Genomic DNA, 56,587 nt, shown 5'->3' with positions numbered 1-56,587 from the left:
AAGGTTGCCGAAGGCAAATAACGACTTGTCTTGTCACTTACTGACAATTTTTGTCAGTAAGTAGCGCCAAAAAAAGCGGAGCAAATGCTCCGCTTTTTTATTTATTCACAAAAAACCCTTTAAATTCAAATACAAACCCATCACATCCCAAAGCTGGCATAGCCATTGCAATAAGCTAACCATGCGGTACTCCTCCAACCGCAATACAAACTCAACTCAACTAAAAGGGGTTTATGATGAAAAAAGTACAACAAGGCTTTACGCTGATCGAACTGATGATCGTAGTCGCGATTATTGGTATTTTGGCGGCAGTGGCATTGCCCGCCTATCGTGATTACACACAGCGTGGCGCTAACGGTGCATGTTTAGCAGAGGCTAAGGCCTACATCAATACTGCGGTTGCTGACGCAGCCGATGACAGGGCTCCAGCTAACTTTGTGAACTCTTCATGCCAAGCTCATGCAGCAATGCAAATCACAGACTTCGCAACTAACGCAACCCTAACTTTCCAACCTGTAACTCGTGGTAATGCAGCCATCGCACAAAACACAATATGTACCGCAGGCTCTGGCACTTGCCGCCTAGATACTGGTGCGGGTGCTGGTGGTGCTGGTGGTGCTGGTGGTACGCCCTAGTTTTTCATGATGCAAAAATCAAAAGCTTGCTGACTCTCGCAAGCTTTTGATGAAAAATCAGCATTTGAATATCCACTTCAACGACTATTAAGACAAAAGAAACATCTTCCTCCACAGGAGATAAAGCCAAAACTGGCTTATCTCCTGTTTCTTTTTGACCACGGTATGTAATGGCCATATTGCACGTCAGCTAACATGGTGGTTAATAAAGAAGACGCATCCGGCAAGCGATATTAATCACTTTTATTAAACCTAAGCAGGTGAGATAGAGATCGTTTGCCCTTGTTGCAATGCTTGTGGCTTTAGTACATGCATAGCCTGATCAATCTCCCGCATGATTGCCTCTCCCTCTCCTGGTTTCAGGTGCGTAATCCAGACTTGTGGTTGAGACTGCAATTGATCCAATCCGCTCATCAGCAATGCCGGGCAATAGTGCCGAGATACCAATGCGAGGGCAATTTCGGCATTAGTGAATGAAGTCTCGATAATCAGGTGGCATAAATTATCCACTTGGTTCAAGCACTGCCAGAAGTCGTCACAACTGGTGCTATCACCACTGAATGCTAGGCTACCAGATCCGCTATCCAGCAAATAGCCGACTGCGGGAACGGTATGATTGGCAGGTAATGCACTAATCTTGCGACCACCTATCTCAACCACATTGCCAACTGCCAATGGCGCATATACCAAAGAGGGTTGCTCTGGTGTGGGAATCTGGCTGAAATCGGGCCAGATTTGCCAGTTGAACAGGTGGGTTTGCAAGCTAGCAATGGTTTCAGGCAATGCATGCACCGTGAGAGGCTGTTCGCGCTTGCCCAGTACGGCATCTAGCAGCAGAGGAAGAAAAGTGACATGGTCGAGATGAGAGTGGGTGAGGAACACATGATCAATGGATGCCATTTGCTCCAGTGTCAGATCACCTACGCCAGTACCCGCATCAATAAGGATATCGTCATCCACCAGCAAGGAGGTGGTGCGCAGGCCTTGGCCTATGCCACCACTACAGCCCAACACCCTCACCATCATGCTATGCCTCGCTTGCTCTCAAAATTAAACACCCCATCCCAATCCGCGCTTGGTGCATGTTGGCTGAAATAGGCGATTCGCTCAAGGTAGATTGAGTAGATCATGCGTACACCATATGTCGCTTGCAATGCCATGAATGCTGATTTGGCCTGCGACCATTGCTGCTGGCGATAAGCCGTTAATGCCAATTCATACTGGCTCAGCTCCTGGTCCATGGAAGCATCATCACCTGCAACCGGTGCGAATATCCTCACAGGGGCATCCTTGCCCTTGACGCGCACAAGGTCTAGCTCACGGTAACGATATTGCGTCGAGGCCTGCGCGGTGAACTCGCTCGCGATCACAGGCGCTGCATAATAGGCACTCAGGCCCTCCAACCGCGCACCCAGGTTGACTGCATCGCCCAGCACGGTATAAGCCATGCGGAACTCGGAGCCCATATTGCCCACGACCATATCACCGCTATTGAGGCCAATGCCAATTGTCAGCACGGGCCAACCTCGTTGCTGGAAATCGGCATTGATTTTTCCCAGCTCACGCACCATGTCCAGCGCCGCATTGACAGCATGGGCGGCATGCTGATCATCATGCAATGGCGCCCCCCAGAAAGCCATGATGGCATCACCCATGTATTTGTCGATGGTGCCTCGATGTTGATGGATGACACGCGTCATCGCGGTGAGGTATTCATTCATGAGCTTGGCCAGGGTTGGCGCATCCAGTGCTTCCGACAGGCTGGTGAACCCACGGACATCGCAAAACAACACCGTCATCTCGCGGCTTTCCCCCTGCAGCCCTAGCTCGTGTTGGCTATCTGCCATTTCCGCCACTAGTTCAGGGGGAACATATTGACCGAATAGCTGTGCCAATTGGCGCTTGCTGCGCGATTCGATGAAGTAGCCGTAACTCATGTTGAGTACGTAGATGACGACGACCAGCAGCAATGCCGAAGCCAATGGCAATACCACGCCAATCTGCCACGACAGCAGGTTAAACAATATCAACAGCAACAATACCGAGACCACCAGTACCGAAGCTGGCGCTGGACGCATCCGAGGGAGCAAGACAGTCAGCCCGACACCAAGAAACAATAACAGTAAAAACTCAGCGCCCAGGGTATAGGCAGGCTGTTGCTTGACCCTGCCATCCAAAATTCCCGCAATCATGTTGGCATGGATTTCCACACCTGGGTAAACACTCTGTGCTGGCGTTGCCCGCAAATCCATCAAGCCAGGAGCAGTGGTGCCTATCAATACAATACGGTTTTGTAGCTGTTGTTGTGGCACTTTGCCATGCAACACATCTGCGGCTGAGACATAGGCGAAGCTGCCTTGCCTGCCACGATAAGGGATCAAGGCATTCAGGTGCGCATCCACCGGGATATTGTGCTGCCCTAGTGCCAACCACTCTACGCCAGCACTTTGCTCGCCACCCGCGAAGCCTAAATTCAACTCTACATCACCCAGCACTTGCCGGGCCACGGCCAAGGACAGCGCTTCATACACGCCGCCCTGATACACGACTAGCAGAGGAATGCGGCGGGTGATGCCATCGTCATCCGGGTCGGGGTTGAAGTGTCCTGCGGCTTTTGCTTGCTGTTGCAAGCTGGGAATATTGGCACCGTAGCCACTGGCATGAAGATAGGCAACACCCTGCCCCGCCAATGCATCAGCCTGGATAACCGGTGGTGGCAGCACGCCAATATTCTGCTTCAGGCGTGTATCGTGGCGGAAATAATATCCCAGCACGACATCACGCCCCTGCATGCTATTAGCCAATAACTGGTCGTAATCGAGCGCGGGAGCCAAATCATCAATCATGCTTGCCAACGCTGGCTGTGGCCGCGCCTTCTGTAAAGCCTGCAATGCTGCCAAACCAGAGCTCTCATCCTTTTCGGCAAACACTACATCAAAAGCCACCAGCCTGGCTTGGTAATGATCAAACAATTGATCCAGCAAATACGCCAACTTATTGCGCCCCCAGGGCCAGTGGCCCTCCCGCTGTAGGCTGGCTTCATCAATGTCGACAATCACGATGTGCGGATCTTGCCCACCCGGCATCAATAATTGCAGGCGAGCATCATAGGCAAAACGCTCCATGGCATTGACAAAGCCCAGGTTGAATGCGCCCACCACATGGGCCAACAGCAAGATAGTCACCAACACGCCAAGTAACAGGCGGATATAGTGATGTGAGATGAAATGAGAAAGACGCATGCAGGAATAATGACAGTCTGGTTATGCAAGTAAGTATTGGTGTTTCAGAAGCATAGCGTAAAGGGCGCACGAACACAGTAGCGACATGCCACCACGGCCATTACATGGCAAAATGCAGCTTTCGCCCAACACCAGGCCACATTGATGTCTTTACTCGATTTTATTGAAATTGCTTCTGACGATACCATCCACAATAGCGTGATCTGGCTGCATGGCCTGGGCGCAGATGGCAACGATTTTGCACCAGTAGTGCGTGAGCTTGCGTTACCCCACACCCGATTTATTTTGCCCCATGCCCCTGCGATGGCAGTGACGGTCAATAATGGCTATGTCATGCCTGCCTGGTACGATATTTATAGCTTCCAGCCTGGTGCCATACAAGATGGCAAAGGCATACGCGCTACCCAGCAAAAAATTGAAGCCTTGATCGCGCATGAAATTGCCCGCGGGATTCCGGCAGAACGCATCATGCTGGCAGGGTTTTCGCAAGGTGGCGTCATTGCCCTGCACACAGCCTTACGGCATGACGCCCCACTGGCGGGCGTACTGGCACTTTCCACCTACCTCGGGTTAGCTGACACCCTAGCAACGGAAAAACATCCCGCCAACCAAGCCACCCCTATCTTCATGGCGCATGGCACACAGGACAATGTGATTCCGCTTGCGCGCTATCAAGCCTCGGCCCAGGCCCTACAAGGCGAAGGCTATGCACTGGAGTTGCACGAATACCCGATGCCACATTCGGTTTGCATGGAAGAGATTGATGATATCCGCCGCTTTATGCAGCGCCAGCTGGGATTATCATTAACTTAATCATGGTTTACAGGGGCAGTTCAGCGTAAAATGACACATTATTTTCAATAACTGCAACGAGCAGCAGTGATGCTATCTGCTCCTGCACCGGTTGTTTTCATGAGTAAAAAAACCAAAGCTGACGACCAGCAAGCCAGCATATTTGAAGCCTTGAGCTTTGAAGCCGCCATGACAGAGCTTGAAAGCCTGGTCGCACAGATAGAGTCAGGCCAGTTGCCACTTGAACAATCTCTCGCTGCCTACAAGCGCGGCTCGGAGCTTGTACAACATTGCCAGCAATCGCTGGCAGATGTTGAGCAACAAGTACGTATCCTCACTGAATCCAACCAGCTACAACCCTATAACGATACTAAATGACCGATTTCCAAAGCTGGGCTCAACATACCCAACAACGTATGGAGCAAGTGCTGAATAGCCTGCTGCCAGCCTCCGACATTGCTCCAGACCGTTTGCATGAAGCCATGCGCTACGCCGTGCTCGGTGGTGGCAAACGTGTGCGTGCATTGCTGGCCCATGCCGCAGGTGAGCTCTGTGGGGCCAACCCGGCAAAAGTAGATATTGCCGCCGCTGCCGTGGAATTGATTCACGCCTACTCCCTCGTGCACGATGACATGCCCTGCATGGACGACGACGACCTGCGCCGTGGCAAACCATCGTGTCACAAGCAATACGATGATGCTACCGCCCTGCTGGTTGGCGATGCGTTGCAAACCCTGGCGTTCCAGTCGCTGGCGACCCCGGGCCTATGTACTAACCCTACGCGTCAACTGGATATGGTCAACCTGCTTGCCATCGCCAGTGGCTCACGTGGCATGGCAGGAGGCCAAGCAATTGACCTCGCCAGCGTAGGCAAGGCATTGGACCAGACCGAGCTGGAATATATGCATATCCACAAAACCGGTGCATTAATCCGTGCCGCAGCCCTGCTGGGCGCGCACTGTGCCGATGACTTGGACCAGGATCAACTGCAGGCCATTGATCACTATGCCCAAGCCATTGGCCTTGCCTTTCAGGTGGTGGATGACATTCTTGATGCAGAAGCCGATAGCGAAACCCTGGGCAAGACTGCAGGCAAGGATGCGGAAAGTAATAAACCTACCTACGTCACCATTCTGGGCATAGACCAAGCAAAGCGATTGGCGCAGGAGCTGCTTGATGATGCACTGGCACCACTGGCCGCATATGGCGATGCCGCCCAGCAGCTCAAGCAGGTGGCATATTTCATTACTCAACGTAGCTTTTAAGCGGGTCGGCCATGTATAAACTGCTAGAAAGCATCAACTCACCAGAGCAACTGCGCAAACTGGACCGCAGGGAGCTGCATGAGCTTGCCAAGCAATTACGTGGCTTTCTCGTCAATAGCGTTGCGCAAACCGGCGGACACCTGTCTTCCAATCTCGGCGTGGTCGAGCTGACCATTGCCCTGCATTATGTCTTCAACACGCCGGAAGACCGTGTAGTCTGGGATGTAGGCCACCAAACCTATCCACACAAGATTCTCACAGGCCGCCGTGAAGCCATGAGCAACCTGCGCAAGCCTGGTGGCATTGCAGGTTTTCCGCGTCGAGATGAAAGCATTTACGACACCTTTGGCACTGGGCACTCCAGCACTTCCATTTCAGCTGCGCTCGGCATGGCGATTGCGGCACAAAAAACTGGCTCTGACCGCCATTCGATCGCCATCATCGGCGATGGCGCGATGACCGCAGGCATGGCTTTTGAGGCGCTCAACAATGCAGGAGCGATGGATGCCAACCTGCTGGTGATTCTCAACGACAATGATATGTCGATCTCGCCCAATGTTGGCGCATTAACCAACTATCTGGCCAAGCTGCTTTCCGGACCGCTCTATACCTCAATGCGCCGCTCTGGCGAGAAAGTGCTGGGCGTAGTGCCGCCCGTACGTGAGTTCGCCAAACGTGCGGAAGAACACGTCAAAGGCATGGTGACGCCAGGGACGTTGTTCGAGGAGTTTGGCTTTAATTACATCGGCCCGATTGATGGCCATGACATTGATGTGCTGATTGCCACATTGCGCAACATCCGCGAGCTTAAGGGCCCGCAGTTCCTGCATATTGCCACGCAAAAAGGCCATGGCTACCAGCCCGCAGAAGACAATCCCGGCAAGTATCACGGCGTAGGCAAGTTCGACCCGAGTAATGGCTGCTCCATCACGCAGGCTGGCAAAAAAACCTATACCCAGGTGTTCAGCGACTGGCTGGTCGACATGGCCACGCAAGACGAGCGCCTGATTGGCATTACGCCTGCCATGTGCGATGGCTCTGGCCTCAATGGGTTTGCCGAGCATTTTCCTGACCGCTTTTATGATGTCGGCATTGCCGAGCAACATGCCCTCACATTTGCCGCTGGTATGGCATGCGATGGCCTCAAGCCTGTTGTCGCCATTTACTCGACCTTTTTGCAACGCGCATACGACCAGTTCATCCACGATATTGCCCTGCAAAACCTGCCCGTGATGTTTGCAATTGACCGCGCAGGCTTGGTAGGGGCAGATGGCCCAACCCATGCGGGCAGCTTTGACCTTAGCTACCTGCGTTGTATCCCTAATATCGTCATCATGACACCGAGCGACGAAAATGAGTGTCGGCAGATGCTGTATACGGCCTACCAGCATGATGGCCCTTCTGCCGTGCGCTACCCTCGTGGTGGTGGCCCTGGTGCCACCATTGAACAGAACATGCAGTTGCTACCGCTGGGCAAGGGCGAGGTTCGCAGGCAAGGCAAGCGCGTCGCCATCCTTGCCTTTGGCAGCATGCTCACGCCAGCGCTGCAAGCCGCCGAGACTCTGGATGCCACCGTGGTCAACATGCGCTTCGTCAAGCCACTCGATATTGCATTGATTCGCGAAGTGGCACAAAGCCACGAGCTCATCGTTACCGTGGAAGAAAACGCCATCATGGGTGGCGCAGGTGCTGCGGTGATGGAAGCCATGCAAGATATGGACTTTCACAAGCCTGTACTGTGCCTGGGTCTGCCTGACACCTTCATTGAGCATGGCGTGCATGAAACCATGCTGGCGGAATGCGGTCTCAACGCTACAGGCATTGCTGCCGCAATTGAGAAAAAATTAACCAAGTAGTATACTCAACTATTACCGAATTCACTTATAGCGTCTCAGGAATCTCATGAACCAACCCTCTATTCCACCGATTGAAGATGTGCAGAACACCCCGGATACCCGGCAGCTCGCCATTGACAAGGTAGGGATCAAATCCATCCGTCATCCAGTCAAGGTCAAGGACAAGACTGGCGGCGTGCAACATACCGTGGCCAATTTCAATATGTACGTGTTCCTGCCACACAACTTCAAGGGCACGCACATGTCACGCTTTGTTGAGATTCTCAACAACAACGAGCGCGAAATTTCCGTGGAATCATTCGAGAGCATCCTGCGCGGCATGGTGCAGCGCTTGGATGCAGAGTCTGGCCACGTTGAGATGACCTTTCCTTACTTCGTCAACAAGGCGGCCCCAGTATCGGGTGTACAAAGCCTGTCTGACTACGAAGTCACCTTTATTGGCGAAATCAACCAAGGCAAGTATGACATCACCGTCAAGGTAGTCGTACCCGTGACCAGCCTGTGTCCTTGTTCCAAGAAGATTTCTGACTACGGCGCGCACAACCAGCGCTCGCACGTGACTGTCACTGCATTGATCAATGACTTCATCTGGGTGGAAGACATCATTCGCTTAGTGGAAGAACAAGCCTCCTGCGAGGTTTATGGCTTGTTGAAGCGTCCTGACGAAAAATACGTCACCGAGCGCGCCTACGACAACCCGAAATTCGTCGAGGATATCGTGCGTGATGTAGCAGCCCAGCTTAACGCTGAAGCTCGCATCGTCAAGTACACGGTGGAATCAGAAAACTTTGAATCCATCCACAATCACTCCGCTTACGCATTGATCGAAAAAGACAAGCGTCACTAAGCAAGCGACACAGGATAAGGATGGTCATACGGCCATCACCTATCACCTACAAATAAAAACGGCAGCCTAGGCTGCCGTTTTTATTTGTTCGCTATTCATGCATCAATACTTCTTGGTCAGGGTAAGTGCGATCCCGTCACGCTTCATCTCCATGCGATTAAGCGCACTCATGCCCAGCAACACAACCGCAGGAGAACCACCCTCCATGACCAGCGCATCCACTTGGTTCAATATCAAACCATTCAATCGCACATTACCAATCACGACCTTATAAGCGTTGGCAACGCCGTTAGCGGTTTGCACTGAAACGGGGGTGCCGCTTTTGTAATCAATCTTGGCATATTTGGCATCGCCACTATTCATCACGATCGCCGATGCCCCGGTATCAACGAGAAATCGCAAAGATGCACCGTTGATATAGCCATCAGCAAAATGATGTCCCGTGGAATCGGCATATAAGGTGACGCTACTGCTGCCTGCCATGGCACCCTTGCCAGATAAGGCGATCGCCTGCCCCATGCCCAATTCGCGCCTGACGCCATCCACCTCAATAACCGCTTTATCGCTGCTGGCCGCCACCAAGCGTATACCTTCAGGGCTGAATTCGCCTGCGGCAAGGGTACGTGGCTTGCCACCATTAATGACCATGATGGCCTTACCCTGAAACAAACCAACAATATTCACCTGGGTTTCTGCCCAGGCCAATGATGGCATCAAGCATGGTAGCAGCCACATCCATGTCCGCATGGTTTCCCCTTTTTAGTCTTCCTGCATCATGAACATGAAAAAGATAAAACCGAGCATAGCGCATAGTGCAGAAACGGTAAATGTCCAGCTTGGGCCTATGCTTTCCCAGGCAAAACCGCTAATCACGGCTCCCAGAGTACCGCCAACACCATAAGAGATACTGGTATACAAGCCTTGCCCCTTGGACTGATGCTTACCCTTGAAATAGCGGTGCGTCAGTGCAACCGCTGCTGCATGGTAAGAGCCGAATGTCGCTGCATGCAATGTCTGCGCAAGCACAATCAGCCACCAGACATCCACAGCCCAGCCAATCACGAAAAAACGTACAAATGCCAAGAACAAGCTGGCAAGCATGATCTGCCTCAGGCCAAAACGCAGCGTTAACTTGGGCATATACAGGAATACCATGATCTCGCAGATCACGCCCAAGCCCCATAGCCAGCCCACAATGCCTTTACTATAGCCATGATCCACCAGGTAGATGGAGTAAAACGTGTAATAGACACCATGCGCAGCAGACATGGCAAAACAGGCCGCCATCAGCGCAATGACTTCACGCCTGCGCAATATCGCCCACCAAGAGCTATCACTATCATGATGCTGCAAATTCACCAACGGATCCGACAAGCGCCATGACAAGACCCAAACAGTGGCCAACAGAAACAGGATCACCCACAGCAAAGCCATCATGCCCAGGTATTGCACGGCATACCCTAGCCCAATCACAGCGACGACAAACCCTATCGATCCCCAAAGACGGATATGCCCGTAGCGGTCCAACCTGTCGCCAAGATGCCCCAGTGTCACCGCCTCGATCAAGGGCAAAGAGGCGCTCCAGAAAAAACTCAAGGTCAACATGATGGCAAACAACCAGTAAAAACTGTTGCCGAAAAACACACCAACATAAGCCAGCAAGCTGGCCCCTGCTAGAAACTGGATAATTGGCACCCGATGGCCGCGATGATCCGCCACCCAGCCCCACAGACTAGGTGAGAAACTGCGAGCAATCTGGAACAAGGACATCAGGATGGCGATCTGGAAGGCATTGAATGCCAGAGACTTGAGATACAAGGTCCAGAATGGGGTAAACGCACCGACAAAGCCAAAATAGGCGAAGTAAAAGCCAGATAAGCGCCAGTAAGGCAGGGGAGCATGATGTTTCATGCTGATTGAACGCATGGGAGCTGTTGGATCATGATCAGCACTCAGCTCCCCGCTTGGTAAAAATTGTTACAGCTTGATGGTATCTACCGAGACATCCGCGTTCTGGGCTCGATGGCGCAAAGCATGGTCCATAAGCACCAAGGCCATCATGGCTTCGACGATAGGCGTGGCACGCACCCCCACGCAAGGATCATGGCGGCCTGTGGTCTGCATTTCCAATGCGACACCTTGCTTATCAATGGAATGGCGCAATTGCGGAATGCTGGAGGTTGGCTTGAACGCGACATGCGCAACAATCGCCTGACCACTGGAAATACCGCCAAGAATGCCACCCGCATGATTGCTGGCAAAGCCCTCTGGCGTTAGTTCATCACTATGTAGCGATCCACGCTGTGCCACACTGGCAAAGCCGTCACCGATCTCCACACCCTTGGCAGCATTGATACCCATCATGGCATGGGCAATGTCTGCATCAAGGCGATCGTATACTGGCTCACCCCAGCCTACGGGCACACCATCGGCAACTACGGTAATCCGTGCACCTACAGAATCACGCTCGTTACGGATGGTGTCGAGATAGTTTTCCAGCTCAGGCAAGATGGATTCATTGGGGGAAAAAAATGCGTTTTGATTCACAACATCCCATGAGTTGAAGGGAATATGGATTTCACCCAATTGGCTCATATAACCACGGATAGTGACACCATAACGCTGCTTGAGCCATTTCTTGGCGATTGCCCCTGCGGCAACACGCACCGCCGTTTCACGTGCACTGGAACGACCACCACCACGGTAGTCACGAATGCCATACTTCTGCCAATAGGTGTAATCGGCATGTCCGGGACGGAAGGTTTCCGCAATCTTGCCGTAATCCTGGCTGCGTTGATCCTGATTGCGAATCAGTAGACCAATCGGCGTGCCTGTGGTCTTGCCTTCAAATACGCCAGACAATATCTCCACGGTATCCGGCTCCTTGCGCTGCGTCACATGGCGCGAAGTCCCTGGCTTGCGGCGATCCAGCTCCTGCTGAATATCCTCCACAGTCAATTCCAGCCCCGGCGGACAGCCATCAATCACCCCACCAATGGCAGGGCCATGCGATTCGCCAAAAGAAGTCAGGGTAAACAGAGTGCCTATGGTATTGCCGGACATGGATGGTATCTACTATGGAATATACGAATAAGAACCGGAGTTTAACATATCCGGCCTCATGATTTGGCAGGCTACATCCGCTTCCACTCGCCAGGCGCTATCCCATCAAGCACATGCTGCCCCACGGCATAGCGAATCAGGCGCAAGGTAGGAAATCCAACCTTGGCGGTCATGCGACGCACCTGGCGGTTTTTCCCTTCACTAATGATCACCTCCAGCCAGGTTGTAGGGATAGCCTTGCGCTCCCTGATCGGCGGGTTGCGCGGCCATAAGTTCGCAGGCTCTGCGATACGCCTGACCCTGGCAGGCTGGGTAATAAAATCTCCCAGGTCTACGCCGTGTCGTAATGGTTCCAACGCTTCATCAGAGGGATCGCCCTCCACCTGCACCCAATAAGTTTTGAATTCTTTGTGCTTGGGATGCGATATGCGGTGTTGCAGTCTGCCATCATCGGTTAGAATAAGCAGACCCTCACTGTCAGTATCAAGCCGCCCGGCGGCATAAACCCCAGGCACGGCAATATAATCCTTCAATGTCTCGTGCTTTTCATGCGGACTGAACTGGCAAATTACACCATAGGGCTTATTGAATAAAATCAGCATCTTGGTCTCATGGAATGATGACGCCCGTCTTTCTAGCGTTTGAATAGGATAGTTCTGAATGTCTACAAAAATCAAAGTACCAGCCACTGGCGAGAAAATCAGCATTAACGCTGATAACACGCTCAATGTTCCCGATCACCCGATTATCCCATTTATCGAAGGCGATGGTATCGGTGTCGATATCACTCCACCGATGCGCCATGTCGTGGATAGCGCCGTGGCCAAGGCTTATGGCGGCAAGCGTGCGATTGCCTGGATGGAAGTTTACGCAGGCGAAAAAGCCGTCAACACTTATGGCGACAATACTTGGCTGCCTGATGAAACACTCAAGGCCGTCAAGGATTACGTCATCTCTATCAAAGGCCCATTGACCACTCCTGTTGGTGGCGGCATCCGCTCGCTCAATGTAACGCTGCGCCAAGAACTTGACCTGTATGTCTGCTTGCGCCCCATCCAGTACTTCCAAGGCGTACCAAGCCCAGTCAAGCACCCGGAAAAAACCGACATGGTGATTTTCCGCGAGAACACCGAAGACATTTATGCAGGTATCGAATGGGCGGCTGGCACAGACGAAGTCAAAAAAGTCATCGACTTCCTTAGCGATATGGGCGTGCGCAAGAAGATCCGCTTCCCCGAAGCCTCAGCGATTGGCATCAAGCCTGTCTCTGTTGATGGTAGCAAGCGCCTGGTGCGCAAGGCCATTCAATATGCGATCGACAACAACCGCAAATCAGTGACCATTGCCCACAAGGGCAACATCATGAAATTCACTGAGGGTGGTTTCAAGAACTGGGGCTATGAGGTCGCCAAGGAAGAATTCGGTGCCGTTGAGATTGACGGCGGACCCTGGTGCAAATTGCCTAACGGCATCATTATCAAAGATTGCATCGCTGATGCGTTCTTGCAGGAAATCTTGCTACACCCAGCTGATTACGATGTTGTTGCCACGCTGAACCTGAATGGCGACTACATTTCAGATGCGCTTGCAGCACAAGTTGGCGGCATTGGTATTGCCCCTGGCGCAAATATTTCCGACACCGTCGCTATGTTTGAAGCTACGCACGGCACGGCACCCAAAATTGCAGGTAAGGATATCGCCAACCCGAGCTCATTGATCTTGTCTGCAGAAATGATGTTGCGTCACTTGGGATGGACTGAAGCCGCGGATCTAGTACTGACCGGTGTTGCCAAGGCAATCCAGGCAAAACGTGTCACCCATGACTTCTCCTCACAAATGGAAGGTGCAACCCAGATAGGTAGCGCCGAGTTTGGTGCCGAGATCGTCAAGCACATGTAATACTCTCGCCCATTGCTATTCATCGATAGGCAGTGGGCCAGACAAATAAAAAAGGCCGGATTTCTCCGGCCTTTTTTATTTTTGAAGACTATACAGTCATCAGTGAGCCAAGCTTAGGCCTTCTGAATATTAGAAGCCTGCTTGCCCTTAGGGCCTTCGGTAACATCAAATGATACGCGTTGACCTTCCTTCAGACTCTTGTAGCCAGCTTCTACAATTGCGGAGAAGTGAGCGAACAAATCGTCGCCACCATCGTCCGGGGTAATGAAACCAAAACCTTTGGAATCATTAAACCACTTTACGGTACCTGTTGCCATTTCAATACTTCCTTGCATATATCTAAGGGGAGGCGACCCCAAAAGTTTGTACTTCAAGAATTAAAGTCGGTAGTTGCCGGCTACAATGCACTCGAATTCCAAACGCCTTTTGCGTTTTTACGTGGGTTATTCAAATAAGTCAAGCGCTTTTAGATGATAATTGTTATTTTTATCATAATGATGTCTTTACATTGATTAACGCAGTATAAAATTCCTGGGCGCTTTACAAAAAAAACCCCAGCATGCATCATCGCCGGAGACACTGCGTAAACTATGGAAAAGGCTGGCTTGAAGATCAATGGCTGCTGTCACTTCACCGAATAAACTGGGCGGACTGGCCCGGATATTGATTCATCAACAACTGCTGGACGAGGATGAAGCAATCAGCATCCAGACCTCAGCCAACAAGAAGCAAATCTCACTCATCAGCCAGTTGTTGCAATCCCGCCGGTTCACAGCCTTGCAAATTGCCCAAGCCTGCTCCCAAGCCTTCGGTTATCCATTGTTTGACCTTAGCACGCTGAATCCGGAGTTCATGCCCAGCAAGGGCATCAGCCCGCAACTCATGCAAAGTTATCGCGCGATCACGCTTTACCATCGTGGCAATAACATGTTTGTGGCTTTATCCGACCCGACCAATCTGCACATGCTGGATGAATTGCAGTTCCAGACTGGCAAAACATTGATGCCCATCATTGTCGAGGACGACAAGCTGGGCAAATGGATAGACAAGCTGGTAGAGGCCAGCGATACCACTATGGAGTCGCTGGTCAGCGAGGATGACTTCGGCCTGGAGGCGGAAGATAAAGACAGCGAACCGGAACCCACGGTAGAAATCGACGATGCTCCTATCGTCAAATACATCCAGAAGATTCTGATGGATGCGATCAACATGGGCGCGTCTGATTTGCACTTCGAGCCTTATGAAAAATTTTATCGTATTCGCTACCGGGTCGATGGCATATTGCGCGAGATCGCCCAGCCACCGCTCGCGATCAAGGACAAGCTGGCCTCACGTATCAAGGTGATTTCCAACCTCGACATCTCGGAAAAACGCGTGCCGCAGGATGGCCGCATGAAGTTGGTGCTCTCAAAAACACGCACTATCGATTTCCGTGTGAGCACACTGCCATTGATCAATGGCGAAAAGATCGTTATGCGTATCCTTGACCCCAGCAGCGCCAAGCTCGGCATTGATGCGCTCGGCTATGACCCTGACCAGAAGAAAGCATTGCTACATGCCGTCACACGACCTTACGGTCTAGTGCTCGTCACGGGACCCACAGGATCTGGTAAGACCGTTTCGCTGTATACCTGCCTCAATATCCTCAACGAACCTGGCGTGAACATTTCCACCGCGGAAGATCCAGCAGAAATACCCTTGGCAGGCATTAACCAAGTCAATGTCAATGACAAGCAGGGACTCACCTTTGCCGCCGCGTTGAAGTCCTTTCTGCGCCAAGACCCTGACATCATCATGATCGGGGAAATCCGCGACCTGGAAACCGCCGACATGGCGATCAAGGCCGCCTCCACCGGGCACATGGTGCTTTCCACCCTGCATACCAATGATGCACCATCGACCTTGACCCGACTGGTCAATATGGGGGTAGCGCCCTTCAATATTGCCTCTGCCGTGTCGTTAATAACAGCACAACGTCTGGCGCGCAAGTTGTGTCCGCATTGCCGAGTACCTACAGACATTCCGCAAGAAGCCTTGCTTGCCATTGGCTTCAAGGAAGCAGATTTAGATGGTAGCTGGCAACTTTATGCCGCTAATGCAGATGGCTGCGACCACTGCAACCAAGGCTATAAAGGACGAGTGGGGATTTATCAGGTCATGCCAGTTTCCGATGAAATGAGCCGCATCATCATGAAAAATGGCACATCGCACGACATTGCAGATCAAGCCCAGCGAGAGGGTGTCCGCGACTTGCGGCAATCAGGCCTCATCAAGGTCAAGCAGGGGCTAACTTCGCTGGAAGAAATTGAAGCTGTCACCAACGAATAACACACAATAGGAAGCCATGGCTGCCAAAGAAACCAAGGAAGTCACGTACGCCTGGGAGGGTACGGATAAAAAAGGCAAACGCGTCAAAGGGGAGATGAAAGCCAGCGGAGAGGCATTCGTCAAGGCAACCCTGCGCCGCCAGGGTGTCAATGTCGTCAAGGTCAGCAAACAACGCTTCAAGACTGGCGGCAAGATCTCGGACAAGGATGTGACCCTCTTCACGCGCCAGCTCGCCACCATGATGAAGGCGGGGGTGCCTTTACTGCAGGCTTTTGACATCGTGGGCAAAGGCCACAGCAACCCAGCCGTCAGCAAATTGCTGGGAGACATTAAGGCTGATGTAGAGACTGGCAGCAGCCTGAGCCAAGCTTTTCGCAAATATCCCCTGTATTTTGACAACCTGTTCTGCAACCTAGTCGGGGCGGGTGAACAAGCTGGTATTCTGGATTCCTTGCTGGACCGTCTGGCTACCTATAAGGAAAAAATCCTCGCCATCAAAGGCAAAATCAAGTCCGCCTTGTTTTACCCCATTTCCATTCTTGTCGTGGCATTCGTGATTACTGCGGTCATCATGATTTTCGTGATTCCCGCATTCAAGGAGCTATTCAGCAGCTTTGGCGCTGATTTACCCGCCCCCACCGTCATGGTCATGGCAATGTCCGACTTTTTTGTCGATTACTGGTGGGCAATCTTTGGCTCGATTGGCGGCGCTCTCTGGTTCTTCTTTTATACCTGGAAGCGCTCGGAAAAAATGCAGGCCAGTATGGATAGGCTTTTGCTCAAGATGCCCGTTTTTGGCGAAGTGATCCGTAAAGCCACTATTGCCCGCTTCTCCCGTACACTTTCTACCATGTTTGCAGCAGGTGTGCCACTGGTCGAGGCACTAGACTCGGTAGCGGGCGCCTCTGGTAACCGCGTCTACTACGATGCCACCAAGAAGGTGCAAAGCGAAATCAGCACAGGAGCCAGCTTGACTGTTGCTATGCAAAATACCGAGGTATTCCCTAACATGGTGTTGCAAATGGTGGCGATTGGTGAAGAATCTGGCGCACTGGATTCCATGCTGGGCAAGGTTGCAGATTTTTATGAAGGCGAAGTCGATGATGCCGTGGAGGCGCTATCGAGCCTGATGGAACCGATTATCATGGTAGTGCTCGGTACGCTGATCGGCGGCCTGGTGATTGCCATGTACCTACCGATATTCAAGATGGGCCAAGTAGTGTAGGCCACAGCGCTCAACAAAAAGGGAGCAGAATGCTCCCTTTTTTGTTTACGCATTTCAATGCGTTACCAATGCTTGAATCAAGCACGACACAGCCTTTTACTTTTTACTTGCCGCCGCCGTCATAGCCTTCTCAATATCCTTGGCCGGATATGCGCCTAGCATGCGCTTGCCATCAGCGAAAATCAGGGTGGGTGTGCTGGTCACATTGATCTTGCGGCCCAGCTCAGCCAGCTTTTCAATCGGCGTATCGCAAGTGCCTTGCGCCTTAGGTAATTGACCATTCAATATCCAGTCATTCCATGCCTTGGCACGATCAGGTGCACACCAGATCGCACGCGACTTGTTGGCAGCATCAGGGTGCAATTGCTCCAGCGGGAACAGGAATGTGTAGATGGTCACATCCGTGATATTGCTCAGCTCTTTTTGCTCCAGACGCTTGCAGTAAGGGCAATCCGGGTCGGAGAACACCACCAGCTTGCGGCTACCATTACCCTTGACCACCTTGACGGCCTGGTCAAGCGGCAAGGCGGCAAAATCCACCTTGGTCAACTCGTCCATGCGCTCGCCAGTAATATCACGCTTGGTCTTGGGCTCTACCAGTCGACCTTCGGCAATGAGGAAGCTGAATTTTTCATCTGTGTAGATAATCTGCCCATCGAGGAACACTTCATACAGGCCTGCATAAGGCGTCTTCACCACGCTATCCACTTTAACCTTGGGGTAAGTGGCTTCTATGGTTTTCTTCAGGCTGGCTTCATCGGCCCAGGCATGCGCCGCAAACAACGAAGCCGCCAATATTGCAATCCACTTCTTAGACATAAGTTAAATTCTTTCGCTGTAATTCAAAGCTTTAGATAACGGCCTGCTGTATCAATTGCTTTTTTAACGTCGGCATGCGATTTAGGCATTGCATACCCCCATTGCGCAACATCCTGAGCCAAGGCGCAGGATGCGCATACAAACTGTTCAAGCCATGCGTCAATAAACGCATGGACATCATATCGGCCTTGCGTGCCCGCTCATAGCGGCGCAAGACCATCATGTCACCAGGCTGTCGTCTTGGCTGAGGCACAGCAAGCGCCGCAGCCAAGGCCTGCACATCACGAAACCCTAGATTAACCCCTTGCCCAGCCAATGGATGCACCTGGTGCGCAGCATCCCCGACCAAGGCCAAGCCTGGGCGTATCAAACTGCTACTCTCTTGCATCGCCAGCGGAAAAGCCTGGGCTGGCGTTACCACGCTCAATCGCCCAAGACGATACTTCCCGGCGGCTGCCACTTTCTCTGCCAAAGCTTCCGCATCCAGCGCCAGCAAGGCCTGGGCGTTGATATTGTCCACCGACCAGACCATGGAAATATGTTGTTGCGGCAAGGGCAGCCAGGCTAATACATCATTACCACTGAACCATTGGCAGGCTTGCGACAAGTGCGGGCGCTCACAGGCAAAATTAGCCACAACGCCCATTTGGGCGTAATCATGTCGTTTCACCGTCATATCGGCTTGCCCACGTACCCAAGAGGCCGCGCCATCCGCCCCCACCAGCAATGCAGCGCCATATTTTTCGCCATTCGCTGCCTGCAATTCAACAGCGCTAGTACCCCATGTCACATGATCAATGCTCACGCTCTCAATGATGGGCACATCCAGGGCATCAAGCCGCGATAACAACGCCTGTTGAAGGCGGTTACCCTCGACAATCACACTCAGGTTGGCAAGATTGGCAGCATAGGCATCCAGCTCCAGGCTGGCGCCCTCATCCCCCCATACCTGCATGCTCTCCACTGCGCAATAACAGCTGGCATCCATTGCCTGCCAAGCACCTAATTCCGTCAGCCAGGCAACATTGCCTGGACTGAGGGCATAAATCCGGCTATCCCATTGCTCGCTGAGCTGAACGTCAACCTGTCCACGCTCCAGCACAGCCACGCGGTAACCTTGCAATTTGAGCGCCACAGCGGCAGCAACGCCCACCAGCCCGGCCCCGAGCACCATGATGTCAAACTCATGTTTCAAATTTGTCATGTCAGCTTATCCCTTGGGCCCAAAACTCATTTTGCTCACTAGGTGCTGTTTGGCAAATGGCACCATATCCATCAGCCCCAAGCCCAGTGAACGAATTTTGCGCAAACCGACAATATCGTTGGAAAACACATTGATCAGGAAGTCAGTAAACAATAAGCCACCACGGGTATCAGCTTTGCGGCTGGCCTGATAGGCCTGCATCATTGCCTCATGCCCCCATGTGGGAAGTGGTGTAGAGGCCAGCAACTGCGCCAGCTCCCAGGCATCGCGCATACCAACATTAAAGCCCTGCCCTGCAACCGGATGCATGGTCTGCGCGGCGTTACCAATCACAACAAGATGCGGAGCCGTGACAGGCTTGAGATAAGACAGCTTGAGTGGAAATGTAAGACGCTTGCCAACCGTCAGGAATCGTCCGACACGGTCGCCAAAATGGGTATGCAAAGCCTCGAGAAAAGCAGCATCATCTAGAGCCAGCAGTGCTTGCACTTCTTCCGCCTTGCCAGTCCAGACCAACGAGAAATAACGAGAGCCATTAGGAAGCAAGGCAACCGGACCAGCAGGTGTAAAACGCTCATAGGCAATATTGTCATGCGCCAATTCGCACGACACCTTGCTCACCAAGGCATCATGCCCATAGTGCTTGGTTTCACGCTCTAACCCTGGAATATCTCCCAGGCTACGCCCACCATCTGCCAACGCGACCATCTTGGCTTGGCTAGTGTAGGTTTGCCCTTGGTATTGATACGTCACCTGCGCAAGGTCATGGCCTGGCTCAATTGCCAGCGCTTCGGCCTCGTAATGCACCGTGATGCCTGGAAATTGCTGGATGGCTGCATCTAGCGCCGCAGAAAGATCACCATAAGACAGCACGTAGCCCAAGGCTGGCTGGCCATGCTCTTCGGCCTTGAGCAAGCTGCGCCCCAGGCTGCCGCGTTGTGACACATGAATGGTATTGATGGCCGTCGCCTTGGGTTGAAGTTCATCCCATAATCCCAGGCGCTGCAGAATCAAGATACTGCCATACGATAATGCCAGGGCGCGCTGGTCTTGATGCGCTGCCCCACGGGCACGCGCCTCAAGCACTGTGGCATTGATGCCTTTGAGTTGCAACCCCAGCGCCAAGGTAGCGCCCACCGGGCCACCGCCGACAATCAGCATATCTTGCTCAGTGGTACGACTCATCGTGCAGCCATCCAATCCTCGATTTCCTGTACGGTTTTTGGTGCGGCTACAGTGGTGATCTCATGTCCATCGGAGGTCACCACGGCATTATCTTCAATACGGATACCGATATTCCAGAAATGCTCAGGCACATTATCGGCAGGCCTGATATAGCAACCCGGCTCTACCGTCAGCACCATGCCAGGCACTAGTGGTCGCCAAGCACCATCAGCCTGCTTGTATTCCCCGGCATCATGCACATCCAGGCCCAACCAATGCCCAGTGCGATGCATGTAGAAACGACGGTAATCGCCTGATTCCAGCACGCTATCCAGCGAACCCTGACACAGCCCGAAATCGATCAAGCCTTGTGCCAGCACATGCAATGCTGCCTCATGCGGGGCATTCCAGTGCTGGCCTGGCCTGACTTGTGCCATCGCGGCATCCTGGGCGGCCAATACCAATTCATAAACATCTTTTTGCACCGCACTGAACTTGCCACTGACAGGGAAAGTGCGGGTAATGTCAGCAGCATAGCCCTGCCACTCACAGCCAGCATCTATCAGCAACAGATCACCCTCCTTGAGGCGATCCTGGTTGGTGATGTAATGCAGCACACAAGCATTGCCACCACCCGCGACGATGGAGGTATAGGCTGGCGCACGGCTACCACGACGGTAAAACTCGTGCAGAATCTCTGCCTCCACTTCGTACTCCATCATGCCAGCCTTGGTCATCCTCATGGCGCGCTTGTGCGCATCCACGGTGATATCAGCTGCCTCTTGCATCAGTGCCAGCTCGGCAGGCGACTTGATCAAGCGCATCTCGTCCAGCAGGCGGCGCACATCGACAATGGCTGCTGGGGCGGCAATGCCGCTACGTGCCTGGCTGGCGAGGTGCTTGAGCCACCCGCCTAGCCGTTGATCCCAGGCGGCATCCGCGCCTAATGCAAAGAATAGTTGCGGCTGATTGGCCAGCAAGTCGCCAATGCGCTGATCCAACTCGCTGATGCTGTACGCTTCATCAAAGCCAAACACTTCCTGTGCGCCTGCGGGACCATGACGGAAGCCATCCCAGATTTCACGCTCCATATCCTTGTCGCGGCAGAAGAGAATACTCTTGGGAGTATCCCCGGCGATAATCACCACTACAGCCTCTGGCTCATCAAACCCTGTCAGGTGATAAAAATAACTGTCAAAGCGATAGGGATAATGACTATCACGATTGCGCACTGCCTCGGCCGCAGTAGGAATCACCGCCACACCATGGCCCATTTTCTGCATCAGCGCCTGTCTGCGCGTCTTGAATTCTTCGATTTGCACTGTTTTCAACTAGCCCTGTTCGAGCACTCCATGAGGAGGATTAATATTTAGTCACGCCTGGCTCAACTGCTGATGTCAACTGTTGATCCAGGCTCCTGAGGCGCTCCGGCGTGCCAATATCATGCCATACGCCCTGGTGATGAAAAGCCGACGCTTGCTCCCGCATAATCGCCTCTTTGAGCAAAGGTGCCAACTTAGCCACATCACCTCTCAACACACCCTTGAACAAGGCTGGATCATAAACCGCAACCCCGGAGAATGTGAGGCGCTGCTGACCATCCAGCAGTAATTTGCCGTCATCCAGTGCAAAATCGCCATGGGCATGTTGTGGCGGGTTATCCACCAGTGCCAGATATGCTAACTGCCCTGTTTGCAAACCATCGCGCATCTGCGCGAAATCAATATCGGCAAACACATCGCCATTGACCACGAGGAACGGTTGATCGCCCAGTAAAGGCAATGCATTGGCTATGCCGCCTGCAGTTTCCAGCGCGACCTTTTCCGGGGAATATTGAATGGCAATACCCCAACGTGCACCATCGCCAAGCGCATCTTCAATCTGCTGCCCGAGGTGTGCATGGTTGATCACCACCTCCTTAAAACCAGCCGCTGCCAATCGCTCAAGATGCCAGACGATCAGCGGCTTGCCGCCTACCTGCAACAAAGGCTTGGGAGTCACATCGGTCAATGGCCGCATGCGTTCACCACGGCCTGCGGCAAGAATCATGGCTTTCAAGGCAAAGTCCTCCTTAGAAGGTATAGCCGAATTGCGACTCGCGCTTTTCCAACTCATCCAGCAAGCGTAGCAACGGCTTCAACTCACCATAACGGACACAGACAGCGCGCACATAGTTCATGAAGCGCGGGGTATCCGCCAGATATTTAGGTTTGCCATCACGATAATTAATGCGGGCAAAGATACCCAACACCTTGAGATGACGCTGCAGCCCCATCCATTCAAAGTCACGGTAAAAATCGCCAAAATCAGCAGCCACAGGCAAGCCAGCTTTGCGCGCCTTTTCCCAATAGCGAATCACGCCATCCAGCACCCGCTCCTCTTTCCAGCTGATGAAAGCATCCTTGAACAGCGATGCCACGTCATAACTGATTGGGCCATAGACCGCATCCTGGAAATCCAGAATGCCAGGAGAAGGCGTACTGACCATCAGGTTGCGCGGCATATAGTCGCGATGGACATACACCGATGGCTGGGCCAGGTTGTACCGCACAATCGTGCTAAACGCATTCTCCAGCACATTGCGTTGTGTATCGTTAAGTTCGATATTCAGGTGGCGCGCGATATACCAATCCGGAAACAGAGCCAACTCACGTCGCAACAAGGCCTCGTCGTATACAGGCAATACCCCGGGCTTGCTGGCAAGTTGCCAGGTAACCAGCGCGTCAATCGCATCGCGGAACAAGGCATCAGCGTTATCCTCGTTCAGCACATCGAGGAAAGTCTGTGTTCCGAGATCACTCAACAGCAGGAAGCCATGCTCCAAATCTTGTGCCAGGATATTCGGTACATTCAAGCCAGCCTCCTGGAACAAGGCCGCCACCTTGACGAATGGGGCGCAATCCTCCTGCGGAGGAGGTGCATCCATGGCGATCAGGGTAGTGCCATCGGCTAGGTGGACACGAAAATAACGCCGGAAACTGGCATCGGCAGAAGCTGTAGTCAGATGATGAGATTTGCCCTGCAAGACCTGGGCGAGCCAATCATTCAATTGATCAAGACGCGACACGAACGATTTATCCTAGAAATATGCGATCACTTTGTGATCGTACAAAATGAAAACCAGGCACATTTACAACATGCCGGAAAATTTAAACTTCCTTTTAATTCAGCCACAAAGCAATCCTTCGCACGATTTATGGATTGCCTAAAGCAGCAAATTATGCGATTTTATCACCCATAAAACAAACACGCGCTTTCTTAAGCCTCCTCACCACTGAATCATTGTGAAAATTCGCCCCATCACTTTTCTTGTCGCGCTTGTTTGCCTGGGACTAGGTCAAGCGTACGCCGAAGACGCCCCAGAAACAGATGCCAGCAGCACCCCATCTGAAAACCTGCCAGATCCTGATGCCATCATTATTGAAGGCGACAAGGTACAGGTTTATCTGGATCGCAAGCTTAAATCCATAGGCAATGCCTCACTGACCACAGGTGCACAGGAAGTGCATGGCGACACCATAGAATATGATGTGCAGAATGAGGAGTTGCACGTTATTGGCAACGCGCGCTTGGAAACCAAGGGAGGTCGTATCAAAGGCCCCGAGCTGCGCATGAAACCATCAGAAAGCATCGGGGAAATGAAAAACCCGACTTTCGAGCTGGATTCGCAATTTGCCAACCTGCCGCAATTCGGCACCACAGGCAACCAGCGCCAGGACAATGACAACCTGATCTACAACAGCAACAATACCACCCCATTAACGCAGCAAAACATTGAAGACAGCGGCTATGCGCCTGGCCTGAGCCGCAAGCAAGGTGCCTCACGCGGCGATGCAAAGGGCGTCGTATTTGAAGGTCCTGATCGCAAACGCCTCAAGAGCGCACGCTATACAACATGTGAGGTAGGCTCCGACGATTGGTACATTCGCGCCAAGGAGCTGGAGCTGGATGATTACACTAAAACAGGTACTGCACGTAACGCACGTGTGGAATTTCAGGGAGTGCCTATTTTATGGACACCCTGGGTCAACTTCTCATTCCTGAACCAGCGAAAATCTGGCTTTCTAGCTCCCACCTGGGGCACCACCAGCCGTAGCGGTTTCGAATTCCTGGTACCGTTCTATTGGAATATTGCACCTGACATGGATGCCACCATAGGCACACGCTTTCTGAGTAAGCGTGGTATGCAATACCAAGGCGAATTCCGCTACCTGAACGAAGACTACCAAGGGACTGCCAATCTAGAGTATTTGCCTAGCGACACCAGTACCGGCGATAACCGCTACTACGCCAAGTTTGCTCACCTGCATAACTTCCACAATGGTTGGACTGCGGCATACAACCTGGAAAAAGTCTCGGACGATAAATACTTCTCCGAAATGTCCACCCGCATTGTCACCACCAGCCGGGTGAACCTGCCGCAACAAGCGTACGTGAACTACGCTGATGAAAACTGGACGTTCAATGCACTGGTGCAAAAGTTCCAGACACTGGATGGACTCAACTATCCTCTGCAACGCCTGCCGCAACTCACATTGACCGGCAATGACGAATGGGGGCCATTTGATGTCAAGCTACTGACACAGTGGGCAAATTTTGACCGCAACAGCAATGCCATCAGCACTCAATCCACCTTGAGTGGCGGCACTCTGGACACACTGGTGACTGGCAAACGACTGGTCGCCTACCCCAGCATCAGCCTACCGATGGCACAACCTTACGGTTACATCACACCAAAGTTAGGCCTGCATTACACAAAATATGAAGTTGATAATGGCGCGTTTACCATCAGGGATAGCAACGGCATTATTACATCGCAGGACGAATATCAATCGCAAAGCCGCACCCTGCCAATATTCAGTATAGACAGCGGCCTCTACTTCGATCGCGACGTACGCATCGTCAAGAACCGTTACACGCAGACACTGGAGCCAAGGCTTTACTACGTCTATATCCCTTACCGTGATCAATCGCTGCTGCCGGTCTACGACTCCAGCCAAGCTGACTTGAACATGGGCTCGCTGTTCCTGGAAAACCAGTTTACCGGCCAGGATCGCATTAACAATGCCAACCAGTTGACGATGGCTTTCACCAGCCGCATGATCAGCAAGAAGACGGGTGAACAGCGCTTGGCTGTCACCGTGGGGCAGCGCTATTACTTTGCAGATGAAAAAGTCTATCTCCCCGGTGTGAATCCACGTTCTGGCGATACTTCCGACATCATCGGAGAAATCACTGCCCGCCTGCTCAACAACTGGAACATTGATATCTTTGGTCAGTACAACACGGACCGTAATGTCTATGTGCGTAACAACATCAGCGCACGCTACAACCCCGAGCCCGGCAAGACGCTCAACCTTGGCTACCGCTACACCGAAGATCGCCTGGAGCAAATCAATATCTCCGGCCAATGGCCCCTGGGCAAGGGTTGGTATGGACTTGGGCGCTGGAACTATTCGCTGCGCGAGAACCAACCGATTGAAGGGATTGCCGGCCTAGAGTATGACGCCGATTGCTGGCAAGCCAGAGCCGTCATGCAACGTGTTTCCACCGCGACCGCAGATGCCAACTATGCACTCTATTTCCAGCTTGAGCTGGGAGGTCTGGCCTCTATCGGCCAGAACCCGCTCAAACTTCTTAACCGCGCCATTCCCGGCTATACTAGCTCCAGCCTGATCCCGGATTCCTACCAGTAATCATCTTATGCACAATCACGTTTTCAAGACTATCGCCAAGCATGGCCTGCTGGCCCTGTTTTTGTTTTCCAGCATCTCCGCCATGGCAGCAGACATTGCCAAGATGGATCGTATTGTCGCCATTGTTGACCAAGGCGTCATTACTGAAAAAGAGCTCAATGACCGTATCCAGACCGTGACTGCCCAACTGGAAAAACAAGGCACGCAGCTCCCCCCGCGCGAAGTGCTGCAAAAACAGATTCTGGAGCGCTTGATCAACGACAGGCTGCAATTGCAATATGCAACGCAGACAGGCCTGCGCGTAGATGACGCGCAGCTCGACAAGACTATTGAACGGATTGCCGAACAGAACAAGCTCAGCACTGGCGAATTCCGCAAAGCGCTTGAAGCCGAGGGCATTCCTTATCGCAAATTCAGGGAAGATATCCGTAACGAGATCATTCTGGCCCGCTTGCGCGAGCGTGAAGTTGATAACCGCGTCAATGTCACTGAGTCAGAAATCGACAACTTCCTTACCACACAGTCCTCTCGCAACGATATCAAGGACGAATTCGAGGTAGCCCACATCTTGGTGCGTGCACCGGAAGAAGGTACGCCGGAGGAATTGCAAAAGCTCAAGGCCAAGGCGGAAACCGCCTTGAAAGAATTGCAGGGGGGTGCAGATTTCGCCCAAATCTCGGCAGGTTACTCGGATGCTCCGAATGCACTCGAAGGTGGTGTATTGGGCTGGAAAACATCCGCCCAGCTACCAGCCTTGTTTACGGATGCCTTACAAGGCCTGCAACCAGGTCAATTCTCCCCAATATTGCGTAGCCCAAATGGCTACCACATCCTGAAGCTGCTCAATCGCCGCGGCGGTAGCTCACCACTGGTCGTGGATCAGACCCATGTTCGCCATATCCTCATCAAGCTGAGCGAAGTCGTTTCGGAGATGGAAGCAGAGCAGAAGATCAAATCGATCAAGGAGCGGCTGGATCACGGTGCCGACTTTGCCGAGCTGGCCCGACAGTATTCAGAAGATGCCTCTGCCAATAATGGCGGCGACCTGGGCTGGACAAACCCTGGCGACACCGTGCCCGCATTTGAGCAAGTGATGAATGGCCTTGCCATCAACCAGATCAGCGAACCAGTGCGCAGCCCGTTTGGCTGGCATATCCTGCAGGTGATGGAGCGCCGTAAACAGGACATGACCCAGGAATCCGCACGGATGAAGGCAAGACAGGAAATCCGCGCGCGCAAGGCCGATGATGCCTTCCAGGATTGGCTGGGCGAGTTGCGTGATCGCGCCTATGTCGAATATCGCCTGGAAGACAAATACTAGGCCAGCCATTGCAGACTTTGCCCCGCATCGTCATCACGGCTGGCGAACCTGCCGGCATCGGGATTGACCTCTGTGTCATGTTGGCTGGCCAAGCATTGCCATGCCATCTGGTTGTTATTGCCGACCAGGATGTCTTGGAATCACGTGCCCAGGCCTTGCAGTTGCCATTGCAGATTCAACGCTATGTGCCTGAGAACTGGCCTAGCCACCTGGGACAGCATCAACTCACCGTCCTGCATCAACCCTGCCCTGCCGAGGTCATCGCCGGTCAGTTGGATACACGCAACGGTGCCTATGTGTTACAGACACTTGAACGTGCGATTAATGGCTGCATGCAAGGCGAATTTGATGCGATGGTGACAGCGCCGGTGCATAAAGGCGTTATCAACGATGCAGGTGTTGCGTTTACCGGGCACACAGAATTCCTCGCTGAGCATACCCACACACCGCAAGTCGTCATGATGCTGGTCGGTGGTGAATTACGTGTTGCACTGGCAACCACACACCTGCCATTAGCTGAAGTTAGTCAGGCTATCACACAAGACAGCCTGGAAACCACTATCCGCATTTTGCATCACGACCTCATCAACAAATTCGGCATCCGCAGCCCACGTATCCTGGTCACCGGCCTCAACCCACATGCGGGTGAAGGTGGTCATCTAGGGATGGAGGAAATCACCACCATTACCCCGGTGCTGGAAAAATTGCGCGCCGAAGGCATGCTCCTTAAAGGCCCATTGCCTGCCGACACCCTTTTTACTCAACACAATTTGGCGCAAGGAGATTGCGTGCTGGCGATGTACCACGACCAAGGTCTGCCTGTGCTCAAGCATGCCAGCTTTGGTGAGGGCGTCAATGTCACGCTGGGACTGCCCATGATCAGGACATCCGTCGATCACGGTACAGCCCTTGACCTTGCAGGCAAAGGGAATATTGAGATCGGCAGCCTGCTCAGCGCGATCCAACTCGCCATCACCCTGGCCACGCACAGTAAGCAATCATCATGAAACACGTCGCAAAAAAACGCTTTGGCCAGAATTTCCTGACCGACAAAGCCATTATCAATAGCTTGATTGAAGCCATCTCCCCCAAAGCGGAAGATTGCATGGTCGAGATAGGCCCGGGCCTGGGGGCCATGACCAAACCATTGCTGGAGCGCCTGCAACACCTGCATGTGGTGGAAATAGACCGCGACATCATTGAGTGGATGCAGGGGTATTACCCCGCAGGCAAGCTTAGTATCCATGCCAGCGATGCGCTCAAGTTTGACTTTGGCAGTATCGCCCCACGCCTGCGCGTGGTCGGCAATCTGCCTTACAATATTTCCACCCCTATCTTGTTCCACCTGCTCGACAATGTGCCGCATATCATCGATATGCACTTCATGTTGCAGAAGGAAGTGGTAGAACGCATGGTGGCAGAGCCTTCCAGCGCCGCTTACGGCAGGCTGTCGGTCATGTTGCAATACCGCTTGCAAATGGAATACCTGCTCACAGTGCCGCCCGAGGCCTTTGACCCAGCCCCCAAAGTAGAGTCGGCATTCGTACGTGCTGTACCTTATGCCACCCTGCCTCATCCGGCCAAGGATGAAGCCTTGTTTGCGAAAGTGGTCACTGCAGCATTTGCCCAACGCCGCAAGACTCTACGCAACACCCTGAAGGTGCTATTGGATGACGCAGGTTTTGCAGCGCTCAACATCGACCCACAATTGCGAGCAGAAAATATTTCACCAGCCGAATTTGTTGCGATTGCTAACTATCTAGCAGCATGAAGCGCGGCTGATATAATCGCGGATTGAACAGAGGAGACCACATGAGAGTCATACTATTAGGCGCACCAGGTGCAGGTAAGGGCACCCAGGCCACCTTCATCAAGGAAGCATTCAACATCCCCCAGATTTCCACTGGCGACATGCTGCGCGCCGCGGTAAAAGCGGGCACCCAGCTTGGCCTGGAAGCCAAGCGTTATATGGATTCCGGCGGCCTGGTTCCCGATGACGTGATCATCGGCCTGGTCAAAGAGCGCATCAAGGATGCAGACTGCCAGCAAGGTTTCCTGTTTGACGGTTTCCCACGCACCATCCCCCAAGCTGAAGCAATGAAGCAAGCCGGTGTTGACATCGACTATGTGGTTGAAATCGATGTGCCTGATGAAGAAATCATCAAGCGTATGAGCGGTCGCCGCACTCACCTGCCTTCTGGTCGTACCTATCACGTGGTGTTCAACCCACCCAAGGTTGCAGGCAAGGATGATGTCACTGGTGAGGACCTGGTACAACGCGATGATGACAAGGAAGAAACTGTTGCCAAGCGCCTTGAGGTATACCACAGCCAGACCAAGCCACTGGTGGACTACTACTCAACATGGGCGGCAGAATCAAGCGCCAAGGCCCCCAAATATGTCCGTATCACAGGCCTGGGCGAAGTCAGCAATATCCGTGCGCAGGTACTGCAAGCCTTAGGTAAATAATTCATCTAAATAATTTAGGTACATAATCTACCTAAGCAAACCTGCCGCTAATAAAAAAGCCGAACCATGATGATTCGGCTTTTTTTATGCCAACGGGCCGCTACCTAAAACTCAGCCCACTCATCTGCGGAGCCTGCACTTGTAGGCATCACGGGAGCCACAGTCTTTGCAGCCGGGGCTTGCCTAGAGACTTTAGACTTAACAACAGATTGAGGTTTGCTGACCGCACGTGGTGCTACTGCCCGAGCCTGGACATGACTGACCTTGAACACGCTCACCGCCTGTGCCAGGCTAGCCGCCTGATCCTGTAGCGACTGCGAAGCCGCTGCCGCCTCTTCCACCAATGCAGCATTCTGCTGTGTCACTTCATCCATCTGGCCAATCGCCTGGTTGACTTGCTCAATGCCTGTGCTCTGCTCATGGCTGGCAGCGCTGATCTCACTGACAATATCTGTGACACGTTGCACGCTGTTCACCACTTCGCGCATCGTCGCTCCAGCCTGCTCGACCAACTTGCTCCCCACCTCCACACTTTCCACGGAATCTGTGATCAAACTCTTAATTTCCTTGGCAGCATTGGCAGAGCGCTGCGCCAAGTTGCGCACTTCACTTGCCACCACAGCGAAACCGCGCCCTTGCTCGCCAGCGCGGGCTGCTTCCACCGCAGCGTTCAATGCAAGAATATTGGTCTGGAAAGCAATCCCGTCGATCACGCCGATAATATCTGCAATCCGCTTAGAAGAATCACTGATGGACTGCATGGTAGAAATAACCTGCTCGACCACCTGTCCACCTTGCACCGCTACACCCGAGGCAGATGCAGCCAGTTGATTAGCCTGCTGCGCATTGTCTGCATTCTGCTTCACGGTGGAGGTAAGTTCCTCCATCGCTGAAGCCGTCTCCTCGAGGGAGCTGGCCTGCTCCTCGGTACGAGATGACAAATCCAGATTACCCGAGGCGATCTGTGAAGAGGCTGTGGCAATTGTTTCTGTACCCGTGCGCACCTCACCGACAATACCCGCCAGGTTGTCATTCATTTTCTTCAATGCCTGAAGCAACTGACCGATTTCGTCCTTGGAATCCACAGCAACAGAAGTCGTCAAGTCTCCGGCTGCCACTGTCTCAGCCACTTCTACGGCTCTGCCTAAAGGACGGGTGATGCCCAATGCCAGGTGCCAGGCGGACATCGCCCCCACCAAAATTGACACCACCGCCAATATGGCCAAGATCAAGCTGCTGGAATACTTGACACTTTGGATATCAGCATTCGCCGAATTAAGAATTTCTCTTTGAAAATCAACAATATCATCCATGCTATCGTAATAAGCTTGGCGAGCTGGCATGAACAGGCGATCCACCTCTTGATCAAGTGTAGCTTGATCTACATTTTTGTCTTTCATATCCAAGATACTGTCTCGGATGTCGCCAAACTGCTTGCGTTTTTCCAAAGCCAAGTCAAACTTCTGTTTGCCTTCAGGCGTTTGCAACATAGGCCCTAATTGCTTGATCAGGTCATCATTGGCATTATTGGTAATGGCAATATTCTTTCTCCAGCGATCAATCGTTGCCGGATCGCTCACCTTCAAAAGAGCAAGTGTACGCACACCATTTTCTTTTACATTCGCCAGCCACTGACGTGCCAACCGCTCTTTCACCAAATCCTCTTCAGCCATCTTTTGAGCGGTAGCACCAACAGCAGAAATCCTAGTCAAGCCAACTGTGGCCATGATCGCCATCAGCACCAAAATCACCGAGAAGCCGATCCCCAAACGCACTCCAATGTTCAAATCTGCAAATTTCATAGTTGTTGCTCCTTTTATTGTTATTACTTATATCGACACTTGCTGAATGGCATTTCCCAATGCCACTGAGGCCATAAGCTTGTCGATGCTCAATAGCATGACTGTGAGTTCATCCACAGTTGCTACCCCAAGCAGGAATGTAGCTTCCATTGCGACCCCCATCGCTGGCGGCTCTTTGATCTGGCCAGCATCAAGCGCCATCACATCAGACACACTATCCACCACCATGCCGATAATGCGCTCTTCCAGATTCAATACGATCACCACCGTATTCTGGTTATATGTAGGTTCAAGCTGGCCAAACCAGATACGCATATCAACAATCGGCACAATAATGCCGCGCAAATTGACGATGCCCTTAAGGTATTCAGGCGCATTGGCGATCTGCGTCACCTGCTCATAACCGCGGATTTCCTGCACACTCAGGATATTGATGCCGTAGTGCTCCCCTCCCAGGGTAAACATCAACACCTCTAATATGGACTCCTGATCCACCATCGTCCCCCTTTATAAATGACTGAACACACCCATGTCCCAACGGCATTCAAAAGGAGTTTCTTTAATTTATTTTTACTAAAAAATGTTAAATTTTTGTAAAAAGCAGAACATCCACTACAAGCCAAAGCATATCAAACCCTGCAACAAATCAATGCTTACATAAACCTGACGGCTTCCACAAAAAGCAAAACCCACGCTTAGCATTGACTTTATCTTGCAGCCATTTGCAAATTACATTATGCAAAACAAAGTGCTTAACACTTCGCTAGCCATCAATCATGCACGGCTACACTCTGCTTCATGCATGATTTGATACTCGCGCTTGTCTCGGGAAAATACCGCCGCTTAAGGTATAATTTTGCTTTCCGAATTTTTACCCAGACCACCATCATGCAGCAGCAGTATCCATTCCGTGAAATCGAGCAACAAGCGCAATCCTATTGGGAATCCAATGCCACTTTCGCAGCCACGGAGCAGTCCGATAAGCCCAAGTACTATTGCCTGTCCATGTTTCCCTATCCATCTGGCAGGCTACACATGGGTCATGTGCGCAACTACACGATTGGTGATGTTCTGAGCCGCTTCCATCGCATGCGTGGCTTCAACGTCATGCAACCCATGGGCTGGGATGCTTTCGGCCTGCCTGCCGAAAATGCCGCGATCAAGAACAATGTCGCACCAGCAGGCTGGACCTATAGCAATATTGAACATATGAAAGGCCAGCTCAAAAGTCTGGGCTTGGCCGTAGATTGGCAGCGTGAGATTGCGACTTGCAAACCCGATTATTACCGCTGGGAACAATGGCTATTCACCGAGCTTTACAAAAAAGGCCTGATCTACAAGAAAACGGCAACCGTCAATTGGGACCCAGTCGACCAAACCGTACTGGCAAATGAGCAAGTGATTGATGGTCGCGGCTGGCGCTCTGGTGCGCTGGTTGAGAAGCGCGACATCCCGCAATACTTCATGAAAATTACTGCATATGCGGAAGAGCTGCTGGCAGACCTCGACACACTGGAAGGCTGGCCCGAGCAGGTCAAGACCATGCAACGTAACTGGATAGGCAAGAGCTATGGCTGTGAAGTGGAGTTCCCACTCGCCGCTGGTAAAGGTACGCTCAAGGTCTACACCACTCGCCCTGATACGCTCATGGGTGCCACTTACGTTGCCGTTGCAGCAGAACACGCGCTAGCCACAGAAGCCGCCAAGAACAACCCCGAGCTACAAGCCTTTATCGACGAATGCAAGCGAGGCAGCGTTGCCGAAGCCGACCTGGCCACCGCCGAGAAAAAGGGCATGGCCTCCGGCCTGTTCGTATTGCACCCGATCACTGGCGAGCAACTACCAGTATGGGTCGCCAACTACGTGCTCATCAGCTATGGCGAAGGTGCAGTAATGGCCGTGCCAGCGCATGACGAACGCGATTTTGAATTTGCCAGCAAGTATGAGTTGCCCATCAAGGCTGTCATCAAGCCTGCTCATAGCGAGTTGGAGCTGCCTTTACAAGCGGCTTATACCGAGCATGGTGTTCTATTCGACTCTGCTGACTTCAATGGTCTCGACTTCAACCAGGCCAGCGATGCCATCGCTACGGCATTGGCTGCGAAAAACCTTGGCCAAAAGCGCACTCAATATCGCCTGCGCGATTGGGGTATCTCGCGCCAGCGCTACTGGGGCTGCCCTATCCCTATCGTGCATTGCCCAAGCTGTGGTGAAATCCCGGTGCCGGCCGACCAGCTACCGGTGGTCTTGCCGGAAGATGTCGTCATGGACGGTGTTGGCTCACCGATCAAGAAAGATCCGGCCTTCTACGACACCACCTGCCCAAGCTGCGGCGAGAAAGCCACGCGTGAGACCGACACCATGGATACCTTCGTCGAGTCCTCATGGTATTTTGCCCGTTACGCGAGCTTTGATGCCAGCAACGGCATGGTGGACGAGCGCGCCAACTACTGGCTGCCGGTGGATCAATACATCGGCGGCATTGAGCATGCCATCCTGCACTTGCTCTATGCACGCTTCTTCAACAAGCTGATGCGCGATGTTGGCCTGATCCAGCATGATGAACCTTTTACCAAGCTATTGACGCAGGGCATGGTATTGAAGGACGGCAGCAAAATGTCCAAGTCCAAGGGCAACACGGTAGACCCCCAGGAGCTGATCGACAATTACGGTGCAGATACCGCACGCTTGTTCATGATGTTTGCAGCACCACCCGAGCAAAGCCTGGAGTGGTCCGATGCAGGTGTCGAGGGTGCGCACCGCTTCCTCAAACGCGTCTGGACTGCTGTCGCCTCGCATGTTGAAGCCGGTGTCACAACGGCTTTCAGCACCGGTGAACTACCTGCCGAGCTCAAGGCCTTCCGCCGCCAATTGCACCAGACGATAGACAAGGTCAGTGATGACTATGGTCGCCGCCACTCCTTCAACACGGCAATCGCTGCGGTAATGGAGCTGATGAACGCCTATGCGAAGCTGGAAGGCGACGACACCATCACGCGTGCCATCCGCCAGGAAACGCTGGAAAATGTCGTGCTGTTACTTTCGCCTATCGTGCCGCACATCAGCCACACGCTCTGGCAAGAGCTTCGTCCTAATAGCCAACTGCTTGATACTCGCTGGCCGGTTGCCAACAAGGCTGCCATGGTGCAGGATGAGATTGAGCTGATGCTGCAAGTCAATGGCAAACTGCGTGGCAGCATGACCGTTGCCCGTACGCTGGATAAAGCAGCCATTGAAGCGCTGGCGGTACAACAGGAAAGCATCCAGAAATACCTGGCCGAAGGCAGTGTGCGCAAGATCATTGTCGTACCCAACAAACTCGTCAACATCGTCGTAGGATAAACCATGTATATGCGCGCTACCCGCTGGATTCTGCTTGCCATGCTATTGGCCCTGACAGCCTGTGGCTTCCAGATGCGCGGCGTTGCCGACCTCAAGTTCCACACCCTGTACATACAAGGGCCGACGATCTCGATTTCCAAGCCATTCAAGCGCTCACTGGCGGTGAATGGCGTCAAGATTGTCAGCGCCAAGGATCAGGCTGAACTCCTGCTGGAAATCATGAGTGAAGCGCAGGAACAACGCATCTTATCATTGAGCGGACGCGGTCTGGTGCGTGAATACGAGCTGTTCTACACCGTTAATTTCCGCCTGCGCGACCCTTCTAGCGAAACCTGGGGCGAGGTACAAACGATCAAGGGCAGGCGCGAGATTACTTATGATGACTCGCAATTACTGGCGAAGCAGCTCGAGCAGGAACGACTCTACAACGATATGAAAGACGATGCAGTGCGCGAACTGTTGCGTCGCCTGATGGTGGTCAAACCGGTGCAGGGCAAGCCTCGCGCTGCAGACTTGAAATCGCCGCTGGACGACACCGTGGAATGAGGCTCAAGCCACAGGAGCTAGAACGGCACCTCGCCCAAGGCCTGGCGCCGCTATATGTGCTCATGGGCGATGAGCCACTCGCCCAACGCGAAAGCCTGGATGCCATCCGTGCCACGGCACGCGCAGCAGGCCATGATGAACGTACCCGCCTGACCGTGGAGCGCAACTTCAACTGGCAGCAAGTCACTGCCTTTGGTCAATCCATTTCCCTGTTTGCCAGTCGCCGCATCCTCGAAATCGTGATTCCCTCCGGCAAGCCTGGCGTAGATGGCGGCAAAGCGCTGCAAGCCCTTGCCACGCAGCCTATCCCAGACACCGTTACCATCATCATCCTGCCCAAGCTGGAACGCGATGCCAAGAACAGCGCCTGGTTCGCTGCCCTGGAAAATCACGGCGTTTCGCTTGCGCTGCATGAGGTTGCACCATCGGCATTGCCACAGTGGATTGCTGCCCGCCTCTCCCAGCAAGGACAGCATACCGACCAGGAAACACTGGAGTTTCTTGCACATCAGGTGGAAGGCAATCTGCTAGCCGCCCATCAAGAAATACAGAAATTGGGGCTGCTTTACCCTGAAGGTGCATTGGACGGCAGCAAGGTACGGGAGGCCGTACTCAATGTATCGCGTTATGATGCCTTCCAATTGGGCGATGCCGTCTTGAGCGGCGACAGCGAACATGCTGTACGTATCCTGCACGGCTTGCGCGATGAAGGTGCCCAGCCAGTGGCTATCATGAGTGCACTGGCCTGGGTCTTGCGCGGACTAATCAAGGTAAAATATGCTGAAACCCAAGGCAGCAATGTCAGCAGTGCCATGCAGCAGGCCAGGATTTATGGTGATAGACAAAACTTGGTCAAACGCGCGCTATCACGCCTGAATATGCGCCAACTGGAAGCAGCGCTACAGAAACTGGCGGAAATCGACAAAGCGGGCAAAGGCTTGTTGAACCAGGACCCATGGCTGGAAATCTCGCGCTTGTGCTTTGGCTTGGCGCGCATAGGCAGCCGGAAATAATAGGCATAGAGGCAAGAATGGAAGACATCAAACACTATATGCAACAGCTTGGCACTGAGGCACGCGCTGCCTCCCGTGCCATGGCTCGCGCTGATACAGACACCAAGAACAAGGCCTTGCGTGCGATTGCCACGGCCATTCGCCGTGAGCGTGACACCTTGCTGGCAGCCAATGCCGCCGATCTGCAAGCCGCGCGCAACAATGGCCTCGAGCCTGCCATGCTAGACCGCCTGATATTGAGTGAAAAAGGCATCGCCACCATGGCCGAAGGCCTGGAGCAGATTGCCAGCCTGCCAGACCCTATTGGCGAAATGTCCGACTTCAAATATCGTCCTTCCGGCATCCAAATTGGCAAAATGCGTGTGCCGCTGGGCGTGATCGGCATCATCTATGAAGCACGCCCCAACGTCACTGTCGACGCTGCTGGCCTATGCATCAAATCTGGTAATGCTGCCATCCTGCGCGGCGGCTCCGAAGCCATTCAGTGCAACCGCGCCCTGGCGGCCATTGTGCACGAAGGCCTTGCCGCAGCGGGGCTACCTGCGACAGCGGTGCAAGTTGTCGCAACGACTGATCGCGCGGCTGTAGGTGAGCTCATCACCATGAAGGAATACGTTGATGTCATCGTGCCACGTGGTGGCAAGGGACTGATTGAGCGCATCTCGAATGAAGCGCGCATTCCTGTCATCAAGCACTTGGACGGCAATTGCCACGTTTATGTCGACGAAAGTGCCGACCTTGATAAGGCCTTGCGTATCTTGGAAAACTCCAAGACCCAGCGCCTGGGCACCTGCAATACGGCTGAATCGCTATTAGTGGCGCGCAGCATTGCGCAAGAAGCCTTGCCACCATTGGCTGCAATGTTAGTCAGCAAGGGCGTGGAAATTCGTGGTTGCAATGAAACCCGTGCACTAGTGCCGCAGGCCAAGCCAGCCACGGAGGAGGACTACTACACCGAGTTTCTCGCTGCGATCATCTCGGTGAAAGTGGTTGCCGATGTGGATGAAGCTATCGCCCACATCAACCAATACTCTTCACAACATACCGAGGCTATCGTCACCGAGAACTACACTCGCGCCCGTCAGTTCCTGCGCGAAGTAGACTCCAGCAGCGTCATCGTCAACGCTTCGACCCGCTTTGCAGATGGTTTTGAGTACGGCCTGGGCGCAGAAATCGGCATTTCCACCGACAAGTTGCACGCTCGTGGCCCGGTCGGCCTTGAAGGCCTGACCAGCCTGAAGTACATCGTGCTGGGCGATGGAGAAGTCAGGGCCTGATGCCCTCACACCTGCACTTCACCAGCATGACGATGGGCGAAATATCTCAAGCCCAGGCTTTACCGCTCATCGGCATCATGGGCGGTACCTTCGACCCCATCCACTTCGGCCACCTGCGCATGGCGCAGGAGCTGGCCGAAGCCCTGAATTTGACGGAAGTCCGCTTTATCCCTTCCGCTACCCCGCCTCACCGTGACCAGCCCATGACTTCGGCCCAGCAGCGTGCAGACATGGTCGCGCTTGCGATTGCCGACAATCCACTCTTCAAGCTGGATACACGGGAACTAGAGCGGGAGGGCTATTCCTACACCATAGACACCTTGCAATCGCTCAATGAAGAACTACAAGGCCAGGCAAGGCTTTGCCTGCTGATGGGGATGGATGCTTTTGCTGGCATTACCAGTTGGCACCGCTGGGAAGCGTTATTGCAGTTTGCGCACATCGTGGTTGCCACCAGGCCAGGGGCGACATTGCCAGTGAGTCATACAGCCCTAGATGCATGGTCGCAACAACATGCAATCGCCAGCGCACAATTACTGCGTAGGCAAACAGAAAATGGAATATTGAAGCAGGAAATTACCGCGCTGGATATTTCCGCAACCAAGATTCGAGAGCATTTTGCAGAGGGTAAAACTCCACGTTACTTATTGCCTGGCAATGTACTGGAATACATCAACCAACAGACCTTATATCACCAATCGTAGGCAACTATGCGGCAACCTATCTATTGCCGCGCACAGTGACATGAGTCTATTTCAATAGCTCGCTGACAATATCTGTTGTATCAGTATTATCCGACGGACCCATCCAAGCCACAAAGCCCAGATATGCAGCCGGCATGCGCAATCGCAAGGTCTGCAAGTTCTCCTCTAACATTGCCATGTCAGTATCCACCTGATTTGCCACCCAGCCAGCCAAGTTCAGGCCACGTTGCTGAATGGCTGCGGCAGTGAGCAAGGCATGGTTGATACATCCCAGCCGCATGCCGACCACCAGTATCACCGGCAAATCAAGCTTAACCGCCAGGTCGGCAATGTCATGCTCATCATCCAGCGGCACGTAGAAGCCACCGGCCCCCTCAACGATAACCACATCCGCATGAGCCTGCAGGCGCTGGAAGGCTGACTGGATATGATCCAGATCTATCTGCACTCCTGCCTGTTTGGCTGCGATATGCGGCGCAATGGCTGGCTCGAAAGCATAGGGATTAATATCGGCCAATGGCAAATCCACATTGCTGGCCGCCAGTAACTGGGTGACATCCTCAGAGATCAACTGACCATCGCGTCTTTCACAACCAGAGGCGACAGGCTTCATGCCCACGCTGCGCAGGCCGCGCTGGGCAAACTGGCGCACCAGCAGGCTGCTGATCATGGTCTTGCCAACGCCGGTATCGGTGCCAGTGACAAAGTAAGCTTGCTTGTTGCTCATGCTGGCTTTCTTGGATGCAAAGTCACGGTCGACAACCCTGGCTGTTTCGGCTGCGCCTTCCAGGCATGGCCATATACCACTTCATAAGTCGCGGGCAATTTACCTTCGTGGCGGAATTGCTCGTAAGCCTCTGTCAGGCGCTCAAGGAAGCCCCGACCCAACAGGCCGCGCGCACGGCCTGCGGCGGCATTGTGGGCGCCAATGGCTTTCAGGTCGCGCATGACAGCCATGACATCATCGTAAGTGAGCACAAAGCGCTCGACATCCAGCACTGGGTCAGCAAACCCAGCGCGCACCAGGGCATCGCCAATATCATGCATATCGATAAAACGGCTGACATGCACACTGCCATCACTGGAGGCCGCACGCAGCTCCTTCAGTGTATCAGGGCCAAAAGTGCTGAACATCAACAAGCCCTCTGGGCGTAGCACGCGAGCCATACCGGCAAAGGCTGCATCCAGATCATTGCACCACTGGATGGCAACGTTGGACCAGATCAAATCCACGCTGCCATGTTGCAACGGCAGGTTCTCAATATCGGCACATACTGCCACAGGGCGTTTCTGGCCAGTAAGCGGCGCGAGCATACGCTTCATCAATGGGTAATGTCCCAGGGTTTGCTGCAACATGCCCATAGCAATATCGAGCGAGATCACCTGACTATCGCGATAGCGCTTACCTAATGCCACTGTGGCATGCCCTGTGCCGCAGCCTGCATCGAGAATGACGCGTGGCGCCATCTTGACCAGTTCAAGGCGCTGCAACATGCGCTCGCGCACTTCGCGCTGCAAGATGGCTGCGGCATCATAGCTACCCGCCGCACGGTCAAATGAGGCGCGCACTCTGGCCTTGTCTATGCGATAAGCGTCACTCATCCGTTCACTTCTGTTTTGGGTTGAAGAAAGTCGCGCACGCTATCGGCAAACTGCGATGCATGAGAGAGAAAAGGAGCATGCCCTGCGCCAGCAATCACGCGCAGGCTGGCATGAGGCAAATGCTGTGATAACCAATGTGCTGCCTGCACGGGGGCCAGGGTATCACGATCACCATGTACTAGCAGCACAGGCTGCTGCAATACCGTCAGGTCTGGACGTAAATCATTTTGCAGCAATACATCCAATGCCGATTCTAGCGTCAACGGCGATGGTGCAGGACGTGCAGCCAAGGCCAGGCGCAACTCCTTGATCGTGGCACGTGCATCTTGCGCTCCCATGCACTGCAAGGTGAGAAACTTGATCAGGGTGGCGGCATAATCCTCGTTCACCTGGCGTGCAAATGCCTGGAATACGCTGGTATTAATACCATGCTCCCAAGGTTGAGGATGCCCGGATGGCGTATTGATAAAACATGGCGTACTCCCCACCAGCACCAGCTTACTCAGCCGGTCAGGATGATGTACCGCCAATCGCATGGCCACCAAACCGCCTAAAGACCAGCCTAGTACATGGGCATGTGGTGGCAAGACAGGTAGCAGCGCTGTCACCATTTCATCCAGATTGCTGGCAATTCCTTCCTGGCTTAGGCCCATGCCCGGCAAATCGACAATGTGCAGCTCAAAGGACTGCGATAGCTTTTTTATCAAGGGCTGCCAGACACCGCCATGCATGCCCCAGCCATGAATCAGCACCAGTGGTTGGCCTTTGCCGACGATCTCGACATGCAGATGGCTCATGTGGCCTCCAGTGTATGTAATGCTTCTAGCAATTGCGCAATGTCCTCATGCGTATGCGCGGCAGAAAGGGAAATGCGTAACCTGGCCGTGCCCTTGGGGACGGTAGGTGGGCGAATTGCTGGCACCAAGATGCCCCGCTCCAGCAAGCGCTTGCTTACCTGCAAAGCCTCGTCGTTACTGCCGATGATGATGGGCTGGATGGCAGTGGCAGAAGCCATCAATTGCCAGCGCTGCAATTGGCATGTGGCCCTGAACTCAGCAATCAGCTGATGCAAATGTGCGCGTCGTGCATGATCTTGCTGGATCAATCGCACACCTGCCATGGCTGCCGCAGCCACTGGGGCCGGGCTGGCAGTGGTATATATATATGGCCTGGCCGTTTGCATCAGGTAATCGGTCAATATCTTGGGGCCAGCCACAAATGCACCTGCAGCACCTGCAGCTTTGCCCAGCGTCGCCATGTAAATAATGCGCGGCGAATCAAGCGTGAAATGTTCAAGTATGCCGCGCCCTTCGCTCCCTAACACGCCAAAGCCATGGGCGTCATCCAGCATCAAATAAGCATCGTAACGCTCACATAACGCGAGTAGCTCAGGCACAGGGGCCAGGTCGCCATCCATGCTGAATACAGCATCGACCACCACCAGCTTGCGCCTGACATGGCTCTGCGCCAGCAAACGCTCCAGGCTGCTCAGGTCGTTATGTGGAAAGCGCTTGAGCTCCGCACGCGACAACAAGGCCGCATCATTGAGAGAGGCATGGTTAAGCTTATCGGCAAAGATGGCATCGTCGCGCCCGCAAAGCGCAGTAATCACGCCCAGGTTTGCCATGTAGCCGGTGGTGAAGAGCAAAATGCCTGGCAGGCGCATCAAGGCTTGCAAGGCTTGCTCTAGTGCCTCGTGAGCTTGCTGGTGTCCGGTAACCAGATGCGAAGCCCCACTACCCGCCCCGGCAATCGATGCGGTATCACGCATAGCAGCGATTAAGTCAGGATGTGAAGCCAAGCCCAAATAATCATTGCTGCAAAACGAGAGCAAGCGCTTACCGTCAACCTCAACATGCACACCCTGCATGCCATTCAAGACGCGACGCTGGCGCAGCAAGCCCAAGCTCGCACGTTCGGCGAGCTCGGCCTGCAATGCTTCAAGCAATGACGGATTTGCCTTCACCGGCTGAGATTCCGGCATGGAAGACATGCGGCGGATTAAAGCGGATGAATGCCGAGCTTGCCGAACAGCTTACGGTCAGTTTCGGCCTCTGGGTTATCCGTAGTCAGCAGCTTCTCGCCGTAGAAAATCGAGTTAGCACCTGCCAGGAAACACAAAGCCTGAATGCCTTCATGCATGCTTTGACGGCCAGCGGACAAGCGCACAAAGCTCTGCGGCATCGTGATACGCGCAGCCGCAATGGTGCGTACGAACTCGAAAGGGTCCAGCTCATCCATACCATACATCGGCGTACCTTCCACCTGGGTAAGCAGGTTGATTGGCACACTCTCAGGCGGACGCTCCATATTGGCAAGCTGAGCCAGCAAGCCAGCGCGCTGCGCACGGGATTCACCCATGCCGATAATGCCACCGCAACAGACATTGATGTCTTGCTCGCGCACACGATCCAGCGTATCCAGGCGATCCTGGTAAGTACGCGTCGTGATCACATCACCATAATATTCTGGCGCGGTATCCAGGTTATGGTTGTAATAATCAAGGCCAGCATCCTTCAATTGCTCGGCTTGACCATCTTTCAGCATGCCAAGCGTGGCGCAGGTTTCCAGGCCCATGGCCTTGACTTCGCGAATCATGTTCAAGACCGGCTCAAGATCACGCTGCTTTGGGCTACGCCATGCAGCCCCCATACAGAAGCGACTGGCACCATTTTCCTTGGCGGCACGTGCTGCAGCCAGCACTTCCTCCAGTTGCATCAGGTCCTGCTTTTCCACATCAGTATGATAACGAGCCGCTTGCGGGCAATAGCCACAATCCTCGGAACAGCCGCCAGTCTTGATCGATAGTAGCGTACTCACCTGCACGCCATTCGGGTCGAAATGCTCGCGGTGTACAGATTGTGCACGATGCATCAAATCCGAAAACGGCAACTCAAACAGTGCCACGATCTCATCAACAGTCCAGCGCTGTGGCGCTTCCACGCGCGCCTGGACCTTGGCACGCTCTACACGGTCCAGGCCACGTATATCAATCACTGAATCTCGCATGTGTTTCCTTTTATTCTGTTGTCTCGACGGTATATTCCTGCCATGGCTCCTTGCGTGCACGCAAGATATCGCGCACGCCCAGCGGGACGATCACCAGGATGCTGATTGCCCAGATGATGAGGGCCAGATTCAAGCCTCCACCCACCCAGCCTGCCATATTGGAACTGAAGTTGAGCAGTACCACCCAGGCACCCAGCAAACCATAAAAACGATAACCCGCGGGCACGAGATAGTCACACACGCGTGTACAGGGATGGTTTGCCATGGCACAGTAGGTAAAAATGGAGGCGGCAATCCAGAAAGGGATCAGTACCGGCACCACCACAGCAAGACTGGAAAAGAAGGGGAAGCTTTGCGCCGCCCGCATCTGCTGCTTAACCGTGATGATTTTGGTAGCCATGGTATTAAAATGGAATTGAAAACCGGATTATAGCTTGTCAACATTCAAGTCAACAACAATTAAACAACTGATTAAATATTAATCAAAACAGAATAATTGATGCGAGAAAGCCTCCCTGACAGGCACTTGGTTATTTAGACTTTTTCTGTTGCACGTCTGTGCCACCTTGTTCAGGCTGTTGCTTGAAGCGCTGGCTTTTTTCCTTGGCATTACCTGGCACAGCACCATCCTTCATTTGCTCCCCCCCACTAGTACTTTGATCCTGTGGCTCCAGGTAATTCCCGTGTTCAGTGGTATCAGGAACATTATGTTTTTGCTTGTGTGCGGGCGGCATATCCACGGCATTATCCGCATGTGCGTTCGGCATAAAGATGACAAGAAAAGCTGAGACGATAGCGCTATTGAAAATCTTCATCACGTTCTCCTTTAATGTAGTCATTGAGATGAAGCTTCATGCTAAAGGAGATTTTCACCCACCTATGTAGGCGAGCGATTGATCTCGCTGTCAGTCTAGGCTCTGATGGATGTAAGAAATAATTTCATATGAGAAAGCAACGCATCAGCATGTTTCACCATAAACATTGATAAAATATTAAATAATTTAAATTAATTTAATATCAATTATTTAAAATCATGGATCACAACTTACTGCTGACATTTCTTGAAATCACCCGTACAGGCAGCTTTATCAATGCGGCAAAAAAGCTTCATATCACCCAGACTGCTGTCACCACACGCATCAAAAACCTGGAAGAAGCCCTAGGCTGTATCTTGTTTGTCAGGAATCGTAGCGGCGCAAAGCTGACGTCGCATGGCGAAAAATTTGTTTCCTATGCCAGTCAGATTGTCCAGACTTGGGAAGCAGCACGCCGAGAACTGCCGTTCCCCGAGGGCACCAATGCCATGCTCACCATTGGGGGTGAGGTCAGCCTGTGGAACCCATTGCTATTATCTTGGACATCCTCTCTCAAAACCACATATCCCACGCTATTCGTAAAAGCCATTGTGGCAGACCCCAAGCAACTTCACAGCCAAATGGTCGCTGGCACAATGGATGCAGCACTCGTTCACCATCCTGACTATTGGCCAGGCATGCAGGTCACGGAAATCCTGGAAGAAAAACTCGTCTGCATTCGCTCCAAGCAGCAACCCGAACCTTATATTTTTATTGATTGGGGAGATGAGTTTCGCCTGCAGCATGACACCGCATTATCGGGTCGGCTGAAATCCAGCATGGCTGTCAATCTCGGGCCACTGGCACTTTTTCATATTCTTGAGCACGGTGGTAGTGGTTATTTCAGGACCCGGGTCGTGCAAAAATACCTGGATGAAGGGATATTTGAGATGGTGCCGCAAACCCCGGAATTTTCTCATCCCATTTATCTCGTCTATCCCCGTGAACGGCATAATCAGGAGCTCGCCAGCTATATTGCTTTATTGCACGACGTAGTCAATGCTCCTTCCAATTGGTCACAACATACGGAATTCGTTCTCCCCGCCAATATTTAATATAAAAATATTAAATAATAAATTTAAATAAGTTTCGTTATATTTATTTTAAAAAAGCGCTCATCATTGATTGACCATCACTATTCGGTCATCAAGATCATGAGGCAACAAGCAAGCCCTATCATCAGCGCTCAATCTCAAAAGCGATGCGCCCAGATATTCAATCTAGGCTCAATTATTGCAACTTTGCTGATGCCAGCCTTCCCTGTGCTATTTATCTGGATAGGGATTTCCATTTTTGTATACTCGGCGAATATTCAGCACCCCAGCCCGCAGGTACGGCAATATACCCAATATGCGGGTTATAGATTCTATGGCATATCAGGCTGCCTGCTTGCTTCCATGATCTTTGCGGGCGTATTGATTCCCATGGCAGGAAGTGCCGTACATTTAATCCTGATCCTCTGGGCCATTGCATTTTTAGTCGTTGTCCCTGCAGGACTCTCCGCCTTGATAAAGGCACAAAAGCAATCCTGGCAAGACATCAGGCTAGAGACCCAGTAAGCAAGATAGGCCACATGAAGCTGCATATTGAGCTGTGTGCCAACAGGCAGAAATTAAGCATTACAATTTAGCTTCCTTCTGCCACTGAATAACAACCGATGCATCTTGCAGGACTCATCGAAGCATTGCTCCCCCAGTCATGCCTGCTTTGCTCAAGTCGGCAAGGCGGAATATTGGGCTTGTGTGGTGGCTGCCTGCATGACATGCCCTGGCACAGAGATAACATCTGCCCACAATGTGCACTGCCAAGCAAGGACAACCTACTATGCGGACAATGCTTGCAGGCACCACCTGCTTTTGATGCAACACGCAGTTTGTTTCAGTACCAATTTCCGCTCTCATCCATGCTGCAACAGTACAAATATGGGCAATTATTTACCCTGGCTCGCACCATGGGGCTTTTGTTTGCCGCTCACACAGGCCTTTCATTATCGGCCGATTGCATGATTCCCATGCCACTACACCGCCAACGCCTGCAAGAGCGTGGCTTTAACCAATCTGCGGAAATCGCTAAAGTCATTAGCAAACAACTACATTTACCCATTCGCCTAGAGGCCTGCCATCGCATCAAACCGACACCACCGCAGGCCAGTCTGCCTTACAAACAACGCATCAAAAATATGCAAGGAGCTTTCGAGTGCATCAATGATCTCACAGGTCAGCGTGTGATCTTGCTGGACGACGTGATGACAACGGGTGCCAGCCTCAACGCCCTGGCAAAAACGGTGAAGGCGGCCGGTGCGAGGCATGTAGAGTGCTGGGTGGTTGCGAGAACAGTATCAGAGTGACATAAGCATGGGAAATGACTACTGCCATGTAAAATGACGCCTGATTACCAATTCTTGCCTTTATATATATGTTCGACATCGTGCTCTACCAACCGGAAATTCCGCCCAATACCGGCAATATCATTCGCCTGTGTGCCAATAGTGGTACGCGCCTGCATTTGGTCAAGCCACTCGGCTTTACTCTGGAAGACAAGCAACTTAAGCGTGCTGGGCTGGATTACCATGAATATGCCAGCCTGATTGTCCACGAAGACTGGGAGGCATGTAAGCAAGTGCTGGCAGGCCGCCGGATGTTTGCACTGACGACCAAGGGCAGCACCAATCACCACCATATCCAGTTTCAGGCCGGTGATGTATTTGTGTTTGGCCCGGAAACCCGTGGGCTACCAGAAGAGATTCGTGCCGAATTTACCCCCGAGCACAGAGTGCGCCTGCCCATGATGCCAGAGAGCCGCAGTCTTAATCTGTCGAACTCAGCCGCTATCTTGCTTTACGAGGCATGGCGCCAACATGACTTTGCTGGCGCGGTATAAGCATCTGGTGTAGCCAGGTGCAAGAACGCCCAGCGACTCAAACTCCCATTGAGCAGTCCTTAAAACAAAAAAGCACCATCACTGGTGCTTTTTTTGTAGCAATCATGTCGCGCTTATAACGACTCTGACTTCTGCTCACGACTCAACAGATTTTCCATCGCTTGCCGTGGAGAACGACCATGTGACAACACCTGATCCACTTCATGCGTGATCGGCATTTCCACACCCAGCAGGCTGGCACGCTTGATGACTTCACGCGCCGTATGTACGCCTTCGGCCACATGGCCCAGGGTCTTGAGAATTTCCTGCAATGTCTGGCCATTGGCTAGACGCAGGCCCACTTCACGATTCCGTGAATATTGCCCGGTACAGGTGAGTATCAAGTCACCGGCTCCAGTAAGGCCCATAAAGGTTTCCTTGGCACCGCCCAATGCCACACCAAAACGTGTCATTTCAGCCATGCCACGCGTAATCAAGGCGGCACGTGCATTATTGCCACACTGCATACCATCGCTAATACCTGCTGCGATCGCCAATACGTTCTTAAGCGCGCCACCTACCGACACACCCGTGACATCGGTACTGGTGTAAACGCGGAAATTACCACCATGCAACATTGCTCCGGCCTTGGCAGCAAAATCTGCATTATTCGCGGCCAGCGTCACGGCTGTTGGCAGACCGCGCACCAGCTCGGCGGCAAAACTCGGCCCAGACAATACGCCCCAATCGCGACTATCACCCAGCTCATCTTGCGCAACTTCATGCGGCAGCTTGGCTGTCGCGGCCTCCAGCCCTTTGGATGCCCAGACCACAGGCGCATTGCAGCCCAAGCGCTTGATGTCTTTCAAGGCATTACGGAAACCATTGGTTGGCACGACAGAAACAATGAGGTCTGCACCATCCAGTGCACGAGCCAGATCACCCTCGACCGTCAGCTGGTCGCCAAAGGCAAAATCACCAAGATATTGCACATTGGCACGTGTCACCTGCATATCCATGATATGCGCCTGGTTACGTGTCCAGAGCGAAACTTGATGCTGACGGCTGATTTGCAGGGCCAGCGCCGTACCCCAGGCGCCAGCGCCTAAAACTGAAATTTTCATCATGAACTACTTATAAAGCCGCATCAAAAGCCCCACAAGGATGAGGCTAGCACATAGCCTGTCATACCATCCCTGTGCTTGACCTTTACCCAGCCATTGACCGGAGATTCCAGCATATCAAGCACAACATCTTTGTCGACCTTGCCCAGCAATGTCGACGCTGCATCGGCAGCCTGTCGCACATCAGCTTGGCCACCCTTGACCAGCACGGTCCGCTTGTTGGCTAGCTGCTTGGCCTCTACCCAATTGAGGCCGCCCTGTGCATCACGTACCTTGATCCAGTCGCCCAGGTTGACGATCACCTCGACGGGATAACCCTGGCCGAGAATGAACACCTTTTTCCCCTGTGCAGATGGTGCGTCATACAACACGGCCTTAGGTACGGAAACAGAACGGAACTCAACTGCTGATGCCAATACAGGCACCAGCAGCAGAGCCGCCGCCAGCAACCACTTAGTGGGTTGTTGCGCCATTAGCCTTGGCCTGTTCTTGCTTTTGCTGTGCATACAACGCTTCAAAATTAACAGGGTTCAGCAATACAGGTGGGAAGCCAGCACGCGTCACGATGTCAGAGATAGTTTCGCGAGCGTACGGGAAAATGATGTTCGGGCAAGTCACACCCAGGATGATATCGAGATTGTCTTCGGGCACATTGCGAATCTGGAAAATACCAGCCTGCGCAACTTCTACCAGGAACACAGTCTTGTCAGCAATTTTGGAAGTGACCGTTACAGTCACGACAACTTCATAAATGCCTTCTTCCAATTGAGTCATCGCATTGCTCAACTCAATAGCAACTTGGGGAGCTTCGCGCTGAATGAAAATCTGTGGGGCATGCGGGATTTCCAGAGAAAGATCCTTCACATAGACCTTCTCGATACCGAATGCTGGTTGTTGCTCTTGTGCTACTGCCTGCTCTTCTGCCATGACTCTTCCCTTAATTCAGGTCGCGCGGAGCGCTTCCCCATATATAAATTAATAAAATATTAGATGCGTCTAAAATTCAAGCTTGTCATTCTATCCGCATCAGCGCAGGTTTTGTACTACAAAACCATGACACTACTTCGCCAGCATTGAGTCCAACTTGCCAGCCATATCGAGCGCACGCAGGTCATCAAAACCACCCACATGCACATCGTCGATATAAATTTGTGGAACAGTGCGCCTGCCAGTCTGCTCCATCATTTTCACCCTGAGCTCGGGCTCAAGGTCTACACGTACCTTATTAATCTGCGTCACGCCCTTGCTCAGCAACAAGCGCTCGGCATTGATGCAGTAAGGGCAAGTACCAGTGGTATACATGAGGATATTCGCCACACGCTATCCTTTCACTAACGGCAGCTTGGCATCCTGCCAAGCCTTGATGCCGCCCTGTAATTGCTGCACCTGCTTGAATTCATTTTTTGCCAAGATGGCAGCCGCCTTAGCAGAGCGCGCGCCACTTTCGCAATACACCAGCACTGGCTTGTCCTTGAACCGGGTCAATTCCTTGAGGCGGTCTGGCAACTGTGCCAAAGCGATATGTTTGGCATCGGCAATATGCCCGGCTGCAAATTCAGCATCATCACGCACATCCAGCACCACAGCATGGGAGCGATTGATCAAGATCACGGCTTCACTGGCGCTGACACTTGCTCCAGCACCACGCTTGATCGTCGGCAATAGCAACATCACGCCAGAGCCTATTGCCAGCCCAATCCACAATGCGTTGTTTGCAAAAAAATCCACAGTCACCTCAAGAATATGCCCGAAAGGCACTATTGTACTCAAATTACCCCGCCTGACAGGCGGCCATTTCTGACTAGATGATGCCAGCCAGGAAAAATTCAAGCCCTGATGGTAAAAATCGGAACAAAAACCATTCCTGACAGATGAAATCCATGATTAAACATGCGTAACTAGCAAAAACTCTCTAAAATACAGGGCTATTGATTGAGTTCACCGGAATCCTGACCCCAATGACTGTAACACCCGCTCTACTTGTGATCCTCGATGGCTTCGGCTACCGTGAAGATAGCCGCGACAACGCCATCGCCCAAGCCAATACCCCCAACATTGACCGTTTCTGGAAAGAATACCCACACACCCTGATCAATGCCTCCGAGACCTTCGTCGGCTTGCCTGGCGGGCAGATGGGTAATTCTGAGGTCGGCCACCTGAATATTGGTGCCGGGCGCGTGGTATTCCAGGATTTCGAGCGCATCAATCGCTCGATTGCATCAGGCGAATTCTTTAGCAACCCAGTATTGCTGGAAGCTGTGAACAAGGCCAAAGCTGGCCATCAGGCAATTCACATCCTGGGCTTACTCTCTGATGGTGGCGTGCATAGCCATCAGGATCATATTCACGCCACGATTGAAATGGCCGTTAAGGCCGGTGTGGAAAAGGTGTATGTGCATGCATTCCTGGATGGCCGTGATACCCCGCCCATCAGTGCCCAGCCTTATTTAGAGAAGCTGGAAGCTGCCTGCACACGCATTGGTGGCGGCAAAATCGCCTCGATTTGTGGCCGATTCTATGCCATGGATAGAGACAAGCGCTGGCCCCGCGTTGAGGCGGCCTACAACCTGATTACCGATGGGCAGGGTGAATTCACTGCCACCAGCGCATTGCAAGGTTTGCAAGCGGCTTACGCACGCGACGAGAAGGATGAGTTCGTCAAGGCAACTGCCATCGTCCCTGCGGGCGAAAAGGCGGTGACCATGGAAGACGGCGACGTGGTGATTTTCGTCAATTTCCGCTCTGACCGTGCCCGCCAATTGACCCATGCCTTGCTCGATCCTGACTTTGAAGGCTTCAACCGCCGTCGTCAACCCAAGCTGGCAGGCTTCTACACCCTGACCCTGTATGACAAGGCAGAAACCCGCGCCACGCCGATCTTCTCTCCAGTAGAAATCCGCAACACCTTTGGCGAATATGTCGCGCAGCAAGGCCTGACGCAATTACGCATTGCCGAAACAGAAAAATATCCTCACGTCACGTTCTTTTTCAACGGCGGTGAAGAACAAGTGTTTGCCGGGGAAGATCGTATTTTGGTGCCATCCCCAAAGGTTGCTACCTACGACCTGCAACCAGAGATGAGTGCTTTTGAGCTTACGGACAAGCTGGAAGCCGCAATCCTCAGCAAGAAATATGACGCCATCATCTGCAACTATGCCAATTGCGACATGGTCGGCCACTCCGGCGACCTCAATGCCTCCATCAAGGCAGTGGAAACCATAGACACCTGCCTTGCCCGCATCGTCAAAGCGATGGAAAGCATAGGCGGACAAATGCTCATCACGGCAGATCACGGTAACGTCGAGCAAATGCTTGATTACGAAAATAACCAGCCGCATACGCAACACACCACCAATGTGGTGCCGCTGTTCTTCATCGGCAAGCCAGCAACGCTGGCTGCCCCTGGCACAGGCTCGCTCTGCGACCTGGCACCATCGCTGCTCGCCATGATGGGTCTCAAGCAGCCTTCCGATATGACCGGAAAATCCCTGGTCAACTTCCAGGCGCAATAGCTGATGCATAAACGCTGGCTCTGCATGCTGCTGGCAAGCAGCTTTTCTGCCGTGCCAGCGGCATGGGCCGCCAAGAGCGAGCCTGAAAAGCCGCGCGAAGCGCTGGATGTCATCCATCAGCGCCTGGAGTCACTGAAAAAGGAACTGGGTAGCTCGCAGGAGGCGCACGCCGAAGCTGCCGACGCCCTCAAGAAAAGTGAAAAAGCGATCAGCGATGCCAACCGCAAGCTGGTCGACCTCAAGCAGCAGCAGCAGGAAAGCAGCCAAACCTTGCAAGCACTTCGCCGTGAGAAAACCACACACGAAGCCGAGCTCAAGCAACAACAATCACTGCTAAACCAACAACTCTATCAACAATACCTGCATGGCAAACCCAACCAGGCTCAGGTGCTACTACAACAGCAAGACCCGAACGCCGCCACGCGCCAGTTGCATTATTTCGGCTACGTTTCACGCGCACGCAAGGAGTTGATGGATGCAGCATCCGCAAACATTGCCAAGATAGAGGCGCTCAATGCGGAAACCAGCAAAACCCTGGCAGAACTGGATACCCTGCAAGAGCAACAGGAAAAAGAACGCGCGGAGCTACAACAACAAAAAAGCCAGCGCGATAAGCTAGTCAAACAGCTGTCGAGCAAGATCAGTGCACAACGCAACGAGATCGACAAACTCAAGCGCGACGAACAACGCTTGACGCAATTAATGGAAAAGCTTGCCAAGGCCGCACGCGAACAAGCAGCCCGTGAAAAGGCTGCCAGGGAAAAAGCACAACGTGAGGCCGCTCGGGAAAGATCCAGACAGGCAACCACTGCACCCAGCGAAAAAACACCAAGCAGCAAGATCGTTGGCCGCAATGAGACCTTGCCCAGCAATGCCTTCGACGGCACCAATTTCGCCTCACTCAAGGGCAAGCTTAACCTGCCGGTACGCGGTGAAATCACCAATCGCTTTGGCAGCAGCCGCGCCGACACCGGTATCTCATGGAAAGGCCTGTTCATTCGCGCGAACGAGGGCAGCGAGGTCAAGTCCGTCGCCAGTGGCCAAGTAGTATTTGCAGATTGGCTACGCGGTTTTGGCAATCTCATCATCATCGACCACGGTAGCGGCTATATGAGCCTATACGGCAACAATCAGGCCGTATTGAAACAAGTCGGCGACAACGTCAAGGGCGGGGATACGATTGCCTCAGTTGGCAATAGCGGCGGCAACGAGCAACACGGCGTGTATTTCGAACTCCGGCTCCAGAGCAAGCCTTTCGACCCACTAAGCTGGAGCGTGGTAAAGTAAAAGCTGTGCCGGACGCTACTCAAATCCGGACTATAAAAAGTATAATCAAACCATCAAAAACCACGCGCTTTTCTGTCGTTTCTATTCACCGAGCAAATGCAACAACACCTTACGCGTATGCGACATGCGTCGGTGCTCGTAGAGGAAGATACCTTGCCAGGTTCCCAGCGCGGGATTTCCATCCATAACCGGTATGGAGATGCTAGTCTGCGTCAATGCAGAACGCACATGCGCTGGCATATCATCCGGCCCTTCGGCAGTATGAATGAACAACGCATCCCCATCCGGCACCAAGCGCTCAAAGAAGCTTTCCATATCCACCAGCACGTCAGAATCGTAATTCTCATTAATGAGAATGCTGGCCGAGGTATGCTGGATATACAGCGTCAGCAAGCCCTGCCGGATACCGGAGCCTTCCACCCACTGCGTCACGGCAGGCGTAATGTCATACAAACGGCGCCCGTTGGTATGCTGGACGATCTGGTGATGTTGCTGCTGCATGAAATGACTCCCGAGAGGCTTAGCTTGATGGGAGGAAGTATAACGGCTGAATGCGGCAGGGAAAAATAGAGAACCATCCACACCTCAAATCTGCGCAATAACAAAAGACAATCTCGATAGTCCATTCGGACCATTAACAGTCCATATCAATATACCTTTAAAACGCCCATAATCATAGCCTCCATCACCCCTGGGAGATTCAAAATGAAAATGCGTTACTTGAGTGCTGCTGTCATACTCGCAACCGCTATTCCCGCCCTGGCCGCCCCCACCACCATCAACTCCACCGCCGTCGATATCAGCTACGATCCGGATACATTCCAGTTCCAGATCAATGATGCATATTACGGCGAGCAAATACTGGATAACAGTATTGCTTCAATATCCGGTGTTACCAACGGAGTCTCCATCAACTTTGGCGGCTCGCTATATGTCAGTGCGGACGGTGGTCGCTCTTTTAGTTACGAAAGCTTTTCAGGCGCCTTTTCCCTGCCTTTGTCCTTTACTGCGCATCCCGGACAGATTATCGAAAGCTACTCCATCACCTATTCCGGCACTTATGACACGTCAAATGGTAGCCTGGGTGCCGCAGGCGTGAGCATTGGCGGCCCAGGCGCATCATTTTCCGGTACTGAGGGGTATGGCTCCAGTTTCAGCGCAACAGGTATCATTTCTGGTGCCACTCTACCCACAATCGCCGGCTCTTTTGAAGCTTGGGCTGACTACACCATGATTGATGTTTATATGGGTCAGGAGTGGGTTGTCACCGGCAACTATTACGTGCCAGGGCCTTGTGACGAATATGGAATCTGCGAGCCCGGGCAATGGGTAGAGGAGGGTTACTGGCAGGATATATATGAGTCCCAAGGTGTGATAGGCACCGCGGCGATCAACCTGCAATCCATCCAGGTAGTTGCCAATATCGCCGCCGTGCCGGAAGCAAGCGCCTATGCAATGCTGCTGGCAGGCTTCAGCGTATTGGGCCTGGCTGCGCGTCGACGCCGTCAACGCAACTAACCCGCCTGCAATCAGGCTTGCTACCGTCCCGGAGCGGGCCTGATTGCTTGTTTGCGCCGGCTTAGCCAGCTTCACGCCGCAATTCATCCTTGCTCCTCTGCTTATCCTCTTGCGATCCCCCCTCCTCCGGATAAAATAGTCGAAAATACAAGTCCAGAGCCCGCCCATGCTACTCCACCGTTTCCGCCCCCCCATCGCACCCCATCATCAGATGGTATTACGTGAAGTGCCATTGCTGGCAGGGCTCAGCAACCACGAGCTGGATACGCTAAATAATGTGCTGCACCAGCGTAGCTACGTGCAGGACGAGATCATCTACGACCCACAAGAAGAAGGGCAAGCGATCTACTTCATCCTGGCAGGGAAAGTCCGCGTCACGCTGGATGGGCAAATCCTTGGCACGCTGGAAGCCGGTCAGTTTTTTGGTGAGCGCGCACTGTTAGAAAACATGCGACGCCACACCCAGGTACGTGCGATTGAAAACTGTGTGCTTGCTGTACTGTTTCGCGATGATTTCCTGCATTTGCTGCATACACACCCGCAAATTGCAGACACCATTTCCCAGCATTGCAGTCTGCGTCGCAGCCAGTTTCCAGAGCTGGAACAAAACACCATACAGCAGCCTCCTGTGCTCAGTGAGAACCATGGCCCCGGGCCTGTCGCCTGGGCTGGCATCATTACCACCACCTGTTTGTTATTGCTGATCTTCAAGAAAATTCTCTGGCTGGTCGTGCCTTTCCTACTGGCCTTGATCCTGTATTACCTGCTGGCTCCATTGGAAAAGAAAATGGTAGCTGCAGGCACGGGCCGGGGTATTGCTGCGGTGGCGCTAAGCGGCGCATTCCTGATGGTGACTGTGATTGGCTTATTGCTGGTTTATCCATTAGTCGTCGCCAGCGCGGCATCATGGCAAGCCGGGATTGCCCACTATTCCGCAGGTGGGGCCGTGCTGGCGGAACAACTGGTGGAAGGCATACAAGAAAAATTCAGCTTCTTGCAGACATCGCACTTTGGCGACAATATTTCCCAGCAAATCACTGACGTCTCGGAACACTTCTCCGACAAATACCTGGGCAAGATACTGAGCGGCCTAGCGACGTGGCTCCCGTCATTATTGCTCACCCCCATCATCACCTTCTTCATGCTCAAGGACGGTGCCAACTTCAGGAAAATGCTCGGCGCCGCCGTTCCCAATGCCTTTTTTGAAAAAACGCTTTATCTGATCCACGCCGTAGATCAAACAGCACGACTATATTTTGTCGGGCTCATGAAAATGACGGTGATTGACACCATCCTTACCACGCTAGGTCTATGGGCACTGGGCATCTCCTCACCGCTCATGCTCGGCCTGACAGTCGCCATCCTGTGCTGGATTCCCTACCTAGGGCCGCTACTGGGCTTTGCCATTGTGGCGCTAGTCGCCTCCACTGATATGCCAGGCAACATCAGCGTCATTTACAGCCTTGCCGGGCTATTTATCCTGATTCGCATGCTGGATGATTTTTTCTTCCTGCCCGCCATCGTAGGTCGCAGCCTGCGCATACATCCATTGCTCACCATCATGATGTTCCTGGTGGGTGAGGCGATTGCTGGCGTAGCCGGATTAATGCTGGTGATCCCCATCCTGGGTGTGGTTCGCATCCTGGGCGAAACTCTGGAAATCATTCTCAAGGATACCCGCTTGCAAGCACGGCACCGCTATTCAGAAAAACTACGCTGGCGGGCAGCCACACGTGACATGGATCGTTAAGCATCACTCACGACAATAAAAAAGGGCTGGAAAACTCCAGCCCTTTTATCGTGCCTACTGCCTACCACCAGCCCCAACGCGGGCCATAATAACCACGCCAGTATGGGCCATAACCCGGCCCCCAGAATGGATCGTAGAATCCGCGGTTGCGCCATTGATACTCACGGCGCAGCTTTTCCTGCTCAATCACTTTTTCCTTCTCACGTTTGTTCAGCTCCTCAGCGAAACCATCCCGCAAGGCCTGCTCGCGGCTGCTGTAGATATAATCCAGCACCTTGGCATCCACGCCCTGCTTGCCTAGCTCCAACGCTTTGGAAGGCGTCAAATCATAGCGGGAATGACTTTCCTTGATCTTGGCGATAATCTCGTCGGGACTGGTGCCAGCCTTGGACAACCGCACCAATTCATCATAGGTAATAAATGGCGTAGGTTGCGGCAATAGCTTTTCCAACTCCTCCGCAGAAATACGTTGAATCTGCGGCTCCTTTTGCTGGGTGGTCGCACATCCTGCCAGCACCAAGCTACCAACCAACGCAGCAGTGACTAATCTCATCTCATCCTCC

The 56,587-nt window shown here is 52.9% G+C and carries 58 protein-coding genes (1 of these 58 running past the window's edge); 28 read left to right on the top strand and 30 right to left on the bottom strand.

What is annotated here, in order from left to right; all coding sequences use genetic code 11:
* Together ACIKP9_RS13150 and ACIKP9_RS13145 are read left to right on the top strand one after the other, a co-directional pair.
* Positions 1 to 21, top strand: the 3' portion of a protein-coding gene (locus ACIKP9_RS13150; RefSeq protein WP_400883777.1) for an SRPBCC family protein. 513 nt of this gene lie to the left of the window's left edge; 21 of the gene's 534 nt are visible here — the last part of the coding sequence; its start codon lies off the left edge, out of view; its stop codon occupies positions 19 to 21.
* A gap of 215 nt (positions 22 to 236) precedes the next feature.
* Positions 237 to 635: a prepilin-type N-terminal cleavage/methylation domain-containing protein gene (locus tag ACIKP9_RS13145; RefSeq protein WP_400883885.1), complete on the top strand. Its 399-nt coding sequence runs from the start codon at positions 237 to 239 to the stop codon at positions 633 to 635.
* Positions 636 to 639: 4 nt separating this feature from the next.
* On the opposite strand, the gene ACIKP9_RS13140 is transcribed toward ACIKP9_RS13145, so the two are convergent.
* The 3 genes from ACIKP9_RS13140 to ACIKP9_RS13130 all read right to left on the bottom strand — a co-directional run bounded on the left by ACIKP9_RS13140 (position 640) and on the right by ACIKP9_RS13130 (position 3,877).
* The gene (locus ACIKP9_RS13140; protein ID WP_400883774.1) at positions 640 to 813 is read right to left on the bottom strand and encodes a hypothetical protein; all 174 of its coding nucleotides are present in this window, start codon (positions 811 to 813) and stop codon (positions 640 to 642) included.
* A gap of 74 nt (positions 814 to 887) precedes the next feature.
* Positions 888 to 1,661, bottom strand: a complete 774-nt coding sequence (locus tag ACIKP9_RS13135) for an MBL fold metallo-hydrolase (protein WP_400883771.1) — start codon at positions 1,659 to 1,661, stop codon at positions 888 to 890.
* Entirely contained in the window at positions 1,658 to 3,877 is a 2,220-nt protein-coding gene (locus tag ACIKP9_RS13130; RefSeq protein ID WP_400883769.1) for a CHASE2 domain-containing protein, read from the bottom strand. Before ACIKP9_RS13130 ends, ACIKP9_RS13135 begins: the two co-directional genes overlap by 4 nt.
* Positions 3,878 to 4,021: 144 nt before the next feature.
* Between ACIKP9_RS13130 and ACIKP9_RS13125 the strand changes: the two genes are divergently transcribed.
* The 5 genes from ACIKP9_RS13125 (at position 4,022) to folE2 (ending at position 8,637) form a co-directional block, all read left to right on the top strand.
* Entirely contained in the window at positions 4,022 to 4,690 is a 669-nt protein-coding gene (locus ACIKP9_RS13125) for an alpha/beta hydrolase (protein WP_400883766.1), read from the top strand.
* Between the two features lie 99 nt (positions 4,691 to 4,789).
* Complete coding sequence (locus tag ACIKP9_RS13120) at positions 4,790 to 5,047, top strand: exodeoxyribonuclease VII small subunit (RefSeq protein ID WP_400883763.1); 258 nt, start codon at positions 4,790 to 4,792, stop codon at positions 5,045 to 5,047.
* On the top strand, positions 5,044 to 5,934 hold the full coding sequence (locus ACIKP9_RS13115) for a polyprenyl synthetase family protein (protein ID WP_400883760.1): 891 nt from the start codon (positions 5,044 to 5,046) through the stop codon (positions 5,932 to 5,934). The genes ACIKP9_RS13120 and ACIKP9_RS13115 overlap by 4 nt, the downstream gene beginning before the upstream one ends.
* 11 nt (positions 5,935 to 5,945) lie before the next feature.
* A complete protein-coding gene (gene dxs / locus ACIKP9_RS13110; protein WP_400883758.1) occupies positions 5,946 to 7,790 on the top strand; it encodes a 1-deoxy-D-xylulose-5-phosphate synthase in 1,845 nt (614 codons plus the stop codon).
* A 46-nt stretch (positions 7,791 to 7,836) separates the two neighbouring features.
* Positions 7,837 to 8,637 carry a GTP cyclohydrolase FolE2 gene (folE2, locus tag ACIKP9_RS13105; RefSeq protein ID WP_400883755.1) on the top strand — a complete coding sequence of 267 codons (801 nt, stop codon included), beginning with the start codon at positions 7,837 to 7,839 and terminating at the stop codon, positions 8,635 to 8,637.
* 102 nt (positions 8,638 to 8,739) lie between these two features.
* On the opposite strand, the gene ACIKP9_RS13100 is transcribed toward folE2, so the two are convergent.
* The 4 genes from ACIKP9_RS13100 to ACIKP9_RS13085 form a co-directional block, all read right to left on the bottom strand.
* Complete coding sequence (locus ACIKP9_RS13100) at positions 8,740 to 9,384, bottom strand: retropepsin-like aspartic protease family protein (protein WP_400883752.1); 645 nt, start codon at positions 9,382 to 9,384, stop codon at positions 8,740 to 8,742.
* Between the two features lie 12 nt (positions 9,385 to 9,396).
* Positions 9,397 to 10,563 carry an MFS transporter gene (locus tag ACIKP9_RS13095; RefSeq protein WP_400883749.1) on the bottom strand — a complete coding sequence of 389 codons (1,167 nt, stop codon included), beginning with the start codon at positions 10,561 to 10,563 and terminating at the stop codon, positions 9,397 to 9,399.
* A 51-nt stretch (positions 10,564 to 10,614) separates the two neighbouring features.
* Complete coding sequence (gene aroC, locus ACIKP9_RS13090) at positions 10,615 to 11,700, bottom strand: chorismate synthase (RefSeq protein ID WP_400883746.1); 1,086 nt, start codon at positions 11,698 to 11,700, stop codon at positions 10,615 to 10,617.
* A 71-nt stretch (positions 11,701 to 11,771) separates the two neighbouring features.
* The gene (locus ACIKP9_RS13085) at positions 11,772 to 12,302 is read right to left on the bottom strand and encodes an rRNA large subunit pseudouridine synthase E (RefSeq protein ID WP_400883743.1); all 531 of its coding nucleotides are present in this window, start codon (positions 12,300 to 12,302) and stop codon (positions 11,772 to 11,774) included.
* A 58-nt stretch (positions 12,303 to 12,360) separates the two neighbouring features.
* Here ACIKP9_RS13085 and icd point away from each other — a divergent pair, with 58 nt between their 5' ends.
* On the top strand, positions 12,361 to 13,599 hold the full coding sequence (gene icd / locus ACIKP9_RS13080; RefSeq protein WP_400883740.1) for an NADP-dependent isocitrate dehydrogenase: 1,239 nt from the start codon (positions 12,361 to 12,363) through the stop codon (positions 13,597 to 13,599).
* Between the two features lie 113 nt (positions 13,600 to 13,712).
* Here the strand turns inward: icd and ACIKP9_RS13075 are convergent, their stop codons facing one another.
* Entirely contained in the window at positions 13,713 to 13,916 is a 204-nt protein-coding gene (locus tag ACIKP9_RS13075; protein ID WP_011480361.1) for a cold-shock protein, read from the bottom strand.
* A 298-nt stretch (positions 13,917 to 14,214) separates the two neighbouring features.
* On the opposite strand from ACIKP9_RS13075, the gene pilB reads away from it, so the two are divergent.
* Together pilB and ACIKP9_RS13065 are read left to right on the top strand one after the other, a co-directional pair.
* Positions 14,215 to 15,927 carry a type IV-A pilus assembly ATPase PilB gene (pilB, locus tag ACIKP9_RS13070; RefSeq protein ID WP_400883737.1) on the top strand — a complete coding sequence of 571 codons (1,713 nt, stop codon included), beginning with the start codon at positions 14,215 to 14,217 and terminating at the stop codon, positions 15,925 to 15,927.
* A 16-nt stretch (positions 15,928 to 15,943) separates the two neighbouring features.
* Positions 15,944 to 17,152 carry a type II secretion system F family protein gene (locus ACIKP9_RS13065; RefSeq protein WP_400883734.1) on the top strand — a complete coding sequence of 403 codons (1,209 nt, stop codon included), beginning with the start codon at positions 15,944 to 15,946 and terminating at the stop codon, positions 17,150 to 17,152.
* Between the two features lie 96 nt (positions 17,153 to 17,248).
* Here the strand turns inward: ACIKP9_RS13065 and ACIKP9_RS13060 are convergent, their stop codons facing one another.
* From ACIKP9_RS13060 to ACIKP9_RS13035, 6 genes are read right to left on the bottom strand one after another with little or no spacing between them, the layout of a single operon-like run.
* Positions 17,249 to 17,971, bottom strand: coding sequence for a DsbC family protein (locus tag ACIKP9_RS13060; protein ID WP_400883731.1), 723 nt, complete (start codon positions 17,969 to 17,971; stop codon positions 17,249 to 17,251).
* Between the two features lie 31 nt (positions 17,972 to 18,002).
* Complete coding sequence (locus ACIKP9_RS13055) at positions 18,003 to 19,175, bottom strand: FAD-dependent monooxygenase (RefSeq protein ID WP_400883728.1); 1,173 nt, start codon at positions 19,173 to 19,175, stop codon at positions 18,003 to 18,005.
* 6 nt (positions 19,176 to 19,181) lie between these two features.
* Positions 19,182 to 20,360 (bottom strand): FAD-dependent monooxygenase, encoded by a 1,179-nt coding sequence (locus ACIKP9_RS13050; RefSeq protein WP_400883726.1) that lies wholly within the window; start codon positions 20,358 to 20,360, stop codon positions 19,182 to 19,184.
* A complete protein-coding gene (locus ACIKP9_RS13045; protein WP_400883723.1) occupies positions 20,357 to 21,670 on the bottom strand; it encodes an aminopeptidase P N-terminal domain-containing protein in 1,314 nt (437 codons plus the stop codon). The genes ACIKP9_RS13050 and ACIKP9_RS13045 overlap by 4 nt, the downstream gene beginning before the upstream one ends.
* Positions 21,671 to 21,701: 31 nt before the next feature.
* Complete coding sequence (gene murU / locus ACIKP9_RS13040) at positions 21,702 to 22,388, bottom strand: N-acetylmuramate alpha-1-phosphate uridylyltransferase MurU (RefSeq protein WP_400883882.1); 687 nt, start codon at positions 22,386 to 22,388, stop codon at positions 21,702 to 21,704.
* Between the two features lie 22 nt (positions 22,389 to 22,410).
* Complete coding sequence (locus ACIKP9_RS13035) at positions 22,411 to 23,406, bottom strand: aminoglycoside phosphotransferase family protein (RefSeq protein ID WP_400883721.1); 996 nt, start codon at positions 23,404 to 23,406, stop codon at positions 22,411 to 22,413.
* Positions 23,407 to 23,623: 217 nt separating this feature from the next.
* On the opposite strand from ACIKP9_RS13035, the gene ACIKP9_RS13030 reads away from it, so the two are divergent.
* The 5 genes from ACIKP9_RS13030 to adk are packed head-to-tail and all read left to right on the top strand — an operon-like array spanning position 23,624 to position 29,825.
* Positions 23,624 to 26,035: an LPS-assembly protein LptD gene (locus ACIKP9_RS13030; RefSeq protein ID WP_400883718.1), complete on the top strand. Its 2,412-nt coding sequence runs from the start codon at positions 23,624 to 23,626 to the stop codon at positions 26,033 to 26,035.
* 7 nt (positions 26,036 to 26,042) lie between these two features.
* Positions 26,043 to 27,356 (top strand): peptidylprolyl isomerase, encoded by a 1,314-nt coding sequence (locus tag ACIKP9_RS13025; RefSeq protein ID WP_230348860.1) that lies wholly within the window; start codon positions 26,043 to 26,045, stop codon positions 27,354 to 27,356.
* A gap of 8 nt (positions 27,357 to 27,364) precedes the next feature.
* Positions 27,365 to 28,363: a 4-hydroxythreonine-4-phosphate dehydrogenase PdxA gene (gene pdxA / locus ACIKP9_RS13020; RefSeq protein WP_400883714.1), complete on the top strand. Its 999-nt coding sequence runs from the start codon at positions 27,365 to 27,367 to the stop codon at positions 28,361 to 28,363.
* On the top strand, positions 28,360 to 29,127 hold the full coding sequence (rsmA, locus tag ACIKP9_RS13015; RefSeq protein ID WP_400883711.1) for a 16S rRNA (adenine(1518)-N(6)/adenine(1519)-N(6))-dimethyltransferase RsmA: 768 nt from the start codon (positions 28,360 to 28,362) through the stop codon (positions 29,125 to 29,127). Before pdxA ends, rsmA begins: the two co-directional genes overlap by 4 nt.
* A 41-nt stretch (positions 29,128 to 29,168) precedes the next feature.
* The gene (gene adk / locus ACIKP9_RS13010) at positions 29,169 to 29,825 is read left to right on the top strand and encodes an adenylate kinase (protein WP_400883708.1); all 657 of its coding nucleotides are present in this window, start codon (positions 29,169 to 29,171) and stop codon (positions 29,823 to 29,825) included.
* A 104-nt stretch (positions 29,826 to 29,929) separates the two neighbouring features.
* Here the strand turns inward: adk and ACIKP9_RS13005 are convergent, their stop codons facing one another.
* Together ACIKP9_RS13005 and ACIKP9_RS13000 are read right to left on the bottom strand one after the other, a co-directional pair.
* Positions 29,930 to 31,627, bottom strand: a complete 1,698-nt coding sequence (locus ACIKP9_RS13005) for a methyl-accepting chemotaxis protein (protein WP_400883706.1) — start codon at positions 31,625 to 31,627, stop codon at positions 29,930 to 29,932.
* Between the two features lie 27 nt (positions 31,628 to 31,654).
* On the bottom strand, positions 31,655 to 32,125 hold the full coding sequence (locus ACIKP9_RS13000) for a chemotaxis protein CheW (RefSeq protein WP_400883703.1): 471 nt from the start codon (positions 32,123 to 32,125) through the stop codon (positions 31,655 to 31,657).
* Positions 32,126 to 32,515: 390 nt separating this feature from the next.
* On the opposite strand from ACIKP9_RS13000, the gene leuS reads away from it, so the two are divergent.
* Genes leuS through nadD form a run of 5 tightly spaced genes read left to right on the top strand, consistent with a single transcriptional unit; the run spans position 32,516 to position 38,509 of the window.
* Entirely contained in the window at positions 32,516 to 34,969 is a 2,454-nt protein-coding gene (leuS, locus tag ACIKP9_RS12995; protein ID WP_400883880.1) for a leucine--tRNA ligase, read from the top strand.
* 3 nt (positions 34,970 to 34,972) lie between these two features.
* Positions 34,973 to 35,515 carry an LPS-assembly lipoprotein LptE gene (locus tag ACIKP9_RS12990; RefSeq protein ID WP_230348867.1) on the top strand — a complete coding sequence of 181 codons (543 nt, stop codon included), beginning with the start codon at positions 34,973 to 34,975 and terminating at the stop codon, positions 35,513 to 35,515.
* Complete coding sequence (gene holA, locus ACIKP9_RS12985) at positions 35,512 to 36,528, top strand: DNA polymerase III subunit delta (RefSeq protein ID WP_400883701.1); 1,017 nt, start codon at positions 35,512 to 35,514, stop codon at positions 36,526 to 36,528. Before ACIKP9_RS12990 ends, holA begins: the two co-directional genes overlap by 4 nt.
* A gap of 17 nt (positions 36,529 to 36,545) precedes the next feature.
* Positions 36,546 to 37,805 (top strand): glutamate-5-semialdehyde dehydrogenase, encoded by a 1,260-nt coding sequence (locus ACIKP9_RS12980; RefSeq protein ID WP_400883699.1) that lies wholly within the window; start codon positions 36,546 to 36,548, stop codon positions 37,803 to 37,805.
* A complete protein-coding gene (gene nadD / locus ACIKP9_RS12975; RefSeq protein ID WP_400883697.1) occupies positions 37,805 to 38,509 on the top strand; it encodes a nicotinate-nucleotide adenylyltransferase in 705 nt (234 codons plus the stop codon). Before ACIKP9_RS12980 ends, nadD begins: the two co-directional genes overlap by 1 nt.
* Positions 38,510 to 38,555: 46 nt before the next feature.
* On the opposite strand, the gene bioD is transcribed toward nadD, so the two are convergent.
* The 7 genes from bioD to ACIKP9_RS12940 form a co-directional block, all read right to left on the bottom strand.
* Positions 38,556 to 39,236: a dethiobiotin synthase gene (gene bioD / locus ACIKP9_RS12970; RefSeq protein ID WP_400883695.1), complete on the bottom strand. Its 681-nt coding sequence runs from the start codon at positions 39,234 to 39,236 to the stop codon at positions 38,556 to 38,558.
* On the bottom strand, positions 39,233 to 40,111 hold the full coding sequence (bioC, locus tag ACIKP9_RS12965; RefSeq protein WP_400883693.1) for a malonyl-ACP O-methyltransferase BioC: 879 nt from the start codon (positions 40,109 to 40,111) through the stop codon (positions 39,233 to 39,235). The genes bioD and bioC overlap by 4 nt, the downstream gene beginning before the upstream one ends.
* Positions 40,108 to 40,908, bottom strand: coding sequence for a pimeloyl-ACP methyl ester esterase BioH (gene bioH, locus ACIKP9_RS12960; RefSeq protein ID WP_400883691.1), 801 nt, complete (start codon positions 40,906 to 40,908; stop codon positions 40,108 to 40,110). Before bioH ends, bioC begins: the two co-directional genes overlap by 4 nt.
* Positions 40,905 to 42,104: an 8-amino-7-oxononanoate synthase gene (gene bioF / locus ACIKP9_RS12955; RefSeq protein ID WP_400883689.1), complete on the bottom strand. Its 1,200-nt coding sequence runs from the start codon at positions 42,102 to 42,104 to the stop codon at positions 40,905 to 40,907. Before bioF ends, bioH begins: the two co-directional genes overlap by 4 nt.
* Before the next feature lie 8 nt (positions 42,105 to 42,112).
* Positions 42,113 to 43,120: a biotin synthase BioB gene (gene bioB, locus ACIKP9_RS12950; protein WP_230348875.1), complete on the bottom strand. Its 1,008-nt coding sequence runs from the start codon at positions 43,118 to 43,120 to the stop codon at positions 42,113 to 42,115.
* 10 nt (positions 43,121 to 43,130) lie between these two features.
* The gene (locus ACIKP9_RS12945; protein ID WP_400883687.1) at positions 43,131 to 43,520 is read right to left on the bottom strand and encodes a hypothetical protein; all 390 of its coding nucleotides are present in this window, start codon (positions 43,518 to 43,520) and stop codon (positions 43,131 to 43,133) included.
* Positions 43,521 to 43,650: 130 nt separating this feature from the next.
* Entirely contained in the window at positions 43,651 to 43,935 is a 285-nt protein-coding gene (locus tag ACIKP9_RS12940; protein ID WP_400883684.1) for a hypothetical protein, read from the bottom strand.
* A gap of 218 nt (positions 43,936 to 44,153) precedes the next feature.
* On the opposite strand from ACIKP9_RS12940, the gene ACIKP9_RS12935 reads away from it, so the two are divergent.
* From ACIKP9_RS12935 to trmL, 4 genes are all read left to right on the top strand, one after another.
* Positions 44,154 to 45,029 carry a LysR family transcriptional regulator gene (locus tag ACIKP9_RS12935; protein WP_400883682.1) on the top strand — a complete coding sequence of 292 codons (876 nt, stop codon included), beginning with the start codon at positions 44,154 to 44,156 and terminating at the stop codon, positions 45,027 to 45,029.
* 99 nt (positions 45,030 to 45,128) lie between these two features.
* A complete protein-coding gene (locus tag ACIKP9_RS12930) occupies positions 45,129 to 45,533 on the top strand; it encodes a hypothetical protein (protein WP_400883680.1) in 405 nt (134 codons plus the stop codon).
* Between the two features lie 98 nt (positions 45,534 to 45,631).
* Positions 45,632 to 46,321 carry a ComF family protein gene (locus ACIKP9_RS12925; protein ID WP_400883677.1) on the top strand — a complete coding sequence of 230 codons (690 nt, stop codon included), beginning with the start codon at positions 45,632 to 45,634 and terminating at the stop codon, positions 46,319 to 46,321.
* Between the two features lie 68 nt (positions 46,322 to 46,389).
* Entirely contained in the window at positions 46,390 to 46,854 is a 465-nt protein-coding gene (gene trmL, locus ACIKP9_RS12920; RefSeq protein WP_400883674.1) for a tRNA (uridine(34)/cytosine(34)/5-carboxymethylaminomethyluridine(34)-2'-O)-methyltransferase TrmL, read from the top strand.
* Between the two features lie 113 nt (positions 46,855 to 46,967).
* Here the strand turns inward: trmL and ACIKP9_RS12915 are convergent, their stop codons facing one another.
* The 5 genes from ACIKP9_RS12915 to ACIKP9_RS12895 form a co-directional block, all read right to left on the bottom strand.
* The gene (locus ACIKP9_RS12915; protein WP_230348880.1) at positions 46,968 to 47,960 is read right to left on the bottom strand and encodes an NAD(P)H-dependent glycerol-3-phosphate dehydrogenase; all 993 of its coding nucleotides are present in this window, start codon (positions 47,958 to 47,960) and stop codon (positions 46,968 to 46,970) included.
* A 20-nt stretch (positions 47,961 to 47,980) separates the two neighbouring features.
* Positions 47,981 to 48,430, bottom strand: a complete 450-nt coding sequence (locus tag ACIKP9_RS12910) for an SH3 domain-containing protein (RefSeq protein ID WP_400883671.1) — start codon at positions 48,428 to 48,430, stop codon at positions 47,981 to 47,983.
* Positions 48,411 to 48,884: a protein-export chaperone SecB gene (secB, locus tag ACIKP9_RS12905; RefSeq protein WP_230348882.1), complete on the bottom strand. Its 474-nt coding sequence runs from the start codon at positions 48,882 to 48,884 to the stop codon at positions 48,411 to 48,413. The genes ACIKP9_RS12910 and secB overlap by 20 nt, the downstream gene beginning before the upstream one ends.
* Positions 48,885 to 49,016: 132 nt before the next feature.
* Positions 49,017 to 49,274, bottom strand: coding sequence for a glutaredoxin 3 (gene grxC, locus ACIKP9_RS12900; protein ID WP_400883667.1), 258 nt, complete (start codon positions 49,272 to 49,274; stop codon positions 49,017 to 49,019).
* Positions 49,275 to 49,277: 3 nt separating this feature from the next.
* Positions 49,278 to 49,685, bottom strand: coding sequence for a rhodanese-like domain-containing protein (locus ACIKP9_RS12895; protein WP_400883878.1), 408 nt, complete (start codon positions 49,683 to 49,685; stop codon positions 49,278 to 49,280).
* A 230-nt stretch (positions 49,686 to 49,915) separates the two neighbouring features.
* Between ACIKP9_RS12895 and gpmI the strand changes: the two genes are divergently transcribed.
* Positions 49,916 to 51,469: a 2,3-bisphosphoglycerate-independent phosphoglycerate mutase gene (gene gpmI / locus ACIKP9_RS12890; RefSeq protein WP_400883664.1), complete on the top strand. Its 1,554-nt coding sequence runs from the start codon at positions 49,916 to 49,918 to the stop codon at positions 51,467 to 51,469.
* A gap of 3 nt (positions 51,470 to 51,472) precedes the next feature.
* Entirely contained in the window at positions 51,473 to 52,756 is a 1,284-nt protein-coding gene (locus ACIKP9_RS12885) for a murein hydrolase activator EnvC family protein (protein WP_400883662.1), read from the top strand.
* Positions 52,757 to 52,837: 81 nt separating this feature from the next.
* Here ACIKP9_RS12885 and ACIKP9_RS12880 read toward each other — a convergent pair whose 3' ends face one another.
* Positions 52,838 to 53,257, bottom strand: coding sequence for a secondary thiamine-phosphate synthase enzyme YjbQ (locus ACIKP9_RS12880; protein ID WP_400883659.1), 420 nt, complete (start codon positions 53,255 to 53,257; stop codon positions 52,838 to 52,840).
* 204 nt (positions 53,258 to 53,461) lie between these two features.
* Between ACIKP9_RS12880 and ACIKP9_RS12875 the strand changes: the two genes are divergently transcribed.
* The gene (locus ACIKP9_RS12875) at positions 53,462 to 54,274 is read left to right on the top strand and encodes a PEP-CTERM sorting domain-containing protein (protein ID WP_400883657.1); all 813 of its coding nucleotides are present in this window, start codon (positions 53,462 to 53,464) and stop codon (positions 54,272 to 54,274) included.
* A gap of 166 nt (positions 54,275 to 54,440) precedes the next feature.
* Positions 54,441 to 56,024 carry an AI-2E family transporter gene (locus ACIKP9_RS12870; RefSeq protein ID WP_400883655.1) on the top strand — a complete coding sequence of 528 codons (1,584 nt, stop codon included), beginning with the start codon at positions 54,441 to 54,443 and terminating at the stop codon, positions 56,022 to 56,024.
* A gap of 61 nt (positions 56,025 to 56,085) precedes the next feature.
* On the opposite strand, the gene ACIKP9_RS12865 is transcribed toward ACIKP9_RS12870, so the two are convergent.
* The gene (locus tag ACIKP9_RS12865; RefSeq protein WP_400883652.1) at positions 56,086 to 56,577 is read right to left on the bottom strand and encodes a hypothetical protein; all 492 of its coding nucleotides are present in this window, start codon (positions 56,575 to 56,577) and stop codon (positions 56,086 to 56,088) included.
* Positions 56,578 to 56,587: the final 10 nt, after the last annotated feature.

This window comes from Methylobacillus methanolivorans (genome assembly GCF_044751345.1).
Taxonomy (GTDB): Bacteria; Pseudomonadota; Gammaproteobacteria; order Burkholderiales; family Methylophilaceae; genus Methylobacillus; species Methylobacillus methanolivorans.
The sequence above is the reverse complement of the archived record's forward strand: the minus strand, read 5'-3'. Positions and strand labels throughout refer to the sequence as shown.

Bases quoted from the DNA above. Each gene is read 5' to 3' on its own strand.
- ACIKP9_RS13145 (WP_400883885.1), top strand. From the start codon at position 237: ATGAAAAAAGTACAACAAGGCTTTACGCTGATCGAACTGATGATCGTA.
- ACIKP9_RS13140 (WP_400883774.1), bottom strand. From the start codon at position 813: ATGGCCATTACATACCGTGGTCAAAAAGAAACAGGAGATAAGCCAGTT.
- ACIKP9_RS13135 (WP_400883771.1), bottom strand. From the start codon at position 1,661: ATGATGGTGAGGGTGTTGGGCTGTAGTGGTGGCATAGGCCAAGGCCTG.
- ACIKP9_RS13130 (WP_400883769.1), bottom strand. From the start codon at position 3,877: ATGCGTCTTTCTCATTTCATCTCACATCACTATATCCGCCTGTTACTT.
- ACIKP9_RS13125 (WP_400883766.1), top strand. From the start codon at position 4,022: ATGTCTTTACTCGATTTTATTGAAATTGCTTCTGACGATACCATCCAC.
- ACIKP9_RS13120 (WP_400883763.1), top strand. From the start codon at position 4,790: ATGAGTAAAAAAACCAAAGCTGACGACCAGCAAGCCAGCATATTTGAA.
- ACIKP9_RS13115 (WP_400883760.1), top strand. From the start codon at position 5,044: ATGACCGATTTCCAAAGCTGGGCTCAACATACCCAACAACGTATGGAG.
- dxs (WP_400883758.1), top strand. From the start codon at position 5,946: ATGTATAAACTGCTAGAAAGCATCAACTCACCAGAGCAACTGCGCAAA.
- folE2 (WP_400883755.1), top strand. From the start codon at position 7,837: ATGAACCAACCCTCTATTCCACCGATTGAAGATGTGCAGAACACCCCG.
- ACIKP9_RS13100 (WP_400883752.1), bottom strand. From the start codon at position 9,384: ATGCGGACATGGATGTGGCTGCTACCATGCTTGATGCCATCATTGGCC.
- ACIKP9_RS13095 (WP_400883749.1), bottom strand. From the start codon at position 10,563: ATGCGTTCAATCAGCATGAAACATCATGCTCCCCTGCCTTACTGGCGC.
- aroC (WP_400883746.1), bottom strand. From the start codon at position 11,700: ATGTCCGGCAATACCATAGGCACTCTGTTTACCCTGACTTCTTTTGGC.
- ACIKP9_RS13085 (WP_400883743.1), bottom strand. From the start codon at position 12,302: ATGCTGATTTTATTCAATAAGCCCTATGGTGTAATTTGCCAGTTCAGT.
- icd (WP_400883740.1), top strand. From the start codon at position 12,361: ATGTCTACAAAAATCAAAGTACCAGCCACTGGCGAGAAAATCAGCATT.
- ACIKP9_RS13075 (WP_011480361.1), bottom strand. From the start codon at position 13,916: ATGGCAACAGGTACCGTAAAGTGGTTTAATGATTCCAAAGGTTTTGGT.
- pilB (WP_400883737.1), top strand. From the start codon at position 14,215: ATGGCTGCTGTCACTTCACCGAATAAACTGGGCGGACTGGCCCGGATA.
- ACIKP9_RS13065 (WP_400883734.1), top strand. From the start codon at position 15,944: ATGGCTGCCAAAGAAACCAAGGAAGTCACGTACGCCTGGGAGGGTACG.
- ACIKP9_RS13060 (WP_400883731.1), bottom strand. From the start codon at position 17,971: ATGTCTAAGAAGTGGATTGCAATATTGGCGGCTTCGTTGTTTGCGGCG.
- ACIKP9_RS13055 (WP_400883728.1), bottom strand. From the start codon at position 19,175: ATGACAAATTTGAAACATGAGTTTGACATCATGGTGCTCGGGGCCGGG.
- ACIKP9_RS13050 (WP_400883726.1), bottom strand. From the start codon at position 20,360: ATGAGTCGTACCACTGAGCAAGATATGCTGATTGTCGGCGGTGGCCCG.
- murU (WP_400883882.1), bottom strand. From the start codon at position 22,388: ATGATTCTTGCCGCAGGCCGTGGTGAACGCATGCGGCCATTGACCGAT.
- ACIKP9_RS13025 (WP_230348860.1), top strand. From the start codon at position 26,043: ATGCACAATCACGTTTTCAAGACTATCGCCAAGCATGGCCTGCTGGCC.
- rsmA (WP_400883711.1), top strand. From the start codon at position 28,360: ATGAAACACGTCGCAAAAAAACGCTTTGGCCAGAATTTCCTGACCGAC.
- adk (WP_400883708.1), top strand. From the start codon at position 29,169: ATGAGAGTCATACTATTAGGCGCACCAGGTGCAGGTAAGGGCACCCAG.
- ACIKP9_RS13005 (WP_400883706.1), bottom strand. From the start codon at position 31,627: ATGAAATTTGCAGATTTGAACATTGGAGTGCGTTTGGGGATCGGCTTC.
- ACIKP9_RS13000 (WP_400883703.1), bottom strand. From the start codon at position 32,125: ATGGTGGATCAGGAGTCCATATTAGAGGTGTTGATGTTTACCCTGGGA.
- leuS (WP_400883880.1), top strand. From the start codon at position 32,516: ATGCAGCAGCAGTATCCATTCCGTGAAATCGAGCAACAAGCGCAATCC.
- ACIKP9_RS12990 (WP_230348867.1), top strand. From the start codon at position 34,973: ATGTATATGCGCGCTACCCGCTGGATTCTGCTTGCCATGCTATTGGCC.
- holA (WP_400883701.1), top strand. From the start codon at position 35,512: ATGAGGCTCAAGCCACAGGAGCTAGAACGGCACCTCGCCCAAGGCCTG.
- ACIKP9_RS12980 (WP_400883699.1), top strand. From the start codon at position 36,546: ATGGAAGACATCAAACACTATATGCAACAGCTTGGCACTGAGGCACGC.
- nadD (WP_400883697.1), top strand. From the start codon at position 37,805: ATGCCCTCACACCTGCACTTCACCAGCATGACGATGGGCGAAATATCT.
- bioD (WP_400883695.1), bottom strand. From the start codon at position 39,236: ATGAGCAACAAGCAAGCTTACTTTGTCACTGGCACCGATACCGGCGTT.
- bioC (WP_400883693.1), bottom strand. From the start codon at position 40,111: ATGAGTGACGCTTATCGCATAGACAAGGCCAGAGTGCGCGCCTCATTT.
- bioH (WP_400883691.1), bottom strand. From the start codon at position 40,908: ATGAGCCATCTGCATGTCGAGATCGTCGGCAAAGGCCAACCACTGGTG.
- bioF (WP_400883689.1), bottom strand. From the start codon at position 42,104: ATGTCTTCCATGCCGGAATCTCAGCCGGTGAAGGCAAATCCGTCATTG.
- bioB (WP_230348875.1), bottom strand. From the start codon at position 43,120: ATGCGAGATTCAGTGATTGATATACGTGGCCTGGACCGTGTAGAGCGT.
- ACIKP9_RS12945 (WP_400883687.1), bottom strand. From the start codon at position 43,520: ATGGCTACCAAAATCATCACGGTTAAGCAGCAGATGCGGGCGGCGCAA.
- ACIKP9_RS12940 (WP_400883684.1), bottom strand. From the start codon at position 43,935: ATGAAGATTTTCAATAGCGCTATCGTCTCAGCTTTTCTTGTCATCTTT.
- ACIKP9_RS12935 (WP_400883682.1), top strand. From the start codon at position 44,154: ATGGATCACAACTTACTGCTGACATTTCTTGAAATCACCCGTACAGGC.
- ACIKP9_RS12930 (WP_400883680.1), top strand. From the start codon at position 45,129: ATGAGGCAACAAGCAAGCCCTATCATCAGCGCTCAATCTCAAAAGCGA.
- ACIKP9_RS12925 (WP_400883677.1), top strand. From the start codon at position 45,632: ATGCATCTTGCAGGACTCATCGAAGCATTGCTCCCCCAGTCATGCCTG.
- trmL (WP_400883674.1), top strand. From the start codon at position 46,390: ATGTTCGACATCGTGCTCTACCAACCGGAAATTCCGCCCAATACCGGC.
- ACIKP9_RS12915 (WP_230348880.1), bottom strand. From the start codon at position 47,960: ATGATGAAAATTTCAGTTTTAGGCGCTGGCGCCTGGGGTACGGCGCTG.
- ACIKP9_RS12910 (WP_400883671.1), bottom strand. From the start codon at position 48,430: ATGGCGCAACAACCCACTAAGTGGTTGCTGGCGGCGGCTCTGCTGCTG.
- secB (WP_230348882.1), bottom strand. From the start codon at position 48,884: ATGGCAGAAGAGCAGGCAGTAGCACAAGAGCAACAACCAGCATTCGGT.
- gpmI (WP_400883664.1), top strand. From the start codon at position 49,916: ATGACTGTAACACCCGCTCTACTTGTGATCCTCGATGGCTTCGGCTAC.
- ACIKP9_RS12885 (WP_400883662.1), top strand. From the start codon at position 51,473: ATGCATAAACGCTGGCTCTGCATGCTGCTGGCAAGCAGCTTTTCTGCC.
- ACIKP9_RS12880 (WP_400883659.1), bottom strand. From the start codon at position 53,257: ATGCAGCAGCAACATCACCAGATCGTCCAGCATACCAACGGGCGCCGT.
- ACIKP9_RS12875 (WP_400883657.1), top strand. From the start codon at position 53,462: ATGAAAATGCGTTACTTGAGTGCTGCTGTCATACTCGCAACCGCTATT.
- ACIKP9_RS12870 (WP_400883655.1), top strand. From the start codon at position 54,441: ATGCTACTCCACCGTTTCCGCCCCCCCATCGCACCCCATCATCAGATG.
- ACIKP9_RS12865 (WP_400883652.1), bottom strand. From the start codon at position 56,577: ATGAGATTAGTCACTGCTGCGTTGGTTGGTAGCTTGGTGCTGGCAGGA.